This window comes from Blautia sp. MCC283 (assembly GCF_018785565.1).
GTDB lineage: Bacteria > Bacillota > Clostridia > Lachnospirales > Lachnospiraceae > Blautia_A.
The window spans coordinates 115,344-173,014 of record NZ_WQQB01000025.1; the positions used below are offsets into that span (position 1 = coordinate 115,344).

General features: G+C 43.2%; 58 protein-coding genes (2 of these 58 cut by a window edge). 50 read left to right on the forward strand and 8 right to left on the reverse strand.

What is annotated here, in order from left to right; all coding sequences use genetic code 11:
* The 8 genes from GPK81_RS08765 to ybaK form a co-directional block, all read left to right on the forward strand.
* Positions 1–7 carry the final stretch of an Ig-like domain-containing protein gene (locus tag GPK81_RS08765; RefSeq protein WP_215706900.1) on the forward strand. The gene continues 1,904 nt to the left of window position 1, outside the view, so the window shows 7 of its 1,911 coding nt (coding positions 1,905–1,911); its start codon lies off the left edge, out of view; its stop codon occupies positions 5–7.
* Between the two features lie 65 nt (positions 8–72).
* Complete coding sequence (locus tag GPK81_RS08770; protein ID WP_215706901.1) at positions 73–804, forward strand: hypothetical protein; 732 nt, start codon at positions 73–75, stop codon at positions 802–804.
* Positions 805–1,134: 330 nt separating this feature from the next.
* The gene (locus tag GPK81_RS08775; protein ID WP_021978163.1) at positions 1,135–1,272 is read left to right on the forward strand and encodes a hypothetical protein; all 138 of its coding nucleotides are present in this window, start codon (positions 1,135–1,137) and stop codon (positions 1,270–1,272) included.
* A 389-nt stretch (positions 1,273–1,661) separates the two neighbouring features.
* Positions 1,662–2,258 (forward strand): zinc dependent phospholipase C family protein, encoded by a 597-nt coding sequence (locus GPK81_RS08780; protein ID WP_118064427.1) that lies wholly within the window; start codon positions 1,662–1,664, stop codon positions 2,256–2,258.
* A 258-nt stretch (positions 2,259–2,516) separates the two neighbouring features.
* On the forward strand, positions 2,517–4,418 hold the full coding sequence (locus GPK81_RS08785; protein WP_215706902.1) for an NlpC/P60 family protein: 1,902 nt from the start codon (positions 2,517–2,519) through the stop codon (positions 4,416–4,418).
* An 83-nt stretch (positions 4,419–4,501) separates the two neighbouring features.
* Positions 4,502–5,710: a transglutaminase domain-containing protein gene (locus GPK81_RS08790; protein ID WP_252196631.1), complete on the forward strand. Its 1,209-nt coding sequence runs from the start codon at positions 4,502–4,504 to the stop codon at positions 5,708–5,710.
* A gap of 123 nt (positions 5,711–5,833) precedes the next feature.
* Entirely contained in the window at positions 5,834–7,072 is a 1,239-nt protein-coding gene (locus GPK81_RS08795; RefSeq protein ID WP_215706903.1) for a TMEM198/TM7SF3 family protein, read from the forward strand.
* A 24-nt stretch (positions 7,073–7,096) separates the two neighbouring features.
* A complete protein-coding gene (gene ybaK, locus GPK81_RS08800; RefSeq protein ID WP_021978157.1) occupies positions 7,097–7,576 on the forward strand; it encodes a Cys-tRNA(Pro) deacylase in 480 nt (159 codons plus the stop codon).
* Positions 7,577–7,720: 144 nt separating this feature from the next.
* Here ybaK and GPK81_RS08805 read toward each other — a convergent pair whose 3' ends face one another.
* Positions 7,721–9,361 (reverse strand): ABC-F family ATP-binding cassette domain-containing protein, encoded by a 1,641-nt coding sequence (locus GPK81_RS08805; RefSeq protein WP_021650411.1) that lies wholly within the window; start codon positions 9,359–9,361, stop codon positions 7,721–7,723.
* A 335-nt stretch (positions 9,362–9,696) separates the two neighbouring features.
* Between GPK81_RS08805 and GPK81_RS08810 the strand changes: the two genes are divergently transcribed.
* From GPK81_RS08810 to GPK81_RS08875, 14 genes are all read left to right on the forward strand, one after another.
* Positions 9,697–10,110, forward strand: a complete 414-nt coding sequence (locus GPK81_RS08810; RefSeq protein WP_021978155.1) for an RrF2 family transcriptional regulator — start codon at positions 9,697–9,699, stop codon at positions 10,108–10,110.
* A 250-nt stretch (positions 10,111–10,360) separates the two neighbouring features.
* Complete coding sequence (nifJ, locus tag GPK81_RS08815; RefSeq protein WP_118070123.1) at positions 10,361–13,906, forward strand: pyruvate:ferredoxin (flavodoxin) oxidoreductase; 3,546 nt, start codon at positions 10,361–10,363, stop codon at positions 13,904–13,906.
* Positions 13,907–14,021: 115 nt separating this feature from the next.
* Complete coding sequence (locus GPK81_RS08820; protein ID WP_021978153.1) at positions 14,022–16,796, forward strand: YfhO family protein; 2,775 nt, start codon at positions 14,022–14,024, stop codon at positions 16,794–16,796.
* A complete protein-coding gene (locus GPK81_RS08825) occupies positions 16,793–17,740 on the forward strand; it encodes a glycosyltransferase family 2 protein (protein ID WP_021978152.1) in 948 nt (315 codons plus the stop codon). Before GPK81_RS08820 ends, GPK81_RS08825 begins: the two co-directional genes overlap by 4 nt.
* Positions 17,721–18,149: a GtrA family protein gene (locus GPK81_RS08830; RefSeq protein WP_021978151.1), complete on the forward strand. Its 429-nt coding sequence runs from the start codon at positions 17,721–17,723 to the stop codon at positions 18,147–18,149. Before GPK81_RS08825 ends, GPK81_RS08830 begins: the two co-directional genes overlap by 20 nt.
* Positions 18,149–19,201, forward strand: coding sequence for a nicotinate-nucleotide--dimethylbenzimidazole phosphoribosyltransferase (gene cobT / locus GPK81_RS08835; RefSeq protein WP_118064468.1), 1,053 nt, complete (start codon positions 18,149–18,151; stop codon positions 19,199–19,201). Before GPK81_RS08830 ends, cobT begins: the two co-directional genes overlap by 1 nt.
* 1 nt (position 19,202) lies before the next feature.
* Positions 19,203–19,730 carry a bifunctional adenosylcobinamide kinase/adenosylcobinamide-phosphate guanylyltransferase gene (locus GPK81_RS08840; protein ID WP_215706904.1) on the forward strand — a complete coding sequence of 176 codons (528 nt, stop codon included), beginning with the start codon at positions 19,203–19,205 and terminating at the stop codon, positions 19,728–19,730.
* Positions 19,727–20,503: an adenosylcobinamide-GDP ribazoletransferase gene (gene cobS / locus GPK81_RS08845; protein ID WP_118064439.1), complete on the forward strand. Its 777-nt coding sequence runs from the start codon at positions 19,727–19,729 to the stop codon at positions 20,501–20,503. The genes GPK81_RS08840 and cobS overlap by 4 nt, the downstream gene beginning before the upstream one ends.
* 27 nt (positions 20,504–20,530) lie before the next feature.
* Positions 20,531–20,911: a bifunctional adenosylcobinamide kinase/adenosylcobinamide-phosphate guanylyltransferase gene (locus GPK81_RS08850; protein ID WP_021978147.1), complete on the forward strand. Its 381-nt coding sequence runs from the start codon at positions 20,531–20,533 to the stop codon at positions 20,909–20,911.
* Positions 20,904–21,503, forward strand: a complete 600-nt coding sequence (locus tag GPK81_RS08855; RefSeq protein WP_021978146.1) for a histidine phosphatase family protein — start codon at positions 20,904–20,906, stop codon at positions 21,501–21,503. Before GPK81_RS08850 ends, GPK81_RS08855 begins: the two co-directional genes overlap by 8 nt.
* 3 nt (positions 21,504–21,506) lie before the next feature.
* On the forward strand, positions 21,507–22,328 hold the full coding sequence (locus GPK81_RS08860; protein ID WP_021978145.1) for a DUF975 family protein: 822 nt from the start codon (positions 21,507–21,509) through the stop codon (positions 22,326–22,328).
* Positions 22,321–23,151, forward strand: coding sequence for a selenium-dependent molybdenum cofactor biosynthesis protein YqeB (gene yqeB, locus GPK81_RS08865; protein WP_118064472.1), 831 nt, complete (start codon positions 22,321–22,323; stop codon positions 23,149–23,151). The genes GPK81_RS08860 and yqeB overlap by 8 nt, the downstream gene beginning before the upstream one ends.
* An 18-nt stretch (positions 23,152–23,169) precedes the next feature.
* A complete protein-coding gene (gene yqeC / locus GPK81_RS08870) occupies positions 23,170–23,904 on the forward strand; it encodes a selenium cofactor biosynthesis protein YqeC (protein ID WP_021978143.1) in 735 nt (244 codons plus the stop codon).
* A gap of 3 nt (positions 23,905–23,907) precedes the next feature.
* Positions 23,908–24,492, forward strand: coding sequence for a nucleotidyltransferase family protein (locus tag GPK81_RS08875; protein WP_118064443.1), 585 nt, complete (start codon positions 23,908–23,910; stop codon positions 24,490–24,492).
* Positions 24,493–24,751: 259 nt separating this feature from the next.
* On the opposite strand, the gene GPK81_RS08880 is transcribed toward GPK81_RS08875, so the two are convergent.
* Both GPK81_RS08880 and GPK81_RS08885 read right to left on the reverse strand, forming a co-directional pair.
* Complete coding sequence (locus tag GPK81_RS08880) at positions 24,752–25,042, reverse strand: BMC domain-containing protein (RefSeq protein ID WP_021978141.1); 291 nt, start codon at positions 25,040–25,042, stop codon at positions 24,752–24,754.
* 16 nt (positions 25,043–25,058) lie between these two features.
* Positions 25,059–25,358 (reverse strand): BMC domain-containing protein, encoded by a 300-nt coding sequence (locus GPK81_RS08885; RefSeq protein ID WP_021978140.1) that lies wholly within the window; start codon positions 25,356–25,358, stop codon positions 25,059–25,061.
* Between the two features lie 362 nt (positions 25,359–25,720).
* On the opposite strand from GPK81_RS08885, the gene GPK81_RS08890 reads away from it, so the two are divergent.
* From GPK81_RS08890 to yedF, 6 genes are all read left to right on the forward strand, one after another.
* Positions 25,721–27,094: an MATE family efflux transporter gene (locus GPK81_RS08890; RefSeq protein WP_021978130.1), complete on the forward strand. Its 1,374-nt coding sequence runs from the start codon at positions 25,721–25,723 to the stop codon at positions 27,092–27,094.
* Between the two features lie 46 nt (positions 27,095–27,140).
* Positions 27,141–28,115 (forward strand): choloylglycine hydrolase, encoded by a 975-nt coding sequence (bsh, locus tag GPK81_RS08895; RefSeq protein WP_215706905.1) that lies wholly within the window; start codon positions 27,141–27,143, stop codon positions 28,113–28,115.
* A gap of 90 nt (positions 28,116–28,205) precedes the next feature.
* A complete protein-coding gene (locus GPK81_RS08900; protein ID WP_215706906.1) occupies positions 28,206–29,453 on the forward strand; it encodes a DUF1015 domain-containing protein in 1,248 nt (415 codons plus the stop codon).
* Between the two features lie 123 nt (positions 29,454–29,576).
* Positions 29,577–30,221, forward strand: coding sequence for a GTP pyrophosphokinase (locus tag GPK81_RS08905; protein ID WP_021978127.1), 645 nt, complete (start codon positions 29,577–29,579; stop codon positions 30,219–30,221).
* A 2-nt stretch (positions 30,222–30,223) separates the two neighbouring features.
* Complete coding sequence (locus GPK81_RS08910) at positions 30,224–30,415, forward strand: hypothetical protein (protein ID WP_021978126.1); 192 nt, start codon at positions 30,224–30,226, stop codon at positions 30,413–30,415.
* Positions 30,416–30,481: 66 nt separating this feature from the next.
* Positions 30,482–31,093 (forward strand): sulfurtransferase-like selenium metabolism protein YedF, encoded by a 612-nt coding sequence (gene yedF / locus GPK81_RS08915; protein WP_021978125.1) that lies wholly within the window; start codon positions 30,482–30,484, stop codon positions 31,091–31,093.
* A gap of 112 nt (positions 31,094–31,205) precedes the next feature.
* Here yedF and GPK81_RS08920 read toward each other — a convergent pair whose 3' ends face one another.
* The gene (locus tag GPK81_RS08920) at positions 31,206–32,426 is read right to left on the reverse strand and encodes a dicarboxylate/amino acid:cation symporter (RefSeq protein ID WP_021978124.1); all 1,221 of its coding nucleotides are present in this window, start codon (positions 32,424–32,426) and stop codon (positions 31,206–31,208) included.
* An 81-nt stretch (positions 32,427–32,507) separates the two neighbouring features.
* Between GPK81_RS08920 and GPK81_RS08925 the strand changes: the two genes are divergently transcribed.
* The 3 genes from GPK81_RS08925 (at position 32,508) to GPK81_RS08935 (ending at position 35,305) form a co-directional block, all read left to right on the forward strand.
* Positions 32,508–33,662, forward strand: coding sequence for an aminotransferase class V-fold PLP-dependent enzyme (locus tag GPK81_RS08925; protein ID WP_215706907.1), 1,155 nt, complete (start codon positions 32,508–32,510; stop codon positions 33,660–33,662).
* A gap of 18 nt (positions 33,663–33,680) precedes the next feature.
* Positions 33,681–34,685, forward strand: coding sequence for an XdhC family protein (locus GPK81_RS08930; protein ID WP_215706908.1), 1,005 nt, complete (start codon positions 33,681–33,683; stop codon positions 34,683–34,685).
* A gap of 122 nt (positions 34,686–34,807) precedes the next feature.
* Positions 34,808–35,305, forward strand: a complete 498-nt coding sequence (locus GPK81_RS08935) for an SH3 domain-containing protein (RefSeq protein ID WP_021978121.1) — start codon at positions 34,808–34,810, stop codon at positions 35,303–35,305.
* Positions 35,306–35,424: 119 nt separating this feature from the next.
* Here the strand turns inward: GPK81_RS08935 and GPK81_RS08940 are convergent, their stop codons facing one another.
* Positions 35,425–35,904: an S-ribosylhomocysteine lyase gene (locus GPK81_RS08940; protein ID WP_021978120.1), complete on the reverse strand. Its 480-nt coding sequence runs from the start codon at positions 35,902–35,904 to the stop codon at positions 35,425–35,427.
* 528 nt (positions 35,905–36,432) lie between these two features.
* Here GPK81_RS08940 and GPK81_RS08945 point away from each other — a divergent pair.
* The 4 genes from GPK81_RS08945 to GPK81_RS08960 all read left to right on the forward strand — a co-directional run bounded on the left by GPK81_RS08945 (position 36,433) and on the right by GPK81_RS08960 (position 39,875).
* Positions 36,433–37,032, forward strand: a complete 600-nt coding sequence (locus GPK81_RS08945; RefSeq protein ID WP_118064474.1) for a peptidylprolyl isomerase — start codon at positions 36,433–36,435, stop codon at positions 37,030–37,032.
* A 14-nt stretch (positions 37,033–37,046) separates the two neighbouring features.
* A complete protein-coding gene (coaBC, locus tag GPK81_RS08950) occupies positions 37,047–38,258 on the forward strand; it encodes a bifunctional phosphopantothenoylcysteine decarboxylase/phosphopantothenate--cysteine ligase CoaBC (protein WP_118064460.1) in 1,212 nt (403 codons plus the stop codon).
* Between the two features lie 170 nt (positions 38,259–38,428).
* Positions 38,429–39,070, forward strand: coding sequence for an ECF transporter S component (locus tag GPK81_RS08955; RefSeq protein WP_021978117.1), 642 nt, complete (start codon positions 38,429–38,431; stop codon positions 39,068–39,070).
* 40 nt (positions 39,071–39,110) lie between these two features.
* On the forward strand, positions 39,111–39,875 hold the full coding sequence (locus GPK81_RS08960; RefSeq protein WP_021978116.1) for a type III pantothenate kinase: 765 nt from the start codon (positions 39,111–39,113) through the stop codon (positions 39,873–39,875).
* Between the two features lie 82 nt (positions 39,876–39,957).
* Here the strand turns inward: GPK81_RS08960 and GPK81_RS08965 are convergent, their stop codons facing one another.
* Complete coding sequence (locus tag GPK81_RS08965) at positions 39,958–40,872, reverse strand: RluA family pseudouridine synthase (protein ID WP_118070110.1); 915 nt, start codon at positions 40,870–40,872, stop codon at positions 39,958–39,960.
* A gap of 519 nt (positions 40,873–41,391) precedes the next feature.
* On the opposite strand from GPK81_RS08965, the gene GPK81_RS08970 reads away from it, so the two are divergent.
* The 11 genes from GPK81_RS08970 (at position 41,392) to GPK81_RS09020 (ending at position 52,468) form a co-directional block, all read left to right on the forward strand.
* Positions 41,392–42,576, forward strand: a complete 1,185-nt coding sequence (locus tag GPK81_RS08970; protein WP_215706909.1) for a zinc ribbon domain-containing protein — start codon at positions 41,392–41,394, stop codon at positions 42,574–42,576.
* Between the two features lie 624 nt (positions 42,577–43,200).
* The gene (locus tag GPK81_RS08975) at positions 43,201–43,347 is read left to right on the forward strand and encodes a hypothetical protein (RefSeq protein WP_178087457.1); all 147 of its coding nucleotides are present in this window, start codon (positions 43,201–43,203) and stop codon (positions 43,345–43,347) included.
* 601 nt (positions 43,348–43,948) lie between these two features.
* On the forward strand, positions 43,949–44,260 hold the full coding sequence (locus GPK81_RS08980; protein WP_215706910.1) for a hypothetical protein: 312 nt from the start codon (positions 43,949–43,951) through the stop codon (positions 44,258–44,260).
* Positions 44,261–44,430: 170 nt separating this feature from the next.
* Positions 44,431–44,817, forward strand: coding sequence for a hypothetical protein (locus tag GPK81_RS08985; protein ID WP_021978111.1), 387 nt, complete (start codon positions 44,431–44,433; stop codon positions 44,815–44,817).
* 121 nt (positions 44,818–44,938) lie between these two features.
* On the forward strand, positions 44,939–45,517 hold the full coding sequence (locus GPK81_RS08990) for a hypothetical protein (protein ID WP_021978110.1): 579 nt from the start codon (positions 44,939–44,941) through the stop codon (positions 45,515–45,517).
* A gap of 476 nt (positions 45,518–45,993) precedes the next feature.
* Positions 45,994–46,776 (forward strand): YveK family protein, encoded by a 783-nt coding sequence (locus GPK81_RS08995; protein WP_021978109.1) that lies wholly within the window; start codon positions 45,994–45,996, stop codon positions 46,774–46,776.
* A 22-nt stretch (positions 46,777–46,798) separates the two neighbouring features.
* Positions 46,799–47,503 carry a CpsD/CapB family tyrosine-protein kinase gene (locus GPK81_RS09000; protein ID WP_118064510.1) on the forward strand — a complete coding sequence of 235 codons (705 nt, stop codon included), beginning with the start codon at positions 46,799–46,801 and terminating at the stop codon, positions 47,501–47,503.
* 19 nt (positions 47,504–47,522) lie between these two features.
* On the forward strand, positions 47,523–48,545 hold the full coding sequence (locus tag GPK81_RS09005; RefSeq protein WP_242997111.1) for a hypothetical protein: 1,023 nt from the start codon (positions 47,523–47,525) through the stop codon (positions 48,543–48,545).
* 58 nt (positions 48,546–48,603) lie between these two features.
* Positions 48,604–49,629, forward strand: coding sequence for an LCP family protein (locus tag GPK81_RS09010; RefSeq protein ID WP_215706911.1), 1,026 nt, complete (start codon positions 48,604–48,606; stop codon positions 49,627–49,629).
* A gap of 95 nt (positions 49,630–49,724) precedes the next feature.
* Positions 49,725–50,336 carry a hypothetical protein gene (locus tag GPK81_RS09015; RefSeq protein ID WP_021978105.1) on the forward strand — a complete coding sequence of 204 codons (612 nt, stop codon included), beginning with the start codon at positions 49,725–49,727 and terminating at the stop codon, positions 50,334–50,336.
* A 323-nt stretch (positions 50,337–50,659) separates the two neighbouring features.
* Positions 50,660–52,468 (forward strand): Na/Pi cotransporter family protein, encoded by a 1,809-nt coding sequence (locus tag GPK81_RS09020; RefSeq protein WP_021978104.1) that lies wholly within the window; start codon positions 50,660–50,662, stop codon positions 52,466–52,468.
* A gap of 54 nt (positions 52,469–52,522) precedes the next feature.
* On the opposite strand, the gene GPK81_RS09025 is transcribed toward GPK81_RS09020, so the two are convergent.
* Positions 52,523–53,002: a cyanase gene (locus GPK81_RS09025; RefSeq protein ID WP_021978103.1), complete on the reverse strand. Its 480-nt coding sequence runs from the start codon at positions 53,000–53,002 to the stop codon at positions 52,523–52,525.
* Between the two features lie 270 nt (positions 53,003–53,272).
* On the opposite strand from GPK81_RS09025, the gene GPK81_RS09030 reads away from it, so the two are divergent.
* From GPK81_RS09030 to mscL, 3 genes are all read left to right on the forward strand, one after another.
* Positions 53,273–54,079, forward strand: coding sequence for an alpha/beta hydrolase (locus GPK81_RS09030; RefSeq protein WP_215706912.1), 807 nt, complete (start codon positions 53,273–53,275; stop codon positions 54,077–54,079).
* Between the two features lie 131 nt (positions 54,080–54,210).
* Positions 54,211–55,035, forward strand: coding sequence for a TrmH family RNA methyltransferase (locus GPK81_RS09035; protein ID WP_215706913.1), 825 nt, complete (start codon positions 54,211–54,213; stop codon positions 55,033–55,035).
* Positions 55,036–55,209: 174 nt separating this feature from the next.
* On the forward strand, positions 55,210–55,626 hold the full coding sequence (gene mscL / locus GPK81_RS09040; RefSeq protein WP_215706914.1) for a large conductance mechanosensitive channel protein MscL: 417 nt from the start codon (positions 55,210–55,212) through the stop codon (positions 55,624–55,626).
* A 77-nt stretch (positions 55,627–55,703) separates the two neighbouring features.
* Here the strand turns inward: mscL and GPK81_RS09045 are convergent, their stop codons facing one another.
* A complete protein-coding gene (locus GPK81_RS09045) occupies positions 55,704–57,242 on the reverse strand; it encodes a PucR family transcriptional regulator (RefSeq protein WP_173761589.1) in 1,539 nt (512 codons plus the stop codon).
* A 200-nt stretch (positions 57,243–57,442) separates the two neighbouring features.
* Between GPK81_RS09045 and GPK81_RS09050 the strand changes: the two genes are divergently transcribed.
* Positions 57,443–57,671, forward strand: the 5' end (the start) of a protein-coding gene (locus GPK81_RS09050; RefSeq protein WP_021978098.1) for a uroporphyrinogen decarboxylase family protein. 767 nt of this gene lie beyond the right edge of the window; 229 of the gene's 996 nt are visible here — the first part of the coding sequence; it begins with the start codon at positions 57,443–57,445; the stop codon falls past the right edge of the window.

Here is a 57,671-nt window from a genome sequence, read left to right on the forward strand (position 1 = left end):
CAGATAAATATGAAAGTATGAGGGCATCTGTACCAGTTACAGGTGCAAAAAGGATAAAAAGGAGTAAATAAAATGAGAAAATATAAGAAATATACGAAAGAAGAATACAGTAAAAAATTTGATGATCTGATGATGAAGACATTTAATTATGTTATGCAGGAAGGAGAGCAGATCGTCCAATGTAAGGAACCATACCCAGCGTACTGGTTTATGTCCAACAAAGGTTATCTGTTTTCTGCATATGGTAATAAGATCAAGGTAGTGAAACCAAACCACAGGTACACAGGGACAAAGAATAAGGACGGCAGCCGGACGGGACAGGACTGGTATTATGAATACAAAGTTAAAGGACAGAAACACAATAAGCACGTTAGCATGTACCGGGTAATGAGTGACTGTTTCCTAGAAAATGAGTTCGGATCTGATGACAATGAGATCCACCATATCAGGAAAAAGAACCAGTATAAGCCAAGTGAAGGAAAAGAGTGCAACCGTGCGGACAATTTACAGCTGCTGCCCCGGGAAATCCATAAAAATCTGACGTATTACGCAAGCAAAACGGACGTAGATCATAACAAAGAGATGGAAGAGAAGATAAAAAATGCGGACTGTCCATCTTTCCAGCTTTCACAGGAACAGTTTCAGGTGTTGCTAATGTCAGCCTTATATGATTGTGATATAAATGTGGGAAAACCAGTTATGTATACGACAACAATAACAGAGAATGTGGAAGATATAGAAGCGGAAGCGCATGTTCTGGATGTAGAAAAGATACTGAAACAGAATCTGGAAGAATGCGAATAATTATACAAAGGAAGAACAAAACAGATGTAAAGAGCATCCCCGGAACGTGACAGGATGGCAGCAGTGGCAGAAGCAGAGGCAGCAGTAAGAAGAAAACACTAGCTGGACCGGCTGTAAGAATATGTCATGCAAGATCCGGGATACTCTTTTTTTAGTGGAAGAGAACAAGGAATAATTGGATATTGCCCGTAGATTATGATAGAATAATGCTGAAAAGGTTCTGTCGTAATCGTATGTAGGGCATAAAAGGAATACGACACGATGGGAAAAGATTTAAAAGGTAAAGAACTTGGTAAAGGTATCACATAAAGGAAGGATGCTTCGCTTCAAATGACAATGGATTTATATACAAGTGTCATGGAGCAGAAAAAAACAGAAGATATGAAGCTTTTGGAGGATACCATCGGATTGGACAAAGTAAATGAAAACAGCACTGTAAGAAACAACAAAATTATTCAGTTTGCATAATACAGGGGACTGCGAAAATGGGGTAATGATGGCGTAAGAAGCATAAGTAATGGCGTACAGTATCCCGAAAAGCCTTATAGAATCAGGATTTTAGAAATGAAAAAGGACGCAACCTGTAATGCTTATTACGTATACCAGAGCACCCCATACGACCTGTATGGCACACCGGATTTTAAGGAACTGTAAGAGGGCTGAAACCCGTATGGTTGAGCTGAGTGAAAAAACAGAAACTTTACGCAAACTTTATTTGCTTATTTAGAAAAATGGTGCTATAGTAAAGTTGGTTCTGACAAATGTATTGTTTACAGATTTCAGTCGATGGCCGGCAGGACTACTTTACTGATGGATTCGGCCATATTCTGAATCATGAAAGAAGGAAGAGGGAAAAATTGCGTAAAAAATCACATATACTGTTAGGCAGATACCTGGCAGACCAGATGTCCGAGGTGTATAGCCTCCAGCAACACAGAAAAGCGTTTTGCCTGGGCAATATTATGCCGGATCTGAGACCGTCGTTTCTTACTACCAGACATGAGTTTTTTGGAACATTCAGTCAGCTTCAGGAAAAGATGCGGGAATTGATTGAGCGAAATCCGGAAGAAGATAATGCCAGAGTTTACTGGCGCAGATTCGGAGAGGTCATGCATTATATGGCAGATTACTTTACTTTTCCTCATAACAGAACATATAAAGGAAGTCTTGCAGAACATAATTCCTATGAAGCGGAACTGAAGAATTGTCTGAAGGAGTGTATCTTAAGTGGAAATGCGGACAGCCAGCTGGAAGAGGCGAAGCATTTTGACAGTTTTGAGGAACTTGTGGGATATATCCGCGAGAGGCATGCGTGCTATCTGGAGAGCCCTCGTTGTATTGCAGATGATATCCGCTTTATTCTTCGAGTGTGTTATCAGGTAATACAGGGGATTTTTCAGCTCTGTCTCAGAAGACAGTTCCATATGGAAGGCCGGCCGGTAACGGCAATCTGACAGTATACGACAAAAAGCTGCTGCGCGAAAGCGTTGCAGCTTTTTTGCAGTACGAAAATGTTCTTATAAAAATGTGAATAAAAAGTGAAAAATAAATAAATTGACAAGGATATCCCGGCAGAACGGTTGATTTCATAAAATTCCTATGCTAAAATAAGTGGAGTTAAACTTTAGGTTATCTAAAATGGTTTAAGGCAGACCTTTATTATAGGGGAAGTAAAGGGATGTTCAAGGAAAGAAGGGAGCATCTTAATAAATATGAAAAACAAGTACCTTAATAAGTTTTTATGCATCACGATGATATCAGCTATGGTACTGGCAGGCCCAGCCGGGGTCAGAGCTGCTGACATGGCAGAAACTGTTGCGGCTGATGAGGGGAGTTCTGAGGGCAGTGAGGAAGTGACAGAACCGGAAATTCCTACGGATCCGGAACCAACAGAAACACCAGATCCGGAACCGACGGAAACACCACAGCCAACGGAAACACCAGATCCGCAGCCAACAGCAACGCCGGAGCCAACAGCAACACCACAGCCGACGTCAACGCCGGAACCAACAGCAACACCGGAGCCAACAGCGACACCGGAACCGACAGCGACACCACAGCCAACAGAGGCACCGCAGGATGATACCAGGGTACAGACAGTTATAGATATGATCAATGCACTGGCAGGAAAGATGATCACAGCTGATACAAAAGATGAGATTGAAGCTGCACGAGCTGCTTATGATGCACTGACTGATGCAGAAAAAGCTAAGGTTACGAATTATTCTGTACTGACTGATGCAGAGCAGAAGCTTGCAGCGATATTACAGGATAAGGATAACAAGAATAATTCCAATAATGGAACTACAGATATTACAGATGGAAATAATGCTACGGCTACTCAGATCGGAGATCCGGTTTATGTGACAAACATGGTCTCCAACCTTCACGCAGGTAAAGATTTTTATCTGGACAGCCTTAAGAATAATTATAATCTGACATTTTCTGATGATTTTACATCTGTTATGGATGAAATCGAGAAAGAATATAAAGAAAAAAATAAACTGACCGATGATACACTGCTGGTACGTAACTGGCAAGATATCCTGGCTGTTTATATTTATCAGCAAAGTAAAAGCGGTAAGACATCTTTTACAATGGACTCATCCTGTAAAGCAGATCTGTCCAAGATCTTTGAGGAAATGAATCCGATCGTCAGAGATAAACAGGATATCACCAAGGTATCTTATGGAAACCGTAAGATCAATTATTATATTAAGAAGAATAATATTGCAAAGCAGGATAGAACCGTTCTTAAGAAATATGTAGAGACAGACTGTAAACTTCTTTGTGCGGTTGTTACTGCATCGAAAGGTTTTGTCCGCGAGAGCGTTGGCGATAACGTGTCCGAGGACCGTGTAGATGTTATTGCGGCTGCTTATTCTCTGGTAGGTAAAGTTGGATATTTCTGGGGTGGTAAGTCTACTGTCCTTGGAGAGGATCCGAGCTGGGGAACCGTTGAGAAAGTCTCAGCAGATGGAAGCAAGAGTTCAGGAACTTTGCGGGCGTATGGTCTTGACTGTAGTGGTTTTGTTACCTGGGCAGTGATCAACGGTTATCAGGATCAGGGAATGCAGGCGGCAGTTGGTGACGGAACTTCCGATCAGTGGGAGAAAGCGAATGTTGTCAGCGAGGCAGATGCACAGCCGGGAGATCTTGTATTTCAGAGAGGACCTGAAGCGGGCAGTGACAACCATGTTGGAATTTTGTGTGGCAAGACGGATTCCGGAGACTGGATCGCGGTACATTGTTCTTCCAGTAAAAATGGAGTAACAGTAGGTGAGGCATACAGCGCAAGCTTCCGTTATATCAGACAGCCGGCGTTCTATTCTGATACAGCAGTAACTGAGCCTGGCAGTGAAAATGCAGAAAACACTACGACAGAAGATGGCACGAATAATATTCTTACAGATGTTGTGAAGTCAACAGCACTGAAAGACGCACTTTCATCCAATGATACTCTTTCTGATAATCTTCTTGAGGACTTTAAAAACAATTCTCTGCAGGAAGATGAGGATGAAGATGAGATTGAAGATCTGACTCTGGATCCGGAATCTATCGATGATGCGGTAAAGACTTTTGATGATGCAGAAGCATTGGAATTGGAGAATTAAGAGACAGCAGATAAATAAGGGCAGTCTCCTGCGGGAGGCTGCCCTTTCTGACAATCGGTATTAGGATATTAAGAGGATAAAAAATGAAAAAGGGATTTTTTTGCCGGCTGGTGGTAATTTTGACCGTATTATCTGTTATGTTGCAGCCTTTTTACGTTCGGGCCGGAACATTGGATCAGATCCGTTCTATTGCGAAGAGCGTTTTGTCGGGAAAACCGGAAGAGGTAGAAGAATTACGTCAGATGGAAGTGGCACAGAGTGAGGAAGGACATCAGGAATATTATTTTAAACAGTTAAATGAAGAAGAACAGAGAGTTTACAGAGAACTCCTGAAGGGCATTCGCGCACGGGAAAAGGACTTTTATCTGACCCTTTCCCAGGATGACAGTATTGACAGATGCTATCATGCGGTTCTGAAGGATCATCCGGAGATATTCTGGGTGCATAACCACGAAAAAATTTATAAAACAACTTATTCAGACAGTGATTACTGCACTTTTACCCCGGGATATATTTATACAGAAAGTGAGATCAGTGAGATTCAGAATGCCATGGAGGCTGGATTTCAGGAAGTAAGCAGTCTGATTCCGGCAGATGCCAGTGATTATGAAAAAGTCCGCATTGTTTATACTTATGTGATTGATAATACCCAATATCAGGCAAGTGATGACGATCAGAGTATTGCAGGTGTCTTCTGGAAAAAAGAGGCAGTTTGTGCGGGATATGCAGGTGCAGTTCAATATCTTCTGGAAAGAATAGGCGTTCCGTGCATTTATGTAGATGGAAGCACGCAGGGAAGTACAGAAGGGCATGCATGGAATATTGTAAAACTGGATGGAGAGTATTATTATGTAGATGCTACTAATGGTGACCAGCCGGATTTTCTTAATGGGAATGCTGCACAGCTGGAAGAACATAAGACGATTATTTATGATTATCTTTGCCCTTTTCCAGAAGAATACGAAAAAAAATATATAAGATCGGAGGAACTTACTGTTCCGGACTGTACTGCAAAAGACATGAACTTCTATGTTCTGAATCAGGGATGTTTTGACGGATATGACTGGGAGACTATTTATGATTACTGCAAAATGCGTTTGGATAATGGCGCTGCGGTAGTTCGATTTAAATTCAGCAATCAGGAGGCATTTGCTGCAGCCTGCAATGAACTTCTGGATAATGGGGAAGTGCAGAATGTAGCTCAGTATTATATGAAGCAGAATGGCCTTGGGCAGGTGGAATACCATTACGGCGTGCTGGATAATTTTTATACCATATATCTGATTTTCTGAATAAAGATCATGAAGTGATCGGCAGATTTTCAGGCAGAATAATGAATTCAGGAAGAGAGGAGTAAGCGAATGAATATGGATATGTTATCGAGGGTGTTTGACATTATACAGAGGACAGGAGGTATGGAACAGATTGGACAGCTTATGATGATCGTATATGGAGTGCTCTGTGTGTTTGGACTTTTGAACTGTATTCTCGGGTACCGTATCTTACGTTTCTGGATGATGATCTTTGGCTTCCTCATTGGTGCAGGTGCCGGTTTTGCCGCAACATATATATCAGGTGTGCAGGATAAAATGATAATTGCAGGGGCCATGGCCGGATTTGGCATTGTACTGGCGATCGTTTCATTCCTGGTCTACAGAGCAGGTATTTTTGTACTGGGATTTGGTATCGGAATATCTTTGAGTATTTACCTGATCCATCCAACCAGTTCTTTTTCCTTTTTTCTCTGCATTCTGATCGGTGTAGGACTTGGTGCACTTGCCATGCGTTATGCAAAAGGTGTGATCATTATTGGAACCAGTGTTCTTGGCGGAGTTCTGGCTGGTTTATCCATCGCTCAGATGGGAGGCCTTGCACAGTTTCCTTATGGAATTGGTATGGCTGTGGGAATTGCACTTCTTGGTATGCTGATCCAGTTTGCCATTAATAAGGACAGAGATGAAGAGGAGGAGAGCGAAGACGAGGACGAACCCTACGAAGAGGAGAGGAGCAGAAAAAGAAAGAACATACCGGAAAACAGAAACCACGATTTCGGATATGCACCGGATGATCGTGGAAGAAAGTCCGCAGGTGGATATCGGGATGACCGGACGGGTAATTCAGACACAGAGGTAAGGCATTCCCGAAAAACTTCCGGTCGGGATGGAAGATACGGGGATCGTTCAGAACGTAGAGATTCTGCGGATGAGCGAAGAAGGAACAGAGGCGAAGACAGCAGAACCTCTGCCGGCAGAAAGGCAGGAGGCAGAAGAGAAAATCCAAACAGTTCTTCTGACAGCCGAAGAGGTGGAAATTCCAGAAACAGTTCCTACAGTGGAAGGAGATCTGCTTCTGACAGAACTACGTCTTCAGAACGCAGGAGGGCAGGTACCTCTTCAAAAAGTTATTCACCTGATCCTGGAAGAGATCGCAATTCTTATAGTGCCAGGAGCCGAAGGTATAACAGAGAGTCCGGTTATGAAGAAATCGATATGAATGAAGACTATGATCCATATGATATTCCGGACAGGGAAGAGGCACAAAATCCAAATACATATGCTGAATTTGAAAAACAGCAGCAAAGAAGACGGCAGATGGACATAGAAAATATGGCAGATCTGGATCCGGAAGATTATGACGAATGGGAAGATAAGTAAGAGAAAACCTGAGGAGTGACAGAAATGGGAAAAGAAGCAAAGACCAATGCGATGAGAATGCTTGACCGGAAAAAAGTAAAATATGAGGCGATCACATATGACTGTGGAGAATTTATAGATGGGATCCATTGCGCGGATCTTACCGGTGCGCCTCATGACCAGTCTTTTAAAACACTGGTCATGGAAGGAAAGAGCGGCGGCTATTATGTATTTGTGGTACCGATTGAGAAAGAAGTAGATCGTAAAGCGGCAGCGAAATCTGTTGGAGAAAAGACAGTAGACATGATCCACGTAAAAGATCTTACGAAGATCACAGGTTATATTCGAGGCGGGTGCAGTCCGCTTGGAATGAAAAAGAATTATCCAGTTGTGTTTGATCAGTCAGCGGAGAATTTTGAGGAAATTTATGTGAGCGGCGGAAGAGTCGGACTCACTCTGAAAGTTCCGCTTAAAGACCTTCTGGATGTGACTCAGGGGAAACTTGCTCCGATCACAATGGAGTAAAGGATTGCTAAAAAGAAATACTAAAAAAGCTTCTGCCGCAGGAAAACTTGCGGCAGGAGTTTTTTTACGGATAAAAATCCCCTGCATCTGCTTTTGCATAAGCAGGCAGGGGAAGTGCATACATCAAAATTGGTTATGAAAGATTTAGTTATCCTGAGCGTCTTCTTCATTAACCTGGAAGACGTGACGTTTCTTGGCCATTTCATCGCTGGCAAGATATTCATCATAAGTTGTGATTTTATCAACCAGTTTGCCGTTAGGAAGAATTTCCATAATACGGTTTGCGGTTGTCTGTACAAACTGATGATCATGAGATGTGAAAAGGATTACACCCGGAAATTTGATCAGTCCGTTGTTAAGTGCAGTAATGGATTCCATATCCAGATGGTTGGTAGGCTCATCCAGGATCAGAATATTGGCTCCGGAGATCATCATCTTGGAAAGAAGGCAGCGAACTTTTTCACCACCGGAAAGAACACGGACACGTTTTACACCGTCTTCACCCGGGAAAAGCATACGACCAAGGAATCCACGGACATAAGTTGCGTCCTTAATCTCGGAATACTGTGTCAGCCAGTCTGTAATCGTGAGGTCATTATCAAATTCCTGAGTGTTGTCCTTCGGAAAATATGCCTGGGAAGTAGTGACACCCCATTTATAATTACCTTCATCCGGCTCCATCTCACCTGTGAGAATCTTAAAGAAAGTTGTGATCGCCTGCTCGTTGGCACCTACGAAAGCAACTTTATCCTCGCGACCCAGTGTGAAGGAAATGTTATCCAGAACTTTGACACCATCAATTGTCTTGGAAAGATTTTCAACCATAAGAACTTCATTTCCGATCTCACGGTTTGGACGGAAGTCGATATATGGATATTTACGGCTGGAAGGACGCATATCATCCAGCTGGATTTTTTCCAGAGCACGTTTTCTGGAAGTTGCCTGCTTGGATTTGGAAGCATTGGCGCTGAAACGGGAGATGAATTCCTGAAGTTCTTTGATCTTTTCCTCTTTTTTCTTATTGGCTTCTTTCATCTGTTTGATCAGAAGCTGGCTGGACTCAAACCAGAAATCATAGTTTCCGGCATAGAGCTGAATCTTTCCATAGTCAATATCAGCAGTATGTGTGCAGACTTTATTCAGAAAATAACGGTCATGGGATACTACGATGACGGTATTGTCAAAGTTGATCAGGAATTCTTCCAGCCATTCAATAGCAGGAAGATCCAGATGGTTGGTAGGCTCATCCAGAAGAAGGATATCCGGATTTCCGAAAAGAGCCTGGGCAAGCAGGACCTTGACTTTCATACTACCGGTAAGATCTGCCATCTGTGTGTAGTGGAACTCTGTGTCGACACCGAGACCGTTGAGAAGAGTGGCGGCGTCGGATTCTGCTTCCCATCCGTTCATCTCTGCAAATTCACCCTCAAGTTCGCTGGCACGGATACCATCTTCGTCTGTGAAATCCTCTTTTGCGTAGATGGCTTCTTTTTCTTTCATGATCTGATAAAGCCTTTCGTTACCCATGATAACGGTATCCAGAACAGGGTAGGCATCATATTTGAAATGATCCTGCTGCAGGAAAGAAAGTCTCTGTCCAGGTGTGATTACGATATCACCTTTCGTTGGTTCGAGCTGGCCTGAGAGGATCTTGAGGAATGTAGATTTTCCTGCGCCGTTGGCGCCGATCAATCCATAGCAGTTGCCCTCTGTAAATTTGATGTTAACGTCTTCAAAAAGTGCTTTTTTTCCAACACGCAGTGTGATGTTGTTTGCTGAAATCATATCATACCTCTTTTTTCATTAATAAAAATCGTTTCAATTACATAGTATAACATTACAATCGTTTCCTATTGTACCGTAAACTGAAAAATTTGCAAGCTGTATTTTTCTTTTTTATATAAATAGAGGGAAAACAGCGGGTTTACAATGGATTACAGGAAAATAATAACCTTTTATTATTGAAAAAAATGCGTTATACTGACGTATATGATAAACAGAGTAGCCCGAAATCAAGGATGTATCCTGACACGAATGAAACACCCGGGAACGTGTCGGTACAGACAGGGGCGGAAATTATCATAAATCAGCAGCTTAGTTGAACAGAAGAGAGGTTAGAGATGTTTATCACCAGAGAAAGCGATTATGCGATGCGGGTTGTCCGCGCATTGATGGGGGAGACGCGTTTAAGCGTCAGTGAGATCTGCGAGAGGGAGGCGATTACAGCACCTTTTGCCTACAAAATACTGAAGAAACTTCAGAATGCGGGAATTGTGGAAGGATATCGCGGAGTTCATGGCGGATATGCCCTGAAGAGAGATCCTGCGGATCTGACATTATATGATATATATAGTGCGATTGATTCCGACATGTCGATCATTGAGTGCCTGAATGGAAAATGTGAATGTTCAAGAAACGGCCAGGACGGTGTGCCATGTTATGCTCATGACGAACTGAAAGAGATTCAGGGACAGCTGTGGGCGATGCTCCGGCGGAAATCCATGAAAGATCTTTTTGAGAAAGAGGAGCAGTAAACTGCTGTGACAGGCGGAAATAAGCGTATGATAAGATAATAAGAAGAGCGGGGAGGGAGCAATGAAAAAGTTTCTGACCGGCTCTTTTTTCTTGTCAAAAAGATAACAACGTTTGTACATGATAATATACAAAAAACAGCGAAAGAAAATGGACATAACTGGGAATCTATGCTATAATAACCAATGGAATTTTAGGCCCTTGACAGCCTAAAAATATATTTTCAACAAACCTTTAAGGAGGAATAAACAAATGGCAAGAAAGATGAAAACCATGGATGGTAACCATGCAGCCGCTCATGCATCATATGCTTTTTCTGATGTAGCTGCTATTTACCCGATTACCCCTTCATCTGTAATGGCTGAGGCAACAGACGAGTGGGCAACTCAGGGAAGAAAGAACATCTTTGGACAGGAAGTACAGGTTACAGAGATGCAGTCTGAGGCTGGTGCAGCAGGTGCTGTTCACGGTTCTCTGGCAGCAGGTGCCCTGACTACAACCTACACAGCTTCCCAGGGTCTTCTGCTTATGATCCCGAACCTTTACAAGATTGCTGGTGAGCAGCTTCCGGGAGTTATCAACGTATCTGCCCGTGCACTTGCTTCCCACGCACTTTGTATTTTCGGTGACCATTCCGACGTTATGGCCTGTCGTCAGACTGGATGTGCAATGCTTTGTGAGTCTTCTGTACAGGAGGTTATGGACCTTACACCGGTTGCTCATCTTGCAGCAATCAAAGGAAAAGTTCCGTTCATCAACTTCTTCGACGGATTCCGTACATCTCATGAGATCCAGAAGATCGAGACATGGGACTATGAAGATCTGAAAGATATGGCAGATATGGATGCTATCGCAGAGTTCCGTAACCGCGCTCTGAACCCGAACCATCCATGTCAGAGAGGTTCTGCACAGAACCCGGATATCTTCTTCCAGGCAAGAGAGGCATGTAACCCATATTATGACGCTCTTCCGGCAGTTGTTCAGGAGTATATGGACAAAGTTAACGAGAAGATCGGAACAGACTACAAACTGTTCAACTACTACGGAGCTGCTGACGCTGAGCACATCATCGTAGCTATGGGTTCCGTAAACGATACCATCGAGGAGACAATCGATTACCTTATGGCAGCTGGTAAGAAAGTCGGTGTTGTTAAAGTTCGTCTTTACAGACCATTCTGTGCACAGGCTCTTATCGATGCAATCCCGGATACAGTTAAGCAGATCTCTGTTCTTGACAGAACAAAAGAGCCAGGAGCTCTTGGCGAGCCTCTGTATCTTGATGTTGTTGCAGCTCTTCGCGACAGCAAGTTCAGCGATGTTAAGATCTTTACAGGACGTTACGGACTTGGTTCCAAAGATACAACACCTGCACAGATCGTAGCAGTATATGAGAACACTGAGAAAGAGAAATTCACAATCGGTATCGTTGATGATGTTACAAACCTTTCTCTTGAGACAGGTGCACCACTTGTTACAACACCAGAGGGAACAACAAACTGCAAGTTCTGGGGACTTGGAGCTGATGGTACTGTAGGTGCTAACAAGAACTCTATCAAGATCATCGGTGATAACACAGACATGTACGCTCAGGCTTACTTCGATTATGACTCCAAGAAGTCCGGCGGTGTTACAATGTCTCACCTTCGTTTCGGTAAGAAACCGATCAAATCCACATACCTGATTCACAAAGCAAACTTCGTTGCATGTCATAATCCGTCCTATGTTAACAAATATAACATGGTACAGGAGCTTGTTGACGGAGGTACATTCCTTCTGAACTGTGCTTGGGATATGGAAGGACTTGAGAAACATCTTCCGGGACAGGTTAAAGCTTTCATCGCTAACCACAATATCAAATTCTACACCATCGACGGTGTTAAGATTGGTATTGAGACTGGCATGGGACCAACACGTATCAATACAATCCTTCAGTCCGCATTCTTCAAACTTACAGGAATCATTCCTGAGGAGCAGGCTATCGAGCTTATGAAAGCTGCTGCTAAAGCTACTTACGGACGTAAGGGTGATGACGTTGTTAAGAAGAACTGGGCAGCTATCGATGCCGGTGCTAAACAGGTCGTAGAGGTTCAGGTTCCGGAGAGCTGGAAGAACGCTGAGGACGAGGGACTCTTCATGTCTCACGCATCCCACGGTGCTCAGGAAGCTCAGGACTTCGTAAACAACATCCAGTGCAAGATCAATGCTCAGGAAGGTAACAGCCTCCCGGTATCTGCATTCAAGGATTATGTAGATGGTACAACACCATCCGGAACAGCTGCATATGAGAAACGTGGTATCGCAGTTAACGTTCCTGTATGGGTTCCGGACAACTGTATCCAGTGTAACCGTTGTGCATATGTCTGCCCGCATGCTGCAATCCGTCCGGTTGCCATGACAGCAGATGAGACAGCTAACGCTCCAGAGGGAATCAAGACACTTCCGCTTACAGGAATGAAAGACTATACATTCACAATGACTGTATCCGCTCTTGACTGTACAGGATGTGGTTCCTGTGCAAATGTCTGCCCAGGAAAGAAAGGCAACAAAGCTCTTGAGATGGCTCCACTTGAAGCTAACGCAGGAGAGCAGAAATACTTCGATTACGGTGTAACACTTCCTCAGAAGGAAGACGTTATCGCTAAATATAAAGAGACAACTGTAAAAGGCAGCCAGTTCAAACAGCCACTCCTTGAGTTCTCCGGCGCTTGTGCAGGTTGTGGTGAGACACCATACGCTAAGCTGATCACACAGCTCTTTGGTGACAGAATGTACATTGCAAATGCTACAGGATGCTCCTCTATCTGGGGTAACTCTTCACCATCTACACCATACACAACAAACGCTAAGGGACAGGGTCCTGCATGGTCCAACTCTCTGTTCGAGGATAACGCAGAGTTTGGTTATGGTATGCTTCTTGCACAGCGTGCGATCCGTGGCGGTCTGAAAGAAAAGATCGAAGACCTTGTAGCTAACGGAACAAACGAGGACGTTAAAGCAGCTGGTCAGGAATGGCTGGATACTTACGCTGTAGGCGCAACAAATGGTGCAGCTACAGAGAAACTCGTTGCAGCTCTTGAGGCTTGTGGATGTGACAAGGCTAAAGAGATCCTTGCACAGAAAGACTTCCTCTCCAAGAAATCCCAGTGGATCTTCGGTGGTGACGGATGGGCTTACGATATCGGATTCGGCGGTGTTGACCACGTTCTCGCAAGCGGACGCGACATCAACGTTATGGTATTCGATACAGAGGTTTACTCCAACACAGGCGGACAGTCTTCCAAGTCTACACCGACAGGTGCGATCGCTCAGTTCGCAGCAGGCGGAAAAGAGACTAAGAAGAAAGATATGGCATCTATCGCAATGAGCTATGGCTATGTATACGTAGCACAGATCTCCATGGGTGCTGACTTCAACCAGACTGTAAAAGCAATTGCAGAGGCAGAGGCATATCCGGGACCATCCCTGATCATTGCTTATGCTCCATGTATCAACCATGGTATCAAGAAAGGTATGAGCAAAGCTCAGACAGAGGAAGAGCTGGCAGTTAAGTGCGGATACTGGCACAACTTCAGATTCAACCCGGCTGCTGAGAACAAGTTCAGCCTTGATTCCAAGACACCGGATATGGAGAACTATATGGACTTCCTGAACGGTGAGGTTCGTTACAACTCTCTGCAGCGTCAGAATCCTGAGAAAGCTGCTAGACTGTTCGCTAAGAACGAGTCTGAGGCTCAGGCTAGATATGAGTATCTGCAGAAACTTATCACTCTTTACGGAGCAGATAAGAAAGAAGACTAATTACTGATCAATAGTTACTGTTTATACAGTGTGCTTGCTGATTAAGCATTAGGTGACAGGCCTGCGGTGTTTAGCGCACCGCAGGCCTTTTTCATATACAGGAGAGATATACAACATGAGAAGATTTTTTTCGAAGGAGAAATCCAGAAAAGAGAAAAAAGCAGATTTTTATATTCTGTATACGATAGTTTTTGCAGTGATCTCACTGTTTATTTATGGCTGTTTTTATTTCAACGGAAAATCACTGATCTGGAGCCATGACGGTGTTCCGCAGCATATTAATGCACTTGCCTATTATGGGAAATATCTGCGGAATGTACTGAAAACACTGGTAATAGATCATAAAATTTTCTTCCCTATGTGGGATATGCATATTGGTTTCGGATCTGATATTCTGACAACACTTCATTATTATGTGATCGGTGATCCCCTGACATTACTTTCTGTATTTGTACCGGAAAAAAATACGGAGATTTTGTATGAGATTCTGATCTTTCTTCGAATCTATCTTGCGGGAATCACATTCAGTATTTATTGTTTTTACCGCAAGAATCCGAAACAGGCCACATTTATCGGAAGTCTTGTTTATATTTTTGCGGGATGGACGATCTATGCGTCTATGAAACATCCTTACTTTTCCAATCCTATGATCTACCTGCCGCTGGTTCTTATGGGAATTGAAAAAGTTTATAAAAAAGAGAAGCCGCACCTTTTTATCTGTGCGACGGCTGTAGCGGCAATGTCAAGTTTTTATTTCTTTTATATGATCAGTATCTTCATGGTGCTGTATGCGGCATTTCGGTATTTCGGTTTATTCCGGAAACGTTCCGTGAAAGATGTATTTCAGTGGTTCCTGAAATTTACAGGTTTCTATCTGGTGGCACTGATGATCGCTGCGACGATTTTTTTGCCTGTGGTGATGACTTTGTTTGGAACAGAACGTTTTCAGGCACAGAATTATGTCCCGTTATTTTATGACCGCATTTACTACGAAAAATATCTCGGCTGTCTGATTGGTGAGAATATGATCCAGTGGGGAGTTGCTGGATATTCCGCAGTTGCCATGGCAGGCGTGTTTGTGATTTTTTCCAAAAGAAAAAAATATACAGGACTGAAACTGGGATTTGTACTTTTAAATCTGTTCCTGCTGATTCCTTTTGCAGGACATGTGCTCAATGGATTTTCCTATGTATCCAACCGCTGGATCTGGGCATATGGAATGCTGATCGCCTATATTCTGGTGCAGGCATATCCGGAACTGTTTGCCTTACAGATACAGGAAAAAAGACGGATTTTTATTATGCTGCTGGGATATTGTGTGCTTGCACTTTTTTCGGAAACAGCCCGTACAGAGCGGAATATCATGGCTGTAATGTTGCTGGTTCTGGCTGTGTTTACAGTAGTTTCCTATGGAAATATTTTTGTGCAGGGAAAATATCTCTGTGGAATGATCGTTACTGTACTGATAGCGAGTATTCTTTTGAATGTGTCATATCAGTATTCTTATGAAAAAGATTATCTGTCAGAGTTTGAAGAAAAGGGCGGAGCACTGGAGGCACTGCAGTCCGGGCCGGATAAAGCGATCCAGAAGCTGGAAGATTCTTCAGTCAGCCGTTATGATCAGTACAAAACGGGCTCTTACGTAAATACTGCCATGTATATGGGAACTAACAGTACTTCTTATTATTTCAGTGTGGCCAATGGAAATATCAGTCGTTTCTTCGATGAAATGTACCTGAATACACCATGGGATTATCATTACAATAATCTGGACGGAAGGACCATTTTGGACCGTTTAGCTGCTGTGAAATATTTTGCCATCAAAAAGAACGGATATGGCTACGTTCCTTATGGATATGATCAGGAAGCTGTTACTACAAAGAAGTACAGGATTTACGAAGATGAGGATGCGCTTCCTCTGGGCTATACGTATGATACCTGGATCCCAAGGGAAAAATATGAAAAACTTTCTGTAACAGAAAAACAGCAGGCTCTTCTTCAGGGAGCTGTCATTGAAAGCAGCAGCCTTCCGGAAACAGACCTTACCTTTGATGACAAGAAAGCAGATTTTACACTGGAAGCAGGAAAAGGCTGTAAGATCAAAGATGGAAAGATCATTGTAACAAAGAAAAATGCCAAGGTTTCTATAGGATATCAGGGAGAACCGGATGCAGAAGTCTATCTTGTGGCGAAAAATCTGGATTTCAACGCATATTCACCGCGTGCCCGGATCAGTGACAGAAAGTGGGATTCTCTTACAGAATATGAGAAGAATACGGTACTTCACGAAGATGACAACTGGCGCTACTGGAAAGAAAGTAAAGAATCCGCAGTAGAGGTTTCTCTGGGAGCGGTGGACAAAACCATCCGGATTTTTACAGACAAATATAACGGATACAGTGGCCGCCATAATTTTCTTCTGAATATGGGGTATAAAAATTACAGCGCAGGAACTATAACGCTGACATTTTCTACTCCTGGGGAATATACATTTGATGATCTTTATCTGGTATGCCAGCCTATGGATTCTGTGGAAAAACAGACAGACCGGCTTGGAGAAGAAAGTCTTCATAATATAAAGACCGAAACTAATAAACTTACCGGAGATATTGAAGTATCTTCAGATAAGTTCCTCGTGTTTTCAATCCCATATAATGCAGGATTTACAGCATATGTGGACGGAAAGAAAGCAAAACTGGTTCAGGCGAACAGTATGTATATGGGGGTTGAGCTGAAAAAAGGAAAACACAGCATTGAGCTTACCTACTGTACACCATATGTGATACCGGGAATGTACCTGAGTGTATCAGGGCTGTTTCTGTTTTTGATGATCGGAATCTTTTACCGGAGGCCAAAGAAACAAAGAGAAAGGGGAAATCAGGAAAAATGAGCAGATTATCGGTGGTTTTGCCTGCGTATAATGAAGAACAGATGCTGGCAAAAACCTGCCGGACGCTGAAAAAAATCCTGGATTTAGCCGAAATCAATTACGAACTGGTTATTGTAGATGATGGTTCTACGGACCAGACATGGAAAATAATTGAGGAAACTGCAGAAAAAGATAGAAATGTGACTGGTGTACATTTTTCCAGAAATTTTGGAAAAGAAGCTGCAATTGTCGCAGGACTGGCTCAGGCGTCAGGAAACGCAGTGGCTGTTATGGACTGTGACCTGCAGCATCCGCCGGAAGTTCTTGTAAAAATGTATCGGTTATGGGAACAGGGCTATGAAGTTGTAGAAGGGATAAAAAAGAGCCGTGGAACAGAAACTGTGTTTCACAGAAAAAGTGCAGGATTTTTTTACAGGATCATGTCCAGGGCAACCGGATTTAATATGGAGAATGCTTCAGACTTTAAACTTCTGGATCGGAAAGCTGTGGAAAGCGTTCTTTCTATGCCAGAGCGGAGCATGTTTTTTCGGGCAACCTCATCCTGGGTTGGATTTAAAAGTACATCTGTGCTTTTTGAGGTGCAGGAGCGGGAAGCAGGAGAGTCTAAATGGTCTACCGGAAGCCTGATCCGTTATGCATTTCGCAATATCGTGGCTTTTACAACGCTTCCGCTGCAGTTTGTAACGATAGGAGCCGGTGGCTGTTTCATATGTTCTCTGCTCTTGCTGATCTATTCACTGGTGAGATATTTTACCGGACATGCAGTAGAGGGTTACACGACTTTGCTGATCGTGATGCTGTTTATCGGCAGTGCGGTGATGATGAGCCTTGGAATTATCGGATATTATATTGCAAGGATCTATGAAGAAGTGAAGCGCCGGCCAAGATATATTGTATCCAGAATCATACATGGAGGTCATGAAAATGAAAAAACGGATTCTTAAATTATATGAAAATGATGTGATCCGTTATATTTTCTGGGGTGGTTGTACAACGCTGGTAAATCTGGTAAGCTTTTATATTATGAGAGAGCTTGGCATTATTCTGATGGCGGCGAATGTAGTATCGATCATCCTGGCGATCCTGTTTGCATATGTTGTGAATTCCAGATTTGTATTTCATGATCAGTGTGCAACTCTTGCGGATCATATCCGGCCTTTCCTGAAGTTTGTAAGTGCGCGTCTTGTGACAATGGTGATTGAAGTTGGAGGTGTTTGGCTGCTGGCAGTTGTGCTGGGATTTCACGATATGGTTGCAAAATTCTGCACCCAGTTTATTGTGCTGGTGCTGAATTATATATTTAGTAAATTTATAATCTTTACCACAGGTAAAAAAACGGGAGGTAGCAAATGATGACTTTAAAAGAAGCAGTAAAAAAAGTCCGTCCGCTGGATGAAAAGGCCATGGAAGGGGCAAAACAGCGTTGGGACAGTATTGCAAAACCTCTGCATTCCCTGGGCGAACTTGAAAATATGCTGACACAGATTGCCGGGATCACAGGAACACCGGATGTCCGTGTGGAAAAAAAAGCAGTAGTTGCCATGTGTGCAGATAATGGTGTTGTAGAGGAAGGCGTGACTCAGACAGGACAGGAAGTTACCGCAATTGTAGCCGAAAATTTCCTGGCGGGAACCACAACCTGCTGTGTGATGTGCCGGCAGTGTGGTGCGGAACTTTTCCCTGTGGATGTTGGAATGGTAACGGATACAAAAGTCCGTACAGATCTTAAGGTTGCCTACGGAACCAGGAACATGACGAAAGAACCTGCCATGACGAGAGAACAGGCGATCCAGGGCATTGAAGCGGGAATTGCCATGGCCGAGGAACTGAAGGGAAAAGGATACCAGGTTCTTGCCACCGGTGAAATGGGAATTGGAAATACGACCACCAGCAGTGCTGTGGCATCTGTACTTCTCGGGAAACCGGTAGAAGATATGACAGGAAGAGGAGCCGGACTTTCCGGTGAGGGGCTTGTGCGAAAGATCAACGCGATCAAAAAGGCCATTGCCCTGAACAATCCGGACCGCGCAGATGTGATCGATGTTCTGGCAAAGGTTGGTGGACTGGATATCGCAGGAATGACCGGTGTGTTTATCGGTGGAGCGGCATTAGGTATGCCGGTTGTGATGGATGGATTTATTTCCTGTGTATCTGCCCTGATCGCAGTAAAAATCTGCCCTCAGGTCAGTGATTATATCATTGCTTCTCATGTATCCAAAGAACCGGCAGCACACCTGATCCTGAAAGAACTGGATAAAGAAGCAATCATCCATGCGGGAATGTGCCTTGGAGAAGGTACCGGAGCGGTTGCCTTATTTCCACTGATGGATCTTTCCTGTGCAGTATATAATTCCATGAGTACTTTTGGAGATATCAATGTAGAACAGTATGAGGAGCTGAAATAAGATGCTGGTTGTTGTAACAGGAGGCAGCGGAAGCGGAAAGTCTGCTTTTGCGGAGGACAGAGTCCTTTCTTTTGGAGAGTCGAGAAGGATCTATATTGCCACCATGCAGGCTTTTGATGAAGAAAGTCACTGCCGCATTCGAAGACATCGCCGGATGCGGTCAGGAAAAGGATTTGAGACAATTGAGAGATACACAGAGCTGGATGAGTTGATACTTCCAAAGAATTGTGTAGTGCTTCTTGAATGTATGTCCAATCTGGTGGCAAATGAAATGTTCCGGGAAGATGGATTTCATCCGGAGGTTTCCGAAAAGATCACAGAAGGAGTAAGAAATCTTCTTTCACAGGCAGAACACGTGGTGATCGTTACCAACGAAATTTTTTCCGATGGAATTCTCTATGAAGGAGAATCCGAAAAGTATAAGGAACAGCTGGGACAGATCAACTGCAATCTGGCTGAAATGGCGGATGCTGTTGTAGAAGTGGTCTACGGAATCCCGGTCTGGCATAAAGGCGGTGAGAAAGCATGAAAAGTGTATGGAACAGTTTTAAAGCGGCATTTGCCATGTTTTCCAAGATTCCCACACCTATGGTAGACTGGAATAAAGAAAACATGAAGTATATGATGTGTTTCTTTCCTTTTGTGGGAACAGCCATTGGTATTCTGATCTGGCTTGTGGGATGTGTGCTGGGAAGTCATGCACAGATGGAACCGTTTTTTCTTGCAGTGATCCTTACGGTGATCCCGGTCTTTGTTACAGGTGGGATCCATGTGGACGGACTTCTGGACACTTCGGATGCGTTAAGTTCCTGGCAGGAGCGTACAAGAAGGCTGGAGATTCTGAAAGATTCGCATGCAGGAGCATTTGCCATTATCACAGCCTGCGTTTATTTTATCCTGTGGCTGGGTGCCTGGAGCCAGCTACTTGGTGATCACGATGGAATCTGTATCATGAGTATTGGATTTATGATGTCCAGATGCCTTTCCGGAATTGGCGTGATCATATTTCCAAAAGCAAGGACTGATGGAACCGTAGCAGAGTTTTCCAGGAATGCATCGGAGATTGTGGCACGAAATGTTCTGATCGTAATGCTTGCAGCACTGGCAGTACTGATGATATGGATCAATCCGGTAAAAGGTGCGCTTGCGGCAGTAACGGCACTGCTGGTATTCTGGTGGTATCATCACATGGCTATGAAATATTTTGGAGGAACGACTGGAGATCTTTCAGGTTTTTTCCTTTGTATCTGTGAGGTTGTGATGGCTCTGGTACTTGGGATAAGTGGCATTGTTATTCTGTGAAATGAAGATGGAATGAGGTAAAAAGATATGGAAATGATAATCGGCGGTGCTTATCAGGGAAAAAGCAGTTATGCAGAAAAACAGTTTCCCGATGTAAAATGGAAATGTGGTGCAGAGCTTACAGAAGAGGAACTTCTGGAAGCAGAAGGGGTTCTTGGGTTTCATCAGTACATAAGAAAGTGCCTGAAATCAGGTGAGGATCTGTCCGGTCTTGCAGAAAAACTTGCGGAGAAAAATCCGGGTGTAATCCTGGTCAGTGAGGAAGTCGGATACGGGATCGTTCCGGCCGATGCTTTTGAACGGCAGTATCGGGAGGCTGTAGGCCGTGTTTGTACGGAACTTGCGGGAAAGAGCAGCAGGGTTACAAGAGTTGTATGTGGGATCGGGATGGTGCTGAAAAATGCTTAAATTATATCTGATACGTCATGGTCAGACTCCGGGAAACAAGCTTTCGCGTTATATCGGTACAACGGATGAGCCGTTGAGCGATGAAGGCCGGGAATTTCTGAAAAAACTTTCCTATCCCATGCCGGAGGAGTTGTTTGTAAGTCCACTTCTCCGCTGTGTGGAAACGGCAGAAATTTTTTTTCCGGGAAAGCAGCTCCACATTATAGAAGAACTTTCGGAATGTGATTTTGGAGAGTTTGAGAATAAAAATTACAAAGAGCTTGCCGGAAATGAAAATTATCAGAAATGGATCGACAGCAATGGAACAATGCCATTTCCGGGCGGAGAGAGCAGAGAAGGCTTTAAATATCGCAGCCTGACAGGATTTCAGAAAGCCGTGACACAGTGTATCCGTAAAAATGTGGATACAGCGGCGCTGGTGATCCATGGTGGAACTATTATGAATATTATGGAAGAATATGCGGACAGACACAGACCGTTTTATGAATGGCATGTAAAAAACGGCGGCGGTTATCTGGTTGAACTGGACCAGGATCTCTGGCAAAAAGGACGCAGGGAGTTTACAGTCTGTGAAGCATATATGGAGGGTTAAAAAATGAATGGACAGATGATCAGCTGGACACGCAGTGATCTGAAATGGCGTGCAAAACAGGCTTTTCGTAAAAATTACTGGTCAGCAGTTCTGGTCAGTCTGGTGCTTGCCATTGTGCTGGCATCCGGTGGAAAAGGCGCAGTTCAAAGTGGCGCCAGCAATGTAATGAATTCGGATTATAGTTATCAGGTTAATACCTATAATTCCAATGGTTTCAGTTCCTATGCAGGTCATATGTTTGGCGGATCGTATTCTCCGTGGGCACTGATCTTTGCGCTGGTAGGAGCCGGGGTAGTGGTTGCCGCGGCACTGATCGGGACATTACTTAAGATTTTTGTGTGCAATGTATTTGAAGTAGGAGGTCGCAGTTTTTATATTGAAAATCTGTACGCAGTTCCAGGTGTCGGCAAACTGCTCAGCGCATTTCGTTCCGGATATTATGGAAATGTGGTAAAAACCATGTTTTTCCGGGATCTGTTTACATTTCTCTGGTCTTTACTGTTTATTATCCCGGGAATCATAAAGTCTTATGAATATAAGATGGTTCCGTATCTTCTTGCGGAATATCCGGATATGGACAGAAAAGAAGTTTTTGCAAGAAGCCGTGATATGATGTATGGACAGAAGTGGAATACGTTTGTTCTGGATCTTTCCTTTATTCCATGGAATATCCTTTCCACGATCACCTTTGGACTGGTAGGTCTGTTCTATGTATCTCCATATCAGGATGCGACCTATGCGGAACTTTACGATGCTCTGGCAGCAGGGATGCCGGGAAATAACGGACAGCGGGTGTATGGAAATGGAAACTACTATTATGACTGACAGAATGATCCTTGTACGTGGCGGCGGCGATCTTGCTACCGGCGTGATCCATAAACTTCATCAGAGCGGCTATCACATTCTGATCCTGGAATGCGACCGGCCAAGCGCCATCCGCCGTCATGTAGCTTTCTGTGAAGCCGTTTATGACGGAACTTCGGAAGTGGAAGGCGTTGTGTGCAGAAGGATCCCGGAAACGGAAATTCCGGCACAGTGCAAAAGCTGCTGGGAAAAAGGAGAAATTCCCCTTCTGACAGATACGGAGGGAAAACATATCCGGGAACTTTCGCCGGCAGCAGTGATCGATGCGATCCTCGCCAAAAAAAATCTCGGGACAAACAGAGATATGGCACCAGTGACAGTAGGTCTTGGACCTGGGTTTACCGCAGGAGAAGATGTGGATTATGTGATCGAAACCATGCGGGGCCACAATCTGGGAAGGATCATAAAAGAAGGCAGTGCGCTTCCAAATACAGGTGTGCCTGGTCTGATCGCGGGAATCGGAAAAGAAAGAGTGATCCATTCACCGGCAGCCGGTGAAATGAAGAATATCAGCAGGATCGCAGATATCGTAGAAAAAGACCAGATCATTGCCATGGTTGGGAACGTTCCTGTGAAAGCAACGATATCCGGCGTGATCCGGGGGCTGATCCGTGACGGATATCCTGTTTTTAAAGGGATGAAAATTGCAGATATCGATCCGAGAGCGGAACAGAAAAAAAACTGTTTTACTATTTCGGATAAAGCAAGATGCATTGCCGGAGGGGTACTGGAAGTATTGCTTTCCTGCGGGATACTTCCTGATGTTAAAACAGAAGAAAACTAAAAATATGTGGAGTATGTCATGAACAGAAAAGAGAAAGGGACCCTGACAGCTGCTTTTACAGGAGGTGGAGGAAAAACCAGCCTGATTTTTTATCTGGTAGAAAAATTTTCCAGACAGGGAAAACGTGTGATCGTGACAACGACTACCCACATGGCATGGGAAGAGGACCGTCCTTTTGCAGATGCAGAGGATACAGAGGAACTTTGCAGGCTTATAGAACAATATGGATATGTGATCGCGGCGAAACATAAAGCCGGACAGCCGAAAATTTCCGGTCCTGAACCGGAAACCCTGAAAAGGTTGTCCGGTTTTTGTGATCTTCTTCTTGTAGAAGCAGATGGTGCGAGGAGATTACCTTTGAAAGTTCCTGCTGTGCACGAACCGGTAATTCCGGAATTTGCAGATATTGTAGTGGGTGTGACAGGGCTGGATTGCATTGGAAAAAAGATCTGTGATATTGCACATCGTCCGGAGGATGTAGCGGAATTTCTACGGAAAAAGACAGATGAGCCAGTGATGTGGGAAGATGTTGTAAAGATTGCGTCATCGGAAAATGGATTGCGTAAAAATGTGGGTGAAAAAAGTTTTCTGGTATATTTTAATAAGGCAGATGTGCTGGAATCTTCAGGTGTGGCTGAAAATATCATTAAGAAGTGTCGGGAAGCAGGCATAGAAGCAGTGTGTGGAAGCCTGAAAAAGATAATGGAACGGCAGGAAATATGCCGGAAGTTTCATGGAATAAGGAGGAAATGAGAGATGAAGCTGGGACTGATCATGCTGGCAGCGGGAAACAGCAGACGGTTTGGGAGTAATAAGCTTTTGTATACCATTGAAGGAGAACCGATGTACCGGCATATTCTTTCGGAACTTATGAGGGTGAGAAAAGCGCTGAAAGAGCAGAAGCATACCTGTGAAATTACGGTGGTAACTCAGTATGAGGAGATAGCGGCAGAAGCGGAAAAATGTGGAGCGCAGGTGCTTTATAATTTACATCCGGATGAGGGGATTTCTTCTTCTCTGAAAATCGGACTCAGTAGAAATCGAGAGATGGATGCCTGCCTTTTTACAGTCTCTGATCAGCCATGGCTTCGGGGAGAGACGATCCTTGCGCTTTTGGAGGTGTTTTTGAAAGAGGGGAAAGGGATTGCTTGTGTGGAGTATGATGGGAAACTTGGAAATCCCTGTGTTTTTTCGGAAAGGTATTATGGAGAGTTGATGGGACTTGAGGGGGATGTTGGAGGGAAGAGAGTGGTTGTGCGGAATCGGAAGGATGTGGCTGTGATGAGGGTGGTGGATGGGAGGGAAGTAATGGATGTGGATGTGGCGGACGGACGCCGGTGAGGTACCGTCTGGCGTGCGGCACCTGGAATTTAGTAGTGGCAGCGAGAGGCTTTTGGCTATAACTTACGCTTTTTATATGTACAAGTACATAAATAGCCGGCTAGATGTATTATCGGAAAAAAGAAAGCCAGCAGGGAACCGCCCTGGCGTATCGGGATGTTCTGCAGAAGCCGCAGCGCCTTAGAATTCAGCGGACGACGAAGCCTTTCCCGATACGCCAGGGCGGTTCCCTGCGTACGTTTATATTATACTATTATACTTACATAAAATGATTCCTAACCGCTTCCTCCTCAGCCAGCCGCACTGTCTCCTCAGAAGGATTGGAAATCACAGCAGAAGCCACGATCTCACAGGGAGGATTCCCCTTCACACTGTCTACAGCAGCAGTCACAGCAGAAACATCACCAGTCAAAAAAACAGTCGCGTGGCCGCCACATTTCGTCTGCCATGTAAGAAAAGAAACATCAGAAGTCTTCAGCATCTGATCGATCACAAGAATCGCATTGCTACTGCCGACAACCTCAACCAAACCAAAAGCACCATAATTCATAAATCAGTCTCCCCCTTTACTTGTTGATCGTCATTTTCAGCGCAATCTCTGTATCCTCAGAAGGAGAAGCGATCACAGTATGAGAAACGACCTTGCCAAGAGGTCTGGCTGCTTCCAGAGCGACCTCCATAGCTGCATTCACATCAGAGACAGAACCACGCATCTTTACACAGGCACCGCTTTTCAGACGGTTACGTTCAACACTCTGAATTTTAACATTAGCTGCCTTGGAAGCAGCATCAAGAGCAACAAAACAGGCAACCAGGTTATCCAGTTCAAAGACACCTACGGCCATGCCGCTGTAAATGTTATCCATAAAATATACCTCCATCCGGGCTGATTCTCTGTTGTGTGGTTTTTTGACCGATTTCGCCTGGAATCATTACCGTTTTTATGGTTTTATTATATACGTTTTTTGTGGAAATGGCAAGAAATATATAGTATAGTTATGTTTAAAAAAAGAGATTCCGGAATTTAACCAAATCAAGTAAGTCCCCTGCGGGGTTGCGAAAAGCAATAAGCAGTGGGTGGGGACTTGCTTGTATCAGGAGGAGTGCAAGCGCCTCCTGATAAACTGCGGAGCAGTTATTTGGTGTAGAGCTACGTAGCGAAGCGGATTGCGAATATCCGCTTGACCCAGGAATCTGTGAATTTCAGAAATATCAGGAAGGTGAAAAAATGCAGACGCATCAGACAGATTTTTCAAATGGAAATGTCTACCGGAATATTATGGAGGTTGCTGTACCGATGATCATCGCGCAGATTCTGAATCTTCTGTATAATATTGTAGACAGAATCTATATCGGAAGAATTCCGGAGATTGGAGCTACCGCACTGACGGGAGTGGGACTTTGTTTTCCGATTATTACATTGATTACCGCATTTACCTATCTGTTTGGAAATGGCGGCTCCCCACTCTGTTCCATGGAACGGGGAAGAGGCAATGAAAAAGAAGCGGAGATGCTGATGGGAAATACATTTGTCATGCTGATCTGGGCTGGGGCAGTTCTTACTGTTACGGGGCTTGCTTTTTACAGGCCTATTCTTTATGCATTCGGGGCCAGTGATGTCACATTTCCCTATGCTGCCAGCTACATAAAGATCTATCTTCTGGGGACACTGTTTGTAATGATCACACTGGGAATGAATCCGTTTATCAACAGCCAGGGATTTGGAAACACAGGAATGTTTACAATCCTGATCGGAGCAGTGTTAAATATTATCCTGGACCCGCTTTTTATTTTTGGATTTCATATGGGAGTCAGAGGGGCAGCTGTGGCGACAATCATTTCCCAGTTTTGTTCCACAGTATGGGTGTTACGTTTTTTATGTGGGAAAAAAGCAGTTCTGAACCTGAAAAAAAGTGCCTTCAAAATTTCCTGGAAACGTGTGAGGGACATCGTAAGTCTTGGAATGTCCGGATTTTTTATGGCTTTTACCAACAGCCTGGTGCAGGTAGTCTGTAATGCGACACTCCAGACCTGGGGTGGAGATATTTATGTGGGAGTGATGACCGTTTTGAACTCTGTCCGTGATATTTTTACCATGCCGGTTCACGGGCTGACCACAGGTGCTTCTCCGGTTATGAGTTTTAATTATGGAGAAAAAGCCTATGACAGGGTAAAAAAAGCAATTAAATTTATCACAGCAGTCTGTGTTATCTATACACTGGCAGGCTGGGGAATCCTGAAACTGATGCCGGAATTTTTTATCCGTATATTCAACAGTGATCCAGAACTTCTTGAAAAGGGCGTTCCGGCACTTCATATTTATTTTTTCGGGTTCTGTTTTATGGCTTTGCAGTTTACCGGTCAGAGTGTATTTGTGGCACTTGGAAAAGCAAAAAAAGCCACTTTTTTTTCACTGCTTCGAAAAGCGATCATAGTAGTTCCACTGACGATCCTGCTCCCCTATGTGAAAGGCCTGGGAACAGACGGTGTATTCTGGGCAGAGCCGATTTCCAATCTGGTAGGAGGATGTGCATGTTTTTTTACCATGCTGGCAACGGTTCTGCCGGAACTGAATGAAAGACCAGGAACCGGGAACAAATAAACTTTAGCAGACAGAACAAATAAAATAATAAAAAGGAGAACAGTTTATGTGTACAGCAGCAACTTATAAGACAAAGGACTTTTACTTCGGAAGAACACTGGATTATGAATTCTCTTATGGAGATGAGATCACCATCACACCGAGAAATTATATATTTGAGTTTCGGCATATGGAGAAACTTTCCAGTCATTATGCAATCATAGGTATGGCTCACGTAGCGGGAGATTATCCTCTTTATTACGATGCTGTCAATGAAAAAGGTCTTGGAATGGCAGGCCTTAATTTTGTTGGAAACGCTGTATATAATGAGGTAGAAAATGGAAAAGAAAATGTGGCGCAGTTTGAATTCATTCCGTGGATCCTTAGTAAATGTGCCACTGTGCAGGAGGCAAAAGATCTCCTGAAAAAGATCAATCTTGTAAAAACTCCGTTCAGTGAAATGCTTCCCTGTGCACAGCTTCACTGGATCATAGCGGATAAAGAAGAAGCAATCACAGTGGAATCCATGGCAGACGGCCTTCATGTCTGGGATAATCCGGCAGGCGTTCTTACGAATAATCCGCCTTTTGACCAGCAGATGTTTATGTTGAACAATTATATGCATCTTTCTCCCAGACAGCCGGAAAATCATTTTTCTGAATCTCTGGGATTAAAAACCTACAGCCGTGGTATGGGAGCACTGGGACTTCCGGGAGATCTTTCCTCCGCATCCAGGTTTGCAAGAGTAGCGTTTGTGAAAGACCATTCTTTTTCCGGAGATTCCGAGGAAGAAAGCGTCAGCCAGTTCTTTCATATCCTGGGGTCTGTTGACCAGCAGAGAGGCTGCTGTGAGGTAGAACCAGGAAAATATGAGATCACTCTTTATACCTCCTGCTGTAACTGTGATAAGGGAATTTATTATTATACAACTTACGAAAATCATCAGATTTCTGCAGTTCATATGCACCATGAAGATCTGGATGGGACTGTGCCTGTGAGATATCCGGTTCTTCAGGGCGAAAAAATCTGTCTGCAGAATTAAAAGTGCAGAGTTTTTTTGTATGTGCTAGAATAAACAGGATGATTTTATGACTGTCCGAAGTAAACGGGCAGGAACGAGAGGAGAAACACAATGGCTTTATTTCAGGCATTTCGGGCAGTAAGACCCGCTGAGGGAAAAGCAGAGAAAGTGGCAGCACTTCCCTATGACGTAGTGAGCAGAGAGGAAGCGCGTGAAATTGGAGAAAAAAATCCGTACTCTTTTCTCCATGTAGACAGAGCGGAAATGGATCTGGATCCAGGGATCGATCTTTATGATGCAAAAGTCTATCGGAAAGCAAAGGAAAACTTGGATCGCTTTCAGGCAGAGGGAACTCTGATACAGGATGAAAAACCGAATTATTATCTGTATGAACTGATCCGGAAGGGAAAATCCCAGACAGGAATCGTGGGCGTCAGCTCTATCGATGATTACATGAATGGCGTGATCAAGAAGCATGAACTGACAAGAGAGGATAAAGAGCAGGACAGAATCCACCATGTGGATATCTGCGATGCCAATACAGGTCCGATCTTTCTTACCTGCAGATATCCGGAAGAACTTCTTGTACTGATGGAAAACTGGAAAAACAGCCATGAACCGGTATATGATTTTACTTCGGAAGATGAAATTACACATCGGGTATGGATCGTGGATGAAGAGGAAAAGATTCAGAAAATCAATCGCCTTTTTGGTGAAATTTCTTCCATCTATATTGCAGACGGACATCACAGAGCAGCGTCTGCCGTAAAAGTAGGACAGAAACGAAGAAAAGAACATCCGGATTATACAGGAAAAGAAGAGTTTAACTTTTTCCTGTCTGTAGTATTTCCTTATGATCAGCTGACGATCCTTCCCTATCACAGGATTGTGAAAGATCTTAAAGGCATGGAACCGAAAGCTTTTATCGGAAGTATGAAGTTTAATTTTGAACTGATGGCAATGCCGGGATTTCCATGTAAACCGGTGGAAAAACATTGCTTTGGTCTCTATGTAGATGGGGAATGGTTTCATCTGAAAGCGTATCCGGATATTTATGCGAAGAAAGACAGTGTAGGACAGCTGGATGTATCCATTCTTCAGGATAAGGTTCTGGGACCGGTACTTGGAATTGAAGATCCGCGTACAGATGAGAGAATCTGTTTTATGGGAGGAAATCACAGACTGAAGGATCTGGCTGCGGTTGCGGATGAAACTGGCGGCGCTGCTTTTGCCATGTATCCGACTTCCATGGAAGAACTGATGAATATTGCGGATGAAGGGAAACTGATGCCGCCTAAGAGTACATGGTTTGAGCCAAAGCTTCGAAGTGGTCTTTTTATCCATAAACTTTCAGACTGATGATTGCTTTTTTATAAAATTTTAATAAACTCGTCAGGAAAATCTTAGGAAATCACTACAGATTGCTCACATTTATTTTATAAGATATAAACTATGGTGAGCAAATGAGAAAGAGGGGTTTTCATGACAAACGAACAGTATTACGATTGTATCCAGCCATATCAGAATGCATGTCAGATCATGCGGGCTAAGCTCGAGGTGCTCAATGGAAGTCTGTACCAGAAGTCGTCCGTATCTCCGATCCATAATATCCAGGAGCGGATCAAAGCCAAAAAAAGCATCGAGAAGAAGCTTGAAAAGCTGGGGCATTCGGACAGTGTGCAGAACGCCAAGGATTATCTCCGGGATATTGCGGGGATCCGTGTGATCTGCTATTTTATAGATGATATTTATAACCTTGTAAATGCTCTGAAAAGACAGAGTGAACTGATTTTTATCCGGGAGAAGGATTACATACAGAATCCGAAACCTAACGGGTACAGGAGTTATCATGTGATCATTGCCGTACCTGTCTATTATCTGGATACGATGGAATATTTTCCGGTAGAGATACAGTTGCGTACCATGACCATGGATCTGTGGGCAAGTATGGAGCACCGGGTCTGTTATAAGAAACTTCCGGAACACAGGGAAGAGCTGGCAGAGGCATTTTGTCAGTATGCAGATATCCTGAGAAAAATCGAGGAACAGTTTGAAGCATATAACGAAACAGGAATGCTGGAGGAGATTGCACCTTCCGAAGTTGTGGAATCTCCGACTGAGGGATAGAAATGGAAATTGAAGAAGAGTTTATTTCCGGATTCTGCCGCACTATGAACAGTGGAGAGACGGTATGCTGCGAGTATACACGGAGAGAAGACGGAAGCAGAGAGCTGACTTTTATGGACTGTGCACATGAACGATGTGTGAATACAGGAGCCTGTGAGATTTTCAGACAGGCACATGAACTGGAGCAGAAATAAAAGATACGGACAGGAACAGAAATAAGAAACCTGCCGATCAAACAATATAAATAGGAGGAAAGAAATATGAAACATACAGTAGATGCAATGGGCAAACAGTGCCCGATTCCTGTAGTAATGACCAAGAAGATCCTGGATAAAGCGGAACAGGGGGATGAGATCCAGGTTCTTGTAGATAATGAGACCGCGGTAAACAACTTAAGCAGACTTGCCGGAAGTACCGGATGCAGTTTTGTCTCCAGAAAGACGGAGGACGGTTATGAGATCCATATGGTAGTGAAATCCGACGTGCAGGCCAGAACTGCTGCAGAACCGGAAATTGTCTGCACACCAGCCGTACCACAGGGGGATTATACAGTGGCCATCACTTCCGATAAGATGGGAGACGGAGATCCGGAGCTTGGAGCAATCCTTATCAAAGGCTTTGTGTATGCCCTGACACAGCTTGAGACGCCGCCGTCTGTAATGCTTTTTTATAATGGAGGGGCGAAGCTTACTGCTTCGGATTCCCCATGCATTGAAGATCTGAAAACTCTGCAGGAGCAGGGATGTGAGATCCTGACATGTGGAACCTGTGTGAATTTTTATGGACTGAAGGAACCGGCAGTGGGAACTGTAACAAATATGTATGCCATTGCAGAGAAACTTACAAAAGCAGGTAAAGTGATCCGCCCATAAAATGGATAAAAGGATGTCGTTTACTGGAAGATAGCAAAGCGAAACAGGAATGTCCGCTTTATGATATGGAAATGCCGCAGATTTTTTGGATTCTGCGGCATTTTTGAAACTTTTATAATTCAATATCAATATTCTGTTCTTCAATGTTATGACGTTTTGCATAACCGGTAAGCATCAGTGTCAGGGCACCATCTCCGGTTACATTGCATGCAGTTCCGAAGCTGTCCTGCAAGGCAAAAATAGTAAGCATCAGTGCAGTACCGGAACTGTCGAATTTCAGCACACCGGTAATGATGCCAAGGGATGCCATAACAGTTCCGCCGGGGACACCGGGAGCGCCGATGGCGAATACACCGAGAAGCAGACAAAACAGAACCATAGTTCCTGGCGTCGGAACAGAGCCGTACAGGATCTTGGAAACAGCCATACAGAAGAAAACTTCTGTAAGAACGGAACCGCAGAGATGAATATTTGCAAACAGAGGGATTCCGAAATTTACAAGATCTTTGCGAAGCGGTTTGGCCCGGGATGCACACTGAAGTGCTACAGCCAGTGTTGCGGCAGAAGACATGGTTCCTACCGCAGTCAGGTAAGCAGGTGCGTAATGGCGTACAACCTCCAGAGGATTTTCACCGGAGTAGATTCCGGCCAGTATGTACAGAAAAGCCATCCAGATGAAATGTCCGGCCAGAACCAGCACGATGATCTCCAGGAAAACCGGCAGCTGTCTGGTAATCGTACCTTCATAAGCAAGTCCGCAGAAAGTAGAGCCGATAAACAGCGGAAGAATGGGAATGATGATCCTTGATACCAGAGCCAGAACGATTTTCTGGAACTCATCCAGAAGACCGGTGACCAGTTTCGCTTTTGTCCAGGTGGCAGCCAGACCGATCATAACCGAAAAAACAAGAGCGCTCATAACCGACATGATCTGAGGAATCTCCAGTTCGAAGATTACTTCAGGCAGCTGTTTCAGCCCTGCTGCATAGGAATGAATGGACAGATGTGGAATAATAAAAAATCCGGATGCTGTGGAAAAAAGTGCCGCACCTATGGAAGAACCGTAGGCAAGGACAACGGCAACGCCCAGCATTACAGAAGCATTTTTGCCAAGCTTGGTGATGGATGGAGCGATAAAACCAAGAACGATCAGCGGAACACAGAAGGTGATAATCTGGCCCAGAATGTACTTGACTGTAACAACAATATTAAGAACTGCCATGGAAATTCCGTTTGTGCTGTACCGGTTCAGAACAAGCCCGGAGAGGATACCCAGGATTACAGCCACAAGGAGTTTAAAAGGCAGACTTTTGAAAAAAGATCCTTTTTTCATTGGAAAACCTCCTCTGATAGTATAAAATAAAGCCAAAACCAATTATATGATTATTTTATAAAAAGCACAAGGAGATTTGACATGATTTATCTGGATAACGCTTCTACAAGTTTTCACAAACCAGACTGTGTTGCCAGAGCAGTGGTGGAAGCCATGCAGCAGGCCGGAAACAGTGGAAGAGGAAGCAGTGGAGAAGCAATGGAAGCCTCAAGGCTTATTTTTGATACAAGATGCAGGATCGCTCAGATGTTTGATGCAGAAGGACCGGAATGTGTGGCATTTACCGCAAACGCAACAGAAGCTTTAAATACAGCATTGTTTGGGATCCTGCATCCGGAAAGAGAAAAAGTCCATGCGATCTGTACGGAGATGGATCATAACAGTGTGCTGCGTCCCCTTTATCTGCTGGAAAAAGAAGGACTGGATCTGACCATTCTTCCGGCGGATCGAAAAGGAATGATTTCTCTTACTGAACTGGAAAGTTCTATCCGGCCGGAGACGAGAGCAATCATATGCACCCATGCATCAAATCTTACCGGAAACAGGAATGATATCCGTGCGATCGGTGAGATCGCAAAAAAACATAAAAAACTTTTTGTTTTGGATGCTGCACAGACAGCAGGAGTCTTTCCGATTTCCATGAAAAAAGATCATATTGACATTTTATGTTTTTCGGGGCACAAAGGTCTTATGGGACCACAGGGAACAGGAGCGATCTGTGTTCGCCCAGGGGTTCATGTAGAACCCCTGAAAGTGGGCGGAAGCGGAATCCTGACTTTTCAGAAAGAACACCCGGGAGATATGCCGGAAGCACTGGAAGCCGGGACACTGAACAGTCACGGAATTGCCGGATTACGGACAGCTCTTGAATGGATCCAGGAAACAGGAGTGAACCAGATCCGGGAAAAAGAACAGATGCTGATGTGGCGTTTTTATGACCAGGTAAAAAAAATTCCGGGAGTTACGGTGTACGGAGATTTTTCCCAGAAAGACCGATCTCCTGTGGTGACACTGAACATTGGAGATGAAGGTTCCGGGGAAGTTGGAATGGCACTTGGAGAAGAATACGGGATCAGTGTTCGGTCCGGCGGACATTGTGCACCGCTTATGCATAAAGCTCTGGGAACAGAAAAAACAGGCGCAGTGCGATTCAGCTTTTCTTATTTTAACACAGAAGAAGAGATCGATATGGCTGCCATGGCAGTGAGGAAACTTGCATCAGAGATTGAGGACTGAGAAGAAGGGACTGAGGTTATGTATCAGAAAATATATGATGTGGTAGAAAAAAGAGGACGTACAAGAACAGGGATCATCCTTGGCGGAGAATATGCAGGACTTAAATATCTTGCGGAAGAAGACTGCTTCTTTTATCCGGATAATAAAACAGGAGAAAAAGCAGCCGAAGATTTTCTGAAAGAAACAGTAACTGCCGCGGTGGAGACAGGCGTAGTGAAAGTAAAGAACCAGGAGATCTTTGTAGAGATTTATGAGAAGAATCCAAGGCTGATCATTCTCGGAGGCGGCCATGTATCACTTCCTGTGGCTGAGATTGGAAAACTTCTGGGATTTCATGTAACGGTAATGGATGACAGGGAAGATTTTGTGACGCAGGAGCGTTTCCCTCAGGTGGATGAACGGATCACAGGCGATTTTGAAACCTTATCAGAAAAAATCCCTCCTTACGAAAATGCCTGGTATGTGGTTGTGACGAGAGGGCATCTGGGAGATTCCGCCTGTGCAAGACAGATCCTTAAGAGACCATTTGCCTATTTCGGGATGATCGGAAGTAAGACAAAAGTACGGATCACCAGAGAGAAACTTCTTGAGGAGGGATTCACGGAAGAACAGGTGAACAGCATCCATGCCCCTATTGGCCTTCCTATTGGGGGACAGATGCCGTCGGAGATCGCGGTAAGTATCATGGCAGAAATCGTGCAGGAAAAAAACAGACATTTTCGTACATACTGTGATGAGGATGTAGAAGCGGCTGTGCGCTGTGGAGTTTCAGGGACTATGGTTACCATTATCGAGAAGAAAGGATCTTCGCCAAGAGGAACAGGAAGTAAGATGTTCGTGTTCCGGGATGGAAGAACAGCAGGAAGCATTGGCGGCGGAAAAGTAGAATTCGAAGCCGGAAAACATGCAGTGAATGTGCATACAACAGAAACCAGAGTTTATGAACTTGGACAGGGCGTGGGAGATCTGGGAATGATCTGCGGAGGAACTGTAAAAGTGCTTTTTGAGCCTGTAAATGTGTGAAAGAATGGGGCAGGACTTGCATAATATGCCAAAATCGTGTATATTTGATGGTAATGTGATTGGACGAAGATGCCGGGTGGGAAGTTGATTTCATACCGGCGTATAAGGGAGGACCATAAATAATGAAGAAAAAATGTATTTTGGCGCTGATCCTAGGTGCTGCTTTTATGGCACAGGGATGTGGATTTACGGAAGGTACCGATGCTGTTGTGACTGTTGTGGATTCTACTCCAACTCCGGAACCCACAGAAGCACCGGAAGAAACCGCTACTCCGACACCGGAGGCAACTGCGGAAGCCGATTCCACAGCAGCAGCTGATCCTACTGCCCAGGCAGCAGCAACCGAACAGACACCAAGCGGAATTAATGTACAGGCTCAGGATGCAACCTATTATGCAGTAGAAGGTGTGAATTTACGTTCCGATGCCAGCGCAGACGCAGAGTTCGTGGCAGGTGTACTTTCCGGAGAATCTCTGAAATGCACAGGAATCTGTGACAATGGATGGATCCGTGTAGACTATAATGGACAGACTTGTTATGCATCCGGTGATTATGTCAGCACGACACCGCCGGCAGGTGCGGCAGCAGCGACGACAGATACTGCAGCGGCAGCACAGTAAAGGACACAGAAAAGAAAACCCCGGTAACTGTATTCTGGTAAATAACCAGTGCAGATGCCGGGTTTTTTATGTTTACAGAATGTAAATGTCTGTTTTATTTTCGTAAAATCTTCCGGGATCTATTCCGGATATACAAGACGGTCCGGCTTGATATCATAAAGGACTTCATTCAGATACTTCTTTGCAAGATATTTGGCCATACCCAGGTTCATGTCAAGGTAGTTACCGCAGTCTTTTGCGGAAGCACCAGGAATCTCACCTTCAAAATCGCGGATAAACTCAAACATTTCGATCATAAGAGGAACGATATCTTTGGATTCATAATCTCCGTTAAGAAGAAGATAATTTCCGGTACGGCATCCCATAGGTCCCCAGTATATTACTTTCGGTCCGAATTCTTTATGATTACGGAGAAATGTAGCAGCCAGATGTTCCATAGCGTGAAGTTCGGCTGTATTCATAACAGGCTCCTCATTGGGAGAGGTCATACGGATGTCAAAGGTTGTGATCACCTGATCGCCTACAGGATCTTTCCGTGAAACATATACACCAGGCTGAAGCTTGATGTGGTCTATGGTAAAACTTGTGATTTTTTCCATGATGATTCCTCGCTTTCTGAAATAAAACTTATATGATATAAGATACCATAACAGTTATTTTAGCAGAGAACGGAAACAGATACAAGTGAGGGATTGTGTAAAGTTGACTTTGTGAAAGGATAATGTTAAACTGAGAAAAGCTTACAGGGGGAGAGCGGGAAAGCTCATCCGGAAAACAAAAAACAGAAAATATAACAGAGTTTCCGGGATCTGATAAGGAGGATTTATAAAGTGAAACATAAAGTTTTATCAGTATTATTTGCAACAGTTTTTACAGCAGGAATGCTGGCGGGCTGCGGAAGTTCGGATACAGCTTCACAGAAGCAGGAGATGACTCTTGAGGAAGAGAGCACAGAGGGACAGACTGCTGTAGATGATGAAACCGCAGCGAAAGCAGTTTCCGAGGAGGAAGCTGAGCAGGCAGGATTTACCGATTCACTGGAAGACAGCGGGGAAGAGGAGTCAGGAGATTCAAAAGACACAGCTGAAAATGAATCTGCGGAAGATTCTGCTGAAGATACAAAATCCGTGGAAGAGAATGCAGAAGACAGTACGGAAACGGAATTTGATGATGGTTCAGATAAAGCTTCCGCAGCAGGAACTACAGTGATCGATACCAGCCAGCAGCTTACTGGTACCTACCATGCAGCGATCACAGTGAAGAACTACGGAGAGATCGATGTGGAACTGGATGCGGATACAGCCCCGATCACTGTAACCAACTTTGTTAAATTGGTACAGGATAACTTTTATGACGGGCTTACTTTCCACAGGATCATCGATGGATTTATGATCCAGGGTGGCGATCCGAAGGGCGACGGAACCGGCGGAGCAGATGAGGAGATCAAAGGAGAATTTTCCAATAATGGTGTGAAGAACGATATTTCCCATGTACGTGGAACCATCTCCATGGCCCGCAGCACAGACCCGGACAGCGCAAGCTCTCAGTTCTTTATCGTGCAGTCTGATTCTACATATCTGGATGGAGATTATGCTGCATTTGGCCATGTAACATCCGGAATGGATATTGTTGACAAGATCTGTAAGGATGCCAAGCCATCTGATGGCAATGGAACGATTGCCAAGGATCAGCAGCCGGTGATCGAAAGTATCCGCATGGTTGACTGACAGGAGGAAGAGGGATGCTGAAAGGGAAAACTGTACTTCTTGGGATCACAGGAAGTATTGCCGCATATAAGATCGCATATCTGGCAAGTGCGCTTAAGAAGCTTCATGCAGATGTCCATGTGCTGATGACGGAGAATGCCACGAATTTTATCAATCCGATCACGTTTGAGACACTGACCGGAAATAAATGTCTGGTGGATACTTTTGACCGGAATTTTCAGTTCCAGGTAGAACATGTTTCCATTGCAAAGAAAGCAGATGTCGTAATGATCGCACCGGCCAGTGCCAATGTGATCGGCAAGATTGCCAATGGCCTTGCCGATGATATGCTTACAACAACAGTTATGGCCTGTCGATGCCAGAAAATTTTTGCACCGGCCATGAATACTGCCATGTATGAAAACCCTATTGTGCAGGATAATATTAAGAAGCTGTTATCCTATGGTTATGAAGTGCTGACACCGGCAAGTGGATATCTGGCCTGCGGAGATACAGGTGCAGGGAAAATGCCTGAGCCGGAGACACTTCTGGAATACATTCTGAAAGAAGTCGCTTTTGAAAAAGATCTCGCCGGCAAAAAAGTTCTGGTAACAGCAGGACCGACACAGGAAGCGATCGATCCGGTCCGTTGCCTTACCAATCATTCTTCCGGAAAGATGGGATACGCAATTGCAAAGATGGCTATGCTCCGGGGAGCGGAGGTCACGCTGGTAAGTGGACCTACCGCCATCCAGCCACCACTCTTTGTAAATGTGATTCCTGTGACAACGGCCAGAGATATGTTTGAGGCAGTAACAGACTTAAGTGATCAGCAGGACATTATCATAAAAGCAGCAGCAGTGGCGGATTACCGTCCGAAGCAGGTCTGTGAAGATAAAGTCAAAAAGAAAGATGATCAGGTTTCCATAGAGCTTGAGAGGACAGATGACATTCTGAAATATCTGGGCCTGCACAAGAGAACCGGACAGTTCCTCTGCGGCTTTTCCATGGAAACAAAAGATATGATCGGTAATTCCAGGGCAAAACTTGAAAAGAAAAATCTGGATATGGTAGCAGCGAACAACTTAAAGGTTGAAGGTGCCGGATTCCAGGGCGATACCAATGTTCTGACCCTGATTACACAGGATGAGGAAGTGTCACTCCCTCTTATGAGTAAGGAGGATGCAGCCCTTAAAATCCTGGATAAAATTCTTGCACTTATTACGTGCAGGAATACCACGAAATAACCAGATCAAAAATTCAGATGATCAGGTTTTTAAATGAGTAAAGCGGATTCTGAAGGAGAGAAAAATCCGGACCGCTTTCCATCACCGTATTGTATCCGTAAAGAAAATACCGGGATATGCTGTGTCCCGGAAGATTTCTGAGACGGAACGGTAACAAGGAGGAAGAAAAAATGAAAAACAACAACAGATTTACAACAGCGCAGCTTACGTTACTTGGCCTGATGGCAGCAATTTTACTGCTTATGGCTTACACACCACTGGGATATCTGAATATCGGACCACTGGCTATTTCCTTTAACGTGATCCCGGTAGCGATCAGTGCAGTAGTTCTCGGTCCTGTGGGAGGAGCCGTAGCAGGTGCGATCTTCGGCCTCACCAGCTTTCTGCAGTGTATCGGAGTGGGAGGCTCCAGTGCGATGGGAGTTGTGCTTTTTGGTATCAATCCGGTATTTGCTTTTATCCAGCGATTTGTACCACGACTTCTCGATGGTATCTGCCTGGGATACATCTTCAGAGGTATGCGTAAAGTCAGCAATACTTATGTAGCCTGTGCTGTGACCGGATTTTTTTCCGCATTTCTGAATACGCTGTTCTTTATGGCAGCACTTGTAGGACTGTTCGGAAATACTGAATATGTTAAAAATCTGATGGGTGGCCATAACATTATCATCGGCTGCTGCCTGATGGTAGGAATCAATGCTGTATGTGAGATGGTTTCCTCCACCGTGATCACCGGTGCAGTAGGAGCCGCTCTTTCCAAAGCACATCTGATCCCTTCCACACAGATTAGCCGTGAGAAAGCAAAGGCATAAAACGTTTCATTATTTTATAAAAAGACGGGAAAAGAAAATTATGATTTTAGCAATTGATATTGGAAACACAAACATTGTTGTCGGATGTATTGATGACAAAAAAACATATTTTATTGAGCGGCTTTCCACTGTGCGGACCAAGACAGAACTGGAATATGCCGTTGATCTCAAGACAGTGCTGGATATTTATCACATCAAAAAAACAGATATTGAAGGTTGTATTATTTCCTCCGTTGTTCCGCAGATCACCAATATTGCCAAGCTGGCGGCAGAAAAAATCCTGAAAAAAGAGGTTATGGTACTGGGACCTGGAGTAAAAACAGGCCTGAATATCATGATGGATAATCCGGGACAGCTTGGAGCGGACCTTGTGGCAAATGCGGTAGCTGGTCTGAACGAGTATCCGGTCCCTTTTATTGTGATCGATATGGGAACTGCAACCACCGTCTCCGTTGTCAATGATAAGAAACAGTATATCGGTGGTATGATCATGCCAGGCGTAGGTGTATCTCTGGACGCACTGACAGCCAGAGCATCCCAGCTCAGCGGGATCAGTATTGACGCACCGAAACATGTACTTGGAAAAAATACCATCGAGTGCATGAAGAGCGGTGTGCTCTACAGCAATGCAGCGGCTATTGACGGAATTGTTGACCGTGTGGAAGAGGAACTTGGAGAAAAGGCAACCGTGATCGCAACTGGCGGCCTTGCAAAGAAGATCGTTTCTCACTGTAAGAAAGAGATCATCCTGGATGAGGATCTTCTGCTTAAAGGACTGCTTGTGATTTATGAGAAAAATAAATAATTAACAGAAATGGTGAAACAGCTGTCTGTGTGCAGGGAATGTAATGCACATAAGGCAGCTGTTTTTTTGTGTTTGTTTATTTTTACAGGCTTTTTTCTGCAAATGCTTTCTGGAAATCTTCCGGTACAGGGGCCAGAAAACGCAGAGGTTTTTTTGTGATGGGGTGGCAGAATTCCAACTGAAAAGAGTGGAGTGCCTGCCGGCTGATCCGGTCAAAAACCGGATGATAAAGGAAATCTCCGGGGAGAGGACAGCCGATGTATTTCATATGGACACGGATCTGATGTGTACGTCCCGTGTCCAGATGAAGTTCCACAAGAGAATAGCCGTTACTGACAGCAAGGCGTTCATAATGAGTTACCGCAGTTTCTCCATGCTCCCAGTTTACTTCTCTGGTGATAACGGAGTCATCCATTCGTGCAATGGGCGCGGAAACGGTTCCTCTTTCCGGTGGAATTCCATCTGTAAGAGCCAGATAAGTGCGGCGGATCTGGCGCTGTTTCATCTGAGCAGACAGAAGTGCACCACTTAAGGGATTTTTTGCCAGGACGAGGACACCGGTAGTGTCCCGGTCCAGCCGGTTGATACAGCGGTAGACAAAATTTCCCCCCTGCTGTTTATAATACCAGGCCACTCCGTTGGCAAGAGTATTCTCGTAGTTCCCGGCAGAAGGATGCACAGGCATATCAGCAGGTTTGTTCAGGACAAGGATATCTTCATCCTCATACAGGATATCCAGCGGCAGCTGCACCGGGATGATGGAAGCAGCCGATCCGTTATCAGCTGCTCCGTTTTCTTCCGGGACAAGGATCCGAAGAACATCCCCCTCTTTCAGAACCGTCCTGCCAAAAGCCGGATGCCCGTTCAGCAGGATCGCATGCTCTGCACGCTTCATAGTTGTCAATATATGTTTGGAAAAACCATTTTTTCTGAGAAAAGAAAGAACGGAAGTTTCGGAATCTCCGGATAAGATGGTATAGGTAATAATTCTCTGCATATGTGTTTCCTTTTTTGGGGTGGATTTTTTGATGTTTATTATAGTGGAAATAACACTGTGTTAACAGTATAACATTTGAAAGAATAATTTACCAGACGGATGCAGCAGGGAGTTTAGATACTGCCCGGGAGAAATGGTGTCGTAAAATATCTTCATAAATCACAGACTAAAAAGACATATTTCTACAACCTTTTGTAATGATACCATCGTCATTTTCCTTTGTCAAGGCGTGCAAATGACGCTTTATAAGCTAAAAATGACGATTTCTACAACTATTTTCAACAATTTATGCCAAAAAAATCTTTGATCATACATCCAAAATCTTATTAGTGGTCACTTTTCTTTTACTCAAATCCTTGTAAAATCAATGTTTCTACGTATTTTCTATTTTTTTAAAGTAGTCAATAAGTGGTCAGATATAGAACTGACATAACTGGAAAAGCCGCTTAATATAAGAGATTTCGCTGCTTTTTCGCTTATGAAAATATTAAGCGAACAATAACAGCAGAAAGTGATTCCATGAAGACAGGATACAGTATCAGGACATGGCGCATGCGGCTTTTCTGTTCTGAAAAGCAGATACTTGCGGAAACAGAGAAGTTATATTGCGAGGCAGTTGTTTTTTATTATGAGCTTTTAAAGGACAGAAATGAACTCTGGACAGAAAATCTTCTTACGATCCAGGGACAGCTGGAGAAATTAACGGTTCCTGGAAAAGATGGAAGAGTTCCTGAATATCTTCCACCAGGGGGAAAACTTCCGGTTTACTTTCGACGGTCCGCAATGAATAAGGCGTCTATGGCAGTAAAAACAGCGGCTGCTTCCGGATGTTTTCCACAGAAGATTGAAGCGAATATTACTTTTTTTAAAGGGATGTACAGAGATTTTACATCCACTTCTGTAGTTTTGAAACTTTGGAATGGAAAGAAATGGATCTGGACGGAATGCGGACTTACAGGACGCTCTTTTCCGGTAAATGCGGCGGTACTTTCACCGACTCTGGTTCACGAGGGAAAATGGCTGATGTTGCATGTTCCTGTGAAGCAGGAAAATTCGGATGCCAGGACTGCAAAAGAACGGATGAAAGAAGGCTGCAGAGTATGTGGTGTGCGTTTTACAAATACGGATAGTTTTGCGGTATGCAGTGTGCTGGATGAACGGTCCAGACCAGTCAGTGTGAAAAACTGTCACGGAGGAAATGCATATCGTCATCACTGCAAAACATTGCTGAAAAAAATAGAAGCATCCAAAGTTTTTACGGATAAAGACAACGTGGATCAGCCAAATAAAAAATATTACATGCGTTATAAACACCTGAACGAGCATTATGCACATCAGGTAAGCAGAGAAATTCTGGATTTTTGCAAAGAGAACCAGGCAGGAATTATTGTTCTTCCGGAATATGATGAGGATTTTTACCGTATGACCATATACAGAAGCGGCAATGATTCCCCGCTTCATCTGAGCACAAAGATACGAAATTATCTGAAATATAAAGCCTGGGCAGAAGGAATCCTTGTTTTGGAACTACGCGCCGATGGAACAGAAAAATACTGCTCAATCTGCGGTTCACCCGGAAAAAAACAGAGCAAATTGTTCATCTGCCAGAACGGCCACCAGATCAACCGCTTTCTGAACGGCTCCAGAAACCTGGCCTGCAAATGCCAGCAAAGCTTTCAGAAAAGATCTGGATCAAAAAGTTAATAAGCGGCAGAAATGCCTCTTATATAGATGCTGAGAAATCAGCAAAAGAGGAAGCACCAGTGACGCAACCTCTTCGGGTTGAATACCGCCCGGCGGCCCCCGCAGGCGTCGCCAGAGAACCATGTGGCCTCCTTTTGGGGGTGGATGGGGTGCATTCGAAGTTATAGAAATGAAGTTTGATATTCCGAATGTGGATTGCAATTTTATTGTAATTACTGTCCCCTAAAAATGTCTACGGGGCAAAATCAGTCGTGGTCTGATGGCCTATGGTGGAGTTGAATATACATACAAATATACGCCTTTTTGCATAAATATGCGCTGTATTTTACTGTGAAAATCATGTTTTGTGCAGTAGGGCGTTAATACTGATAACTGCATTTATCTGCGTGTCGTTGAGTAACGGTCGAAAACTGCTAATATTCCATTGTGTAGACATCATAAGAGATGACTAAATCATTGTGTAGGTTGCAATAAGAATGATCGGGTTGTTTGTATGATTATTACAAAAATAAAGGAATGTTATAAGGATTGCATCTATCATTTTGGTGCAAGCGTAATTCATGAGTAACGTAGCAATATTTTGCGCTTACGCTAAACCTGTCGAAGGCAAAGATTGCAGTAAGATTGTATAAACGTACAGCACGTCAGCCGGGTGTACGTGCAGAGATGCTGGCAGGCTTTCCGGAAGAGATTGAGGAATACATCATTCCTCCAGAAGAAAAGTGCGATATCTGTGGCGGGGAAATGAAAGTGATCGAGAAACGTGTGTAAGTGCCTCAAACAATGATGTAGATATCATAACAGAAAAACTGTTATGTTGCACTACGCCATGTTTTGAAGCACTTACCGAAAGAAATGATAAAAAATGGTCACACGGTGAGAAATTTGAAATGTCCAAAAATACAGTAAATATAAGGGGTTCAAGGCTCTTGAGACTAATGGAAACGTGTCGTTGAGGAATAATATGAAAATTGTTATAATACAGTTAACATTTAGCGCTGGATGAAAGACAATTGAAGGAATGTAATTAAAAATGAAATATAAAATCAGATCTTAGGATTTTGAGAGAATGCTTTAAATTATCCAAGGAATACGTAGCAAATGAAATAGGCTATTCAGTAAGAAATTTAGAAAGGATAGAAAAAAAAATGCAATTGTCACAGAGGAAACAGCGAAAAAATTATGTGATCTGTATAAGATAGAATACCAGGATTATTTTTATAAAACAGATAAGAATTTTGATGATAACTTTAATAGAATTTTAGCCGAAAGCGGAACTGTACCGAAAAATATTATTGATAGTACGGATAGATATTACCTTATTTATGTTAGGAGAACAGGATTTTATCAGGATTGTATTGCAGGTAAGGTAATGTGGGTAGGAGATTATAATCGAAATAAAGAACGAAGAATTTTAAGAGAGGTTAATGTAATAAATGCAGTGAAATTGAAACCAGAAGCACAGTTGATAAATAATAAAAATGAGTGGACATATTGGTATTTTAATTTAACGATTGGTAAATTATATGAGGCGATTGTGTCTGAGCCGTGCATGAAAGATTGTCTCGAAGACTGTCTAAGGGAAATAATAGTAACGCAAGACGATCTTATGAAATATGACGTCTTTACGGACATTGCAGTCTTGGGAGGAAAAAATAAATATCGTAAAAAAGCTACTAGATAATATGTTTATTCTGACACAGGGTGTATAACAAAGTTAATGTTTTATGGTATAGCATTTTATCAGCTCTTGCACTATATTTTATCACCGTTGTAAAGAGATTGAATTATTTAAGAGATTTGCTATAATTAGTAGAAAACAACATTATACCAACTCAAAGGACAATAACATTTATGCAATACACAGACTTACAACAATATCAGCAACAGCAACAGGCAATAAAAGACTTACAGAAATACCACGACCCGGAACATCTCTGGGAGTGTATTCTTGCTTTTCAGGGATATGAATTTCAGACAGTTTCCGGGCTCCCGTTTACCTATCAGTTGAAGAAGGGGAGAAATGGCGAGCTGACGAAAGAATTATGGATTGACAGGCGAAAAAACAGTAAAAGCTTGGCGTGGAGTTCTGTGATGAAAGCGTTTGAAAAGACAGCGGGTAAACCGATGGTGCCACGGCCTAAGGCGTTGGGGGATATTCGTGGAGTTTCCTATCTTTATGGAATGTTTTATCAGTTCGGTTTGATTGAAATTCCTTCAAAACACGAGGATTTGAAATAAAAATCTGATCATAGATAATATTTATATCAGAAGTAGTCAACCGAATCAGGGAAGTCTCCTTGCTTCAATCGCGAATATCCGCTGGACTTGAGTTGTATAACAATAATCAACTGGAGGAATTATGAAAGATATTATTCAGATTATAATAGAAAGTTCATCTGGTTTTGGACCTGTGCAGGATGCTTTTACTGATAAACTGATCCTTACAGAAGATTCAATTTCATATGAATACAATCCGGAAATTGAAACCAGGTTCAATCCAAAAATAAAATGGAGTTATAAAATAGATAAACCGTTTTTTAAAGCCCAGTATGAGCGTATAGTTGGAATGATATCTGCTGTTATAGAAAAGCAGGAAAATGAATTTTGTACGGATATCGGAGGAATAGAATTTGATATTGTATATTCTGACCAAACAAAATTCAATTACATATATATGGTTCCCGGTGATCGTTTTAAAGAATTATTTGATGAAATAGAACAATTAGTACCTGGAACAGAATGCACGCCGGCAGTACTATTAACTTCAAGAAATCATAATGGCAGGTATGTCAATGATCTTGAGGCATTTATGGAGTATATCCATAAAGAGGAGATGAACAATAGAAGTAAGAATCCTGAGAGGACACCGGGCTGGCTCAGAAAAATTAAAGAATTTGTCAGAAGTATCCACAAGGAAAAAGACGACAGAAAACTTTAACCAAATCAAGTAAGTCCCCTGCTTCAATTGCGAAAAGCAATAAGCAGTGGGTGGGGACTTGCTTGTATCAGGAGGAGTGCAAGCTCTTCCTGATAAACTGCGGAGCAGTTATTTGGTTATGAGCAAGTAGCGAAGCGGATTGCGAATATCCGCTTGACTAATCACATACAATTTCGGGGTAATATTTTTTATTTGTGATAAATAAACGCAATTTATGCTTTGATAAAATGAATTTCAGACAACAGACCATGGTGTTTGAACATATTCATAGAGCTTTATATTTTGTGGAATATTTTATTAGTCCCGTCTGATCGAATTTCTTTCAAACACGAAAATCTGACGTGAAAATCGGATCATGCAATTGACTTTTGGGGCATCCTACGGTAGAATATATTCGGTTTATCAAAAAATATGTTACTGTGAAGAATTGTCAGTAACGAAGTATTACATTATTAAAGAAGGAAAAGGAAATTACAATGGTGAACAATTTGGACGGTAAATTAGAAAACAGTAAAATACCTGCGGTAGTTGCATCAGATGTCAATGATGATGAAGTGGAAATTGATTTAAGAGAGATTCTTCAGGCTCTGAAGAGAAAAATCCTGCTGATTCTGATGGTAGCGTTGATCGGTGGATGTGGTGCCGGAGCATATACGCAGTTTATGATGACACCAATTTATAGTTCCACATCCAGTATGTTGGTACTTTCCAAGGAAACTACATTGACTTCTCTGGCGGATCTGCAGCTGGGAGCTAGCCTGACCAGCGATTATACGGTACTGATTACCAGTACACCGGTTCTGGAACAAGTTATCGAGAATCTGAAACTGGATATGACAGCAGAAGATCTGAGAAAGACGATTTCCATTAACAATCCAACAGATACTCGTATTCTGGAGATCACAGTAAATAATGCGGATTCCGCTCTTGCAAAGGAAATCGTAGATGAAGTTGCCAATGTTTCATCTTCCTTTATCGGAGACAAAATGGAAGTTGTTCCGCCTAAGATCATCGAGGTTGGTAAGATTGCTACGATCAGAACATCACCAAGCGTGAAGAAAAATGCAGAAATCGGTTTCCTTCTCGGATTTGTAGCATGTGCGGCGATTGTTGTAGTTCTTACGATAATGGATGATACGATCAAGACAGAAGAGGATATTGAGAAATATCTGGGAATTTCCGTACTTGCAAAGGTTCCTGACAGAAAAGACTTTGTAAATGTAAAAAGTAAAAAGAATAAGAAAAAAAGTCATCGCTAAAGCAAATGGAGGAATCTGAACAATGAAGAAAATCACGTTAACAGATAAACGTAAAAATAATTATTACTATAACGAAGCGATCAAAACGCTGCGTACGAATATTCAGCTGTCCGGCCAGAGCATAAAGACAATTCTGATCACAAGCTGTTTTCCAAATGAGGGAAAGAGTGATGTTGTTTTAAGTCTTGCACAGGAACTTGGAAGTATCGGAAAGAAGGTACTTCTTCTGGATGCGGATATCCGTAAAACCGCTTATGTAGGCCGTCTCGGGGTTGAAGAAGAGGTACGGGGCCTTTCTCAGTTCTTAAGTGGACAGGCAAATATCAATGATATTATTTATGAAACCAATTTTGAGAATATGGATATCATTTTTGGTGGTCCTTCTGCACCGAACCCGTCAGGCTTACTCAGTGAAAATGTCTTTCAGGTTTTTCTGAAGAAGGTCCGTGAATACTACAGTTACATATTGATTGACACTCCGCCAATTGGAACTGTTGTTGATGCGGCAGTGATCGGAAGATATTGTGATGGTGCTGTTTTCCTGATCGAGCCGGGAAATGTCAGATATAAAGATGCACAGAGAGCACTTTCACAGCTTGAAAGAAGCGGCTGTCAGATTCTTGGTGCAGTTATGAATAAGATCGACACGAAAGCGGATAAATATTATTCCTCCTATTACAAACATTATGGAGAATATTACCGTCGGGCGGAAGAAGAGAATAAATAAAAAAGAAAGCTGGGAAAAAGTGAACGGAAATAAAAGAAACAGTAAAAAACTTAATATACTGTTGGCAATCATCTGTATTTTGCTGATCGGAGTTCTTGGCTCTATTTTTATGATGAGCCGTGAATCTGAAAAAGCGGAAGCACACCGTCTGGAAAAGCTTGCCGGAAGTGAGCAGAAGGGTATTGAAGATTATGAGGCTGTAAAAGAACACGCTTCACAGCTGGAGAAAGAAGACGGGGCGGCAGATGATAGTTCAAAGTCTTCTGACAGTGTAGATGCTAAGTCCGATGCGGATTCAGCAGACAGCAGCGATAAGGCAGATGACAAAAAAGCAAATGCAGCAACTGATTCTGATACAACAGAATCTGCGGATAGTACAGACAGCACGGATGAAACAGCAGCTGATACCGCAGACACAAAAAAAGAAATTTCAGGTATTGTGTGCTGGGGAGATGATCTGATCAATGGAGAGGAATCAAATACCTATTCCTATATGGCAGTACTTCAGAAACTTCTCACAGAGAATGGATACAGCAACCTTACCGTGATCAATAAAACGCTTCAGGGTGGTGGAACTCTTTCCATGATGAAAATGGCGGGAGTAAGTGACGATACGATCCAGGGATATATCACCAAACATCAGCAGGCTGCTAATGGTGCACAGCTGAATGTAACAGAAACTGGAATCCGTGACCTGACAGAAGAAGAGACAACCAGAAATGATTTGGACTGTATCCCGGTTATTTTTATGGGATATTATGGTGGCTGGAATCATGACCCGGCCGAACTTGCAGAGCAGCAGGAGAATATTCTGAATACATTCCAGGATAAGGAAGAATTCCTTGTAGTGGGAACCAGACCAATGGATGGCACTGTGACATCAGATGCTTTGGATCAGGTGCTCAGTCAGAAATGGGGAGAACATTATATCAGCCTGGCATCTGTGACACCACAGCCTGCATCCACAAAGGAAGCACAGCAGGCAATGGCTGAGGCAATCCTCCAAAAACTGGAAGAATTAAATTATATCAGCAAAAATTAAGATACAGGCGAAGAATTTGTTTTATGGATATCCATGGAATAAGACTGAAGGATAGGAAATGAAGAATTCAGGAAGAAACACTGCACATCAGAGAAAAATATATCTGACTGTGCTGATCATAATAATTATTCTGGCAGCTGTTTTCGTCGGCGTATATTATCTTTGGAAACAGACAAAAACAGAATCCAAAATGAAAGTTTCCGGTCAGGCAGAACGAAGTCAGACACAGAATGACGCAGATACCATAGAGTATCAGGGAAGCACTTACAAATATAATGACCATTTGAGTAACTACCTGTTTATGGGAATTGATACCAGAGAAAATGTTGATACATATGAATCTCAGAAAGATGCCGGTCAGGCGGATTCCATTTTTCTGGTTTCCATGGACAGAGCAACAGAGCAACTGAAAGTTCTGTTTATTCCAAGAGATTCCATGACAAAAATTGAAGTATTCAATCCAAGTGGAAAAAGTCTTGGTATGACTACCGATCATATTAATATCCAGTATGCGTATGGCGATGGAAAACAGAAAAGCTGTGAGCTTATGAAAACAGCAGTTTCCAATATGCTGGATGGTGTCCCGATCCAGGGATACTGTTCTATGAATATGGACGGAATTGCGGCTCTGACAGATTTTGTAGGTGGTGTGGAGATTACAGTACCAGATAGCAGTCTTGAGGATGTGAATCCGGATTTTAAAGAAGGTTCAACCGTAACATTGACAGGTGAAAATGCAGAGCAGTTTGTACACTATCGTGATACAAAAAAGAGTCAGAGTGCACTTGTAAGACAGGAACGTCAGAAAACTTATATTCAGGCTCTGTTGAAAAAATGCCAGGATGAGGCGAGTCAAAATGCCGGATTCGTTGCTGATCTTTACAGCAGTATTAAAGATTATACAGTAACCAGTATGGGAAATGATGTTTTTGCAAAACTTCTCGTTGCTTCACAGAATGGTATTTCCGATACTCAGACAGTTCCGGGACAGGGAACTGAAGGAGAGAATTTTGATGAATATCATATTGATGAAGATGCATTGACAGAAATGATTATTTCCATGTTTTATGAGAAAAATGATTGATATTTTTTTCAGTTTGATTTATTATTATATCTAAGAGATTGATAGTACAGAAAGTGCTATTATCTAAATATTTCACTCAAAAGGAGAGGTGCATTATGAAAATTGCAAAGAAATTCATGGCACTTGCGTTAGCAGCAGTTCTCAGTGTAGGATGTGCTTTTTGTGTCAGCGCAGACGGAAGTCGTACTAAGGATGTTACGGTAAGCCAGGAGCAGTCTCAGATCTATGAGATCATTCAGAAGATCGAAGATACAGAAGGAGTTAAGGATCTTCAGCAGAAGTATCCGACAATTGCAGAAGCATTCCAGAAAGTTGGAGAAGGCAAAATGGATATGCCTGAATTCATCGATGTTCTGAAGGCTCTTGCAACAGATGAGAAAGATGAAACTCTGAAAGCAAAACTTGAGGAAGTAATCGAGAAACTTGACGGAAAAGATTTCGTTACAGGCTTTACACAGTTTAAAGTTCTTGATGCTACCAGAGCTGAAAAGAATGCAGATGGCAAATATGAGGTTGAAATTTCTATCCCAAGCATCACAGATGACATGGAGAACATTCAGTTGTTATGCTATAACGCAGAGAAAAATGAGTGGTCAGTTGTAGATCCGATCAGTGTTGATAAAGAGAATAAAACACTCAAAGTTGCATTAGATGATCTTTGCTACTTCTCAGTTATTGCCGATGCGAAAGCAGACACAACAAAATAATTCTCAAAAATAATAAAAACAGCTTTGCGATATGGAACAAATATCGTGGAGCTGTTTTTTCTATATGGCATAAATTTTGTGAATAATTACTCAAAAATACTCAGATTGAAGGCTGACTTTTGAAAATCAAAGGACAGTCTTCAAATTTTTTTTATTTTTGAAATAAATCAGCTGTTGTAATATGGGAAGCGATGTGGCATAATAAATGGGAAAATGTTAAAAATAAGAAAAATCCAGATTAAGGAAATGTAAAATTACATTTTCGGGATAACACGGCTCCTGGCAGATGCTGACAGGAAGCGAGTATGACAAAGGAGAAAATTATGGCAATTTTTTCAATGATCTTATCTTTGTTGTGTGGAGTATCATTATTTTTGTTTGGAATGTCCTTAATGGGCGATGGTCTGAAGCTGGCAGCTGGAAATAAGCTCGAAGCGTTTCTCTATAAGATGACCAATACTCCACTGAAGGGTGTCGCACTTGGCACTGGTGTTACCAGTGTGATTCAGTCGTCTTCCGCGACGACAGTTATGGTAATCGGTTTTGTAAACTCCGGTATGATGAAGCTGAAACAGGCGATCGGTATCATCATGGGAGCGAATATCGGAACCAGTATCACCGGCTGGATCTTATGTCTTTCTTATATCGAAGGATCCAATGGTATCGCAAGTATTCTTTCCACAGCAACAATTTCAGCTGTTGTGGCAGTTGTTGGCATTATTTTCCGCATGTTCTGTAAGCGAACCTTACATAAGAATGTAGGAAATATCATGCTTGGTTTTGCGATCCTGATGACAGGTATGCAGATGATGAGTGGTGCGGTATCCCCACTGCGTGAGAGCCCGGTATTTATCAAGATGCTGACTATGTTTTCCAATCCGATCGCAGGTATCCTGGTTGGTATTGCATTTACCGCGGTACTGCAGAGCGCATCTGCAACAGTCGGTGTACTTCAGGCGCTGTCTGTAACCGGAATCCTGACATTTGCAAGTGCGTTTCCAATCGTTCTTGGTATTGGTGTCGGTGCTGCATGTCCGGTCCTTATTTCTGCGATTGGTGCAAATAAGAACGGTAAGAGAACTGCTCTTGTGTATCTGATCAATGATCTGTTTGGTCTTATCATGTGGTCTGTGATCTTCTACACAGTGAATGCATTTGTACATTTTACATTTATGGATATGACGATGACACCGGTAGCGATCGCCCTTCTGAACACAGTCTTCCGTCTGGCAACAGTTATCGTGCTGTTCCCGTTCATTCCAAAGATCGAGAAGCTGGTATGCTGGCTTGTGAAGGATAACAAAGAGGACTTGGAAGATGAGGCGGACTTTGATCTTCTGGAGGAGCGTCTTCTGAATTACCCGGCCCTTGCCATCGCACAGTGCCACCGTGTAATGAACGGAATGTCCAAGAAACTCCGCAAAAATGTCAACAGAGCTATGAACCTTCTGAATGACTATCAGCAGGATAAATACGATAAGGTTCAGCGAAAAGAGGATCTGATCGACAAGTATGAAAGTCGTCTTGGAGAATATCTGATCCAGCTGACCAAGAGAGAGATGAATTCTGCACAGACAAGACAGACTTCTCTGTATCTGCATACGATCAATGACTTTGAGCGTATTGGTGATCATGCTTCTTATATTGCACATATGTCCAGCGAGATGCATGATAATCACACGAATTTTTCTCAGGAAGCCTGGGATGAGCTGAATGTTGTTATGGAAGCGGTCCGTGAGGATATCAACATAACCTGCAATGCTTTTATGAAAGATGATAAGGAAATGGCACAGAGAGTAGCACCTCTGGGAGCTGTGATCACAGGACTTTGTGATATGCTGAAAATGCGCCACGCAGAGCGCCTGAGCCAGGGCAAATGCGGACTGGAAGAAGGAACGGTGTTCAGTGATATCCTGAACAGTTTTGGCCGTATCGCAACGCACTGTGCAAGTGCTATGGTTGCGCTTATGAAGAGTGGAGAAACCGGTTCGGATCTTCATATCCATGATTCCAAGATTTATCCGACCAACAGTGTGGAATATTATCAGTACTTCAAGGAGTACGGACAGAAATACGATATCGAAAATCAGGAAGGTCATGTGCTCAGCATGGAGCCGGAAGAAGTAGAATAAAGATTTGCAAAAAAACGCCAGTTTCAAATTAACTCGAAACTGGCGTTTTTGTTCCTACCACGGATATTTTCCCTTTTTAGCATAAGGAAGAAGTTTACCATCGAATTTAATGATAACACGGTGATTTCCTTCCGCGTCTTCGGTCACATCTACATCCAGACCGAAATCAATGGCACTCATGATGGCGTTTCCGCCCTGTTCATGAATGATATCTTTGATAGCGGGACCGTAAGTATCAATGACTTCATGAAGCCGGTAAAGAATCGGATCAGTATTTCCTTTATACGGATGGCTGTTGAGAAATGCAGTAGCGGATGGACTGATTTTAAGCGCTTCTGCAAGTTTCAGGGTATATTCTTCCGGAACATACTGCTGTCCTTCAAATACAGAAGCGAGCCATACTTTATTGACTCCTATGAGTTCGGCTAATTGTTCGTAAGTCAGCCCGGAAGCTTTTTTTGCTGCTTTTAAAGCTTCCAGTTCGTCAGCATGTTCCAGTCGGGTAAGATAATCAGCGTTATTCATTGGTGTCATAATAGATTCCTCCTTAAATAAATAATTGTATATAACAAAAAAACGAGATGCCTTAAAAAGGTACCTCGCTGTACAAAACAATTATAGTTCAGAGAACAGAATGTGTCAATGCTTTATTTATTACTATTTACCATAAAAAATATATAATTGCTGATAATTGGAATCAGGGGTTATCAAAATACAGATTTCATGGTATGATAAATCTATGAGACAGCGTGAGACGTATAATGGGGATGCGTATCTTACAGCAGGAAAAAGGAGGTTTTTATTATGGGTGAGAGTATGATCACATCGTTTGACAGAACGAAACTGTATCTGAAAAAGGAAACGGCAGCAGATAATAAGGCTGTGATCGTGATCGTTCACGGTCTCTGTGAGCATCAGGGCAGGTACGATTATTTTGCGGAGAAGCTTCATGAAGTAGGAATCGGTACCTACCGTTTTGATCACAGAGGACATGGACGATCCGAAGGTGAGGAGACTTTTTATTCGGATTTTAATGAACTTCTGGATGATACCAATGTAGTGGTGGATATGGCCATTGAAGAAAATCCGGATATTCCGGTGTTCCTTCTCGGACACAGCATGGGAGGATTTACCGTTTCTCTGTATGGAGCCAAATATCCGGACAAAAAGCTCCGGGGAATCATTACCAGCGGTGCACTGACTGCAGATAACGGAAATCTGATCCGTGGAGTGCCGGGAGGAATGGATGTACATACACGTCTTACCAATCAGCTGGGCTCCGGTGTATGCTCTGTACAGGAAGTGGTAGACTGGTACGGAAAAGATCCATATAATAAACAGTCTTTTACAGCAGGCTTATGCTATGCGATCTGTGACGGACTTGACTGGTTCAAGGAGAAAAAAGCAGAGTTTCATTATCCGGTTCTTATGACACACGGTGAGAAAGACGGTCTGGTAAGTGTACAGGATACCTATGATTTCTTTAAAGAAGCAGGATCAAAAGATAAACAGATGAAGATCTACGGCGGACTTTTCCATGAGATTTTGAATGAATACTGTAAAGACGAAGTGATCGGGGATATGATCCGGTGGATGGAAGTACGGATCTGAAAAAGAAACAAACTGTTTTATATGTAATAGCAAAGCCAGGTGGGGTTAAATAACACCTGGCTTTCTTTTGTAAAGATATTCTGCTACAATAAACAGATAGAAACAGGAAGACAGAACAGGAGAAAACAATCATGTCAAATATCATAGAAATCACAGATTTTAACGCACCGGAGCTGGATGTATATGCCAGGATCTCCGAGATACAGCTTTTGAACCGGGCAGAGCCTGAGAAGGGAATCTTTATCGCGGAGAGCCCGAAAGTTATTGAGCGGGCGTTGGATTCCGGATGTAAGCCGATTTCTTTTCTGGTGGAACATAAACATATTGAGGGAGAAGCAAAGGAGCTGATCCGGCGATGTGGAGACATTTCGGTTTATACAGCAGAATTTGATGTTCTGACACAGCTGACCGGTTTTAAGCTGACAAGAGGAATGCTCTGTGCCATGCACCGGCCGGCACTTCCGGGGGTTGATGAGATCTGCAAAAATGCCTGCAGGATCGCGGTTCTGGAAAACGTGGTAAATCCTACCAATATCGGTGCGATCTTTCGTTCTGCGGCAGCTCTTGGTATGGATGCGGTGTTGTTAACTCCGGGATGCAGCAATCCTTTATACCGCCGTGCGATCCGTGTCAGCATGGGAACCGTATTTCAGATCCCATGGACATTTTTTGATGAAAAGACAGAGTGGAAGACGGAAGGAATCCGGTCTCTGAAAACAATGGGATTTAAAACAGCAGCCATGGCTCTGAAAGAGGATTCTTTTGATATTGATGATCCTCATTTAATGACGGAAGAAAAACTGGCAATTGTTCTTGGGACAGAAGGAGATGGACTTGCTTCAGAGACCATTGCGGACTGTGATTATACGGTATGCATTCCCATGGCCCATGGTGTAGATTCATTGAATGTGGCGGCAGCCAGTGCAGTGGCATTCTGGCAATTGGGGAAACATTAAAAAATCTGTGCTGGACAGGAAGAACGTATTCTTTTATAAGATGTGAGATTTTGTCTGGAATATCTATGGAAAATTAAGAAATGCCGGTGTTATAATTTTTCTGAAAAACAGCGGAAAATCCAAAACGGAACCAAAGTGTCATAGGATTTTCGAAAAAAGAGGGAGGAATCACAAATGAAAAAGTTTCTGGAGGAATTCAAAGCCTTTGCATTGCGAGGCAATGTCATGGACATGGCTATTGGTGTGATTATCGGAGGTGCTTTCTCTGGTATCGTAACATCACTGACCGATAACTTTATCAATCCGATCCTGAATGTGCTTACAGGAGGAGCAACGTATACACTGAAGGATGTATCCGGATTTGCTTCATCCTTTGTCTCCTCAGTGATCAATTTTGTGATCATGGCATTTATCCTGTTCTGTCTTCTGAAGGCAGTTAACAAGATCACTTCCATCGGAGTAAAAAAAGAGGAAGAGCCTGTACCAACTACAAAGGTATGTCCGTTCTGCAGAAGTGAGATCGACATCGAGGCTACAAGATGCCCACACTGTACTTCAATTCTGAACGAAGCAGAAAAGGAAGAATTATAAAAGAGAATATCCGCTTTACATAGAAAAAACGGGAAATCAGGAAGCATATTATGGTATGCATGAGATTTCCCGTTTTTTTATGCGTTTGTGTTCTGATTTTCTTCTTCCATATCCATCAAATGAAAAGAAAGCAGCAGATACAGGATTTCATCTCTGTCTGTGAGATCCGAATCCAGAAATGCTTTGATCTTATCCAGACGGTAAAGAAGAGTGGTTCTGTGGATAAATAAAGCGCTGGCAGTATGGGCAATGTTCTGGTTGTGTTCCAGAAAACAACGCAGTGTGTCATAGAGATGAGATTGTTTTGCCTCATCTTTGTATTTCAGTGACAGAAGCTTTTCGTGGCAGATCATGTAAGCTGGAAGTTTTCTGGTAGCCTGTTCCAGGATATAGGGCAGAGCGATGGAGTTAAAATAGTGGATACTTTCTGCAGGATTTTTGCGTTTGCCAACCTGTAAAGAGACAGAAGCTTGTGTGTATTGCCGGTGGAAATTAAAATGTCCAAGCATCTTCCGGCTGTATCCGGCACTTAACATGCTGTTTTTGATAAAACCCTCGATCTTATCAGAAATTTCATGGACAGTCATGGTACATAGGTCCAGATTGATAAAAAGCACAGCATTGCCTTTGTATTCGGTAGCACAACTGGCCGGGATCGTATTTTCCAGATAATTGCAGATGGCATTGAGGGTCAGATTTTTCTGGTCGATCAGTCCGGTCTGGATCAGGATGCATTGATACATATGGGAAGAAAGCCATCCTACATTTGTCAGCTGCTGGCTGACTTTTACGTAATCAGCTCCTGGATCAGTCAGGATAGATACAAAAATCTGGTGCAAAGGAAACGCTTTATCCCGGTTGTGCATGATACCGGTGGAAAGGGCATGAGATATCATCTGGGAAAGGTACTCCAGGATAAAACCAAATGTATCATCCAGAGGAACTTCGCCTCCGGAAAACATCAGTCGGTATACAGCCTTATCATTATTGGAAATGTTTACGCAGAGAGAAGGAACCGTAAGGCCATTTCCGGGATAATAAAAGTATCCGGTTTTATAAAAAGCTTCCTCATAATGGGGATCCTGTTTCAGACTGTCAACAACAGCCCAGGAATTTTCGTTGGAACCCAGAACGGAATTGGAAAGATCGCCCAGATCCCAGCCTCTGGAGGCAATGATAGTAAAATCCATACCGATCAGCATCATTGGGTTGGGAATAATGGAAGCGGTAAGATCCAGAAGTTCCTGAATAGAAGCGTTCCGAAGACGGGAATCCATCAGAGACTGATTCCACCGGTCATAAAGGATAAAAATTTCCTGAAGTTTGTTAAAAATGGTATTGGCAGGAAAATCTTCAGGAATGACGCACATGTTTGGCTGAGTTAATTCGTAATTCCGGTAAGTTTTTCCGATCATCAGGAACAGGATATTTTTGGGATGATGAAAAGTCGGTTGAAAATCAGGATCTGTAATAAGATAAACACGTCCTTCCTGAAGCGGTGTGTTTTTTTCGTAACAGGCAGGACATAGCAATGTGGGCTCTGTATCCAGCCTGGAGGTATCCATAGGAAATGATTTCTGCAAATGATAGCAGATAAGTTTTGCGCTGAGTTTCAAAGAAAATCCTCCTTCCTATATTTTATAGGAAAAAATAAGAATAATCACCATATTATGTGGAATTGTGATTCTTCTGATTTTCAGTATAATAGAATCATAAAGAAAAAACAAGTGCAGAAATAAGCCTTTTATATTGGGGTGTAGCAAAACAAGTGCGGAAAAAAGGCTTTCCTGCATAATAACGTAGCGGAGGTGTTTTTATGTTAACAAAAAGACAGAATATGATGGAAGTAATCCGTGGAGGAAATCCGGATCGTTTTGTAAAACAGTATGAGGGACTGACCTTTGTTCTGAATACTCCCTATCAGCAGCAGTATCCGATGATGCCGGAAGGACCTGGTGCACCAACAGTAAAATGTGGCTGGGGATATTATAATTCCTGGCCGGCAGGAACGCCAGGAGCGTTTCCACTTCATGATCCCGAACATC

Excerpts from the sequence above, each read along its gene's own strand:
- GPK81_RS08770 (WP_215706901.1), top strand. The coding sequence starts at position 73 with ATGAGAAAATATAAGAAATATACGAAAGAAGAATACAGTAAAAAATTT.
- GPK81_RS08775 (WP_021978163.1), top strand. The coding sequence starts at position 1,135 with ATGACAATGGATTTATATACAAGTGTCATGGAGCAGAAAAAAACAGAA.
- GPK81_RS08785 (WP_215706902.1), top strand. The coding sequence starts at position 2,517 with ATGAAAAACAAGTACCTTAATAAGTTTTTATGCATCACGATGATATCA.
- GPK81_RS08790 (WP_252196631.1), top strand. The coding sequence starts at position 4,502 with ATGAAAAAGGGATTTTTTTGCCGGCTGGTGGTAATTTTGACCGTATTA.
- GPK81_RS08795 (WP_215706903.1), top strand. The coding sequence starts at position 5,834 with ATGGAACAGATTGGACAGCTTATGATGATCGTATATGGAGTGCTCTGT.
- ybaK (WP_021978157.1), top strand. The coding sequence starts at position 7,097 with ATGGGAAAAGAAGCAAAGACCAATGCGATGAGAATGCTTGACCGGAAA.
- GPK81_RS08805 (WP_021650411.1), bottom strand. The coding sequence starts at position 9,361 with ATGATTTCAGCAAACAACATCACACTGCGTGTTGGAAAAAAAGCACTT.
- GPK81_RS08810 (WP_021978155.1), top strand. The coding sequence starts at position 9,697 with ATGTTTATCACCAGAGAAAGCGATTATGCGATGCGGGTTGTCCGCGCA.
- nifJ (WP_118070123.1), top strand. The coding sequence starts at position 10,361 with ATGGCAAGAAAGATGAAAACCATGGATGGTAACCATGCAGCCGCTCAT.
- GPK81_RS08820 (WP_021978153.1), top strand. The coding sequence starts at position 14,022 with ATGAGAAGATTTTTTTCGAAGGAGAAATCCAGAAAAGAGAAAAAAGCA.
- GPK81_RS08825 (WP_021978152.1), top strand. The coding sequence starts at position 16,793 with ATGAGCAGATTATCGGTGGTTTTGCCTGCGTATAATGAAGAACAGATG.
- GPK81_RS08830 (WP_021978151.1), top strand. The coding sequence starts at position 17,721 with ATGAAAAAACGGATTCTTAAATTATATGAAAATGATGTGATCCGTTAT.
- cobT (WP_118064468.1), top strand. The coding sequence starts at position 18,149 with ATGACTTTAAAAGAAGCAGTAAAAAAAGTCCGTCCGCTGGATGAAAAG.
- GPK81_RS08840 (WP_215706904.1), top strand. The coding sequence starts at position 19,203 with ATGCTGGTTGTTGTAACAGGAGGCAGCGGAAGCGGAAAGTCTGCTTTT.
- cobS (WP_118064439.1), top strand. The coding sequence starts at position 19,727 with ATGAAAAGTGTATGGAACAGTTTTAAAGCGGCATTTGCCATGTTTTCC.
- GPK81_RS08850 (WP_021978147.1), top strand. The coding sequence starts at position 20,531 with ATGGAAATGATAATCGGCGGTGCTTATCAGGGAAAAAGCAGTTATGCA.
- GPK81_RS08855 (WP_021978146.1), top strand. The coding sequence starts at position 20,904 with ATGCTTAAATTATATCTGATACGTCATGGTCAGACTCCGGGAAACAAG.
- GPK81_RS08860 (WP_021978145.1), top strand. The coding sequence starts at position 21,507 with ATGAATGGACAGATGATCAGCTGGACACGCAGTGATCTGAAATGGCGT.
- yqeB (WP_118064472.1), top strand. The coding sequence starts at position 22,321 with ATGACTGACAGAATGATCCTTGTACGTGGCGGCGGCGATCTTGCTACC.
- yqeC (WP_021978143.1), top strand. The coding sequence starts at position 23,170 with ATGAACAGAAAAGAGAAAGGGACCCTGACAGCTGCTTTTACAGGAGGT.
- GPK81_RS08875 (WP_118064443.1), top strand. The coding sequence starts at position 23,908 with ATGAAGCTGGGACTGATCATGCTGGCAGCGGGAAACAGCAGACGGTTT.
- GPK81_RS08880 (WP_021978141.1), bottom strand. The coding sequence starts at position 25,042 with ATGAATTATGGTGCTTTTGGTTTGGTTGAGGTTGTCGGCAGTAGCAAT.
- GPK81_RS08885 (WP_021978140.1), bottom strand. The coding sequence starts at position 25,358 with ATGGATAACATTTACAGCGGCATGGCCGTAGGTGTCTTTGAACTGGAT.
- GPK81_RS08890 (WP_021978130.1), top strand. The coding sequence starts at position 25,721 with ATGCAGACGCATCAGACAGATTTTTCAAATGGAAATGTCTACCGGAAT.
- bsh (WP_215706905.1), top strand. The coding sequence starts at position 27,141 with ATGTGTACAGCAGCAACTTATAAGACAAAGGACTTTTACTTCGGAAGA.
- GPK81_RS08900 (WP_215706906.1), top strand. The coding sequence starts at position 28,206 with ATGGCTTTATTTCAGGCATTTCGGGCAGTAAGACCCGCTGAGGGAAAA.
- GPK81_RS08905 (WP_021978127.1), top strand. The coding sequence starts at position 29,577 with ATGACAAACGAACAGTATTACGATTGTATCCAGCCATATCAGAATGCA.
- GPK81_RS08910 (WP_021978126.1), top strand. The coding sequence starts at position 30,224 with ATGGAAATTGAAGAAGAGTTTATTTCCGGATTCTGCCGCACTATGAAC.
- yedF (WP_021978125.1), top strand. The coding sequence starts at position 30,482 with ATGAAACATACAGTAGATGCAATGGGCAAACAGTGCCCGATTCCTGTA.
- GPK81_RS08920 (WP_021978124.1), bottom strand. The coding sequence starts at position 32,426 with ATGAAAAAAGGATCTTTTTTCAAAAGTCTGCCTTTTAAACTCCTTGTG.
- GPK81_RS08925 (WP_215706907.1), top strand. The coding sequence starts at position 32,508 with ATGATTTATCTGGATAACGCTTCTACAAGTTTTCACAAACCAGACTGT.
- GPK81_RS08930 (WP_215706908.1), top strand. The coding sequence starts at position 33,681 with ATGTATCAGAAAATATATGATGTGGTAGAAAAAAGAGGACGTACAAGA.
- GPK81_RS08935 (WP_021978121.1), top strand. The coding sequence starts at position 34,808 with ATGAAGAAAAAATGTATTTTGGCGCTGATCCTAGGTGCTGCTTTTATG.
- GPK81_RS08940 (WP_021978120.1), bottom strand. The coding sequence starts at position 35,904 with ATGGAAAAAATCACAAGTTTTACCATAGACCACATCAAGCTTCAGCCT.
- coaBC (WP_118064460.1), top strand. The coding sequence starts at position 37,047 with ATGCTGAAAGGGAAAACTGTACTTCTTGGGATCACAGGAAGTATTGCC.
- GPK81_RS08955 (WP_021978117.1), top strand. The coding sequence starts at position 38,429 with ATGAAAAACAACAACAGATTTACAACAGCGCAGCTTACGTTACTTGGC.
- GPK81_RS08960 (WP_021978116.1), top strand. The coding sequence starts at position 39,111 with ATGATTTTAGCAATTGATATTGGAAACACAAACATTGTTGTCGGATGT.
- GPK81_RS08965 (WP_118070110.1), bottom strand. The coding sequence starts at position 40,872 with ATGCAGAGAATTATTACCTATACCATCTTATCCGGAGATTCCGAAACT.
- GPK81_RS08970 (WP_215706909.1), top strand. The coding sequence starts at position 41,392 with ATGAAGACAGGATACAGTATCAGGACATGGCGCATGCGGCTTTTCTGT.
- GPK81_RS08980 (WP_215706910.1), top strand. The coding sequence starts at position 43,949 with ATGTGGGTAGGAGATTATAATCGAAATAAAGAACGAAGAATTTTAAGA.
- GPK81_RS08985 (WP_021978111.1), top strand. The coding sequence starts at position 44,431 with ATGCAATACACAGACTTACAACAATATCAGCAACAGCAACAGGCAATA.
- GPK81_RS08990 (WP_021978110.1), top strand. The coding sequence starts at position 44,939 with ATGAAAGATATTATTCAGATTATAATAGAAAGTTCATCTGGTTTTGGA.
- GPK81_RS08995 (WP_021978109.1), top strand. The coding sequence starts at position 45,994 with ATGGTGAACAATTTGGACGGTAAATTAGAAAACAGTAAAATACCTGCG.
- GPK81_RS09000 (WP_118064510.1), top strand. The coding sequence starts at position 46,799 with ATGAAGAAAATCACGTTAACAGATAAACGTAAAAATAATTATTACTAT.
- GPK81_RS09010 (WP_215706911.1), top strand. The coding sequence starts at position 48,604 with ATGAAGAATTCAGGAAGAAACACTGCACATCAGAGAAAAATATATCTG.
- GPK81_RS09015 (WP_021978105.1), top strand. The coding sequence starts at position 49,725 with ATGAAAATTGCAAAGAAATTCATGGCACTTGCGTTAGCAGCAGTTCTC.
- GPK81_RS09020 (WP_021978104.1), top strand. The coding sequence starts at position 50,660 with ATGGCAATTTTTTCAATGATCTTATCTTTGTTGTGTGGAGTATCATTA.
- GPK81_RS09025 (WP_021978103.1), bottom strand. The coding sequence starts at position 53,002 with ATGACACCAATGAATAACGCTGATTATCTTACCCGACTGGAACATGCT.
- GPK81_RS09030 (WP_215706912.1), top strand. The coding sequence starts at position 53,273 with ATGGGTGAGAGTATGATCACATCGTTTGACAGAACGAAACTGTATCTG.
- GPK81_RS09035 (WP_215706913.1), top strand. The coding sequence starts at position 54,211 with ATGTCAAATATCATAGAAATCACAGATTTTAACGCACCGGAGCTGGAT.
- mscL (WP_215706914.1), top strand. The coding sequence starts at position 55,210 with ATGAAAAAGTTTCTGGAGGAATTCAAAGCCTTTGCATTGCGAGGCAAT.